Source organism: Neomicrococcus lactis, assembly GCF_014200305.1.
Lineage (GTDB): Bacteria > Actinomycetota > Actinomycetes > Actinomycetales > Micrococcaceae > Neomicrococcus > Neomicrococcus lactis.
The window spans coordinates 456970-514139 of sequence record NZ_JACHBL010000001.1; the positions used below are offsets into that span (position 1 = coordinate 456970).

The 57170-nt window shown below is 59.0% G+C and carries 56 protein-coding genes, 4 tRNA genes, 1 other RNA gene and 1 riboswitch (2 of these 62 only partly in view); of the genes, 37 read left to right on the plus strand and 24 right to left on the minus strand.

Going from position 1 to position 57170, the window contains the following annotated elements:
• Together BKA12_RS02150 and msrB are read right to left on the minus strand one after the other, a co-directional pair.
• On the minus strand, positions 1–1067 hold the 5' portion of the coding sequence (locus tag BKA12_RS02150; RefSeq protein ID WP_183640328.1) for a DUF6421 family protein. Its footprint begins 328 nt before the window's first position; the window shows 1067 of its 1395 coding nt (coding positions 1–1067); its start codon is at positions 1065–1067; its stop codon lies beyond the left edge, outside the window.
• Positions 1068–1234: 167 nt separating this feature from the next.
• On the minus strand, positions 1235–1648 hold the full coding sequence (gene msrB / locus BKA12_RS02155; protein WP_183640329.1) for a peptide-methionine (R)-S-oxide reductase MsrB: 414 nt from the start codon (positions 1646–1648) through the stop codon (positions 1235–1237).
• A 79-nt stretch (positions 1649–1727) separates the two neighbouring features.
• Here msrB and BKA12_RS02160 point away from each other — a divergent pair, with 79 nt between their 5' ends.
• Complete coding sequence (locus tag BKA12_RS02160; protein WP_183640330.1) at positions 1728–3005, plus strand: alpha/beta hydrolase family protein; 1278 nt, start codon at positions 1728–1730, stop codon at positions 3003–3005.
• Between the two features lie 93 nt (positions 3006–3098).
• Here the strand turns inward: BKA12_RS02160 and BKA12_RS02165 are convergent, their stop codons facing one another.
• Both BKA12_RS02165 and BKA12_RS02170 read right to left on the minus strand, forming a co-directional pair.
• Positions 3099–3536 (minus strand): SufE family protein, encoded by a 438-nt coding sequence (locus tag BKA12_RS02165; protein ID WP_183644408.1) that lies wholly within the window; start codon positions 3534–3536, stop codon positions 3099–3101.
• 99 nt (positions 3537–3635) lie between these two features.
• Positions 3636–4532: a sulfurtransferase gene (locus BKA12_RS02170; protein ID WP_183640332.1), complete on the minus strand. Its 897-nt coding sequence runs from the start codon at positions 4530–4532 to the stop codon at positions 3636–3638.
• 247 nt (positions 4533–4779) lie between these two features.
• Between BKA12_RS02170 and zapE the strand changes: the two genes are divergently transcribed.
• Positions 4780–5835: a cell division protein ZapE gene (gene zapE / locus BKA12_RS02175; RefSeq protein WP_183640333.1), complete on the plus strand. Its 1056-nt coding sequence runs from the start codon at positions 4780–4782 to the stop codon at positions 5833–5835.
• On the opposite strand, the gene BKA12_RS02180 is transcribed toward zapE, so the two are convergent.
• Positions 5832–7016, minus strand: a complete 1185-nt coding sequence (locus tag BKA12_RS02180; protein WP_338087396.1) for a benzoate/H(+) symporter BenE family transporter — start codon at positions 7014–7016, stop codon at positions 5832–5834. The genes zapE and BKA12_RS02180 overlap by 4 nt on opposite strands.
• A 103-nt stretch (positions 7017–7119) precedes the next feature.
• The gene (locus tag BKA12_RS02185; protein WP_183640335.1) at positions 7120–7419 is read right to left on the minus strand and encodes an antitoxin; all 300 of its coding nucleotides are present in this window, start codon (positions 7417–7419) and stop codon (positions 7120–7122) included.
• A 243-nt stretch (positions 7420–7662) separates the two neighbouring features.
• On the opposite strand from BKA12_RS02185, the gene BKA12_RS02190 reads away from it, so the two are divergent.
• Entirely contained in the window at positions 7663–8841 is a 1179-nt protein-coding gene (locus BKA12_RS02190) for an IS1249 family transposase (protein WP_183639794.1), read from the plus strand.
• Between the two features lie 114 nt (positions 8842–8955).
• On the opposite strand, the gene BKA12_RS02195 is transcribed toward BKA12_RS02190, so the two are convergent.
• The 3 genes from BKA12_RS02195 to BKA12_RS02205 all read right to left on the minus strand — a co-directional run bounded on the left by BKA12_RS02195 (position 8956) and on the right by BKA12_RS02205 (position 9264).
• A tRNA-Val gene (locus tag BKA12_RS02195) sits at positions 8956–9030 on the minus strand.
• 26 nt (positions 9031–9056) lie between these two features.
• Positions 9057–9127 (minus strand) — tRNA-Cys (locus tag BKA12_RS02200).
• Positions 9128–9190: 63 nt separating this feature from the next.
• Positions 9191–9264 (minus strand) — tRNA-Gly (locus BKA12_RS02205).
• A 310-nt stretch (positions 9265–9574) separates the two neighbouring features.
• On the opposite strand from BKA12_RS02205, the gene BKA12_RS02210 reads away from it, so the two are divergent.
• From BKA12_RS02210 to hisF, 13 genes are all read left to right on the plus strand, one after another.
• Positions 9575–10417: a PD-(D/E)XK nuclease family protein gene (locus BKA12_RS02210; RefSeq protein ID WP_183640336.1), complete on the plus strand. Its 843-nt coding sequence runs from the start codon at positions 9575–9577 to the stop codon at positions 10415–10417.
• 34 nt (positions 10418–10451) lie between these two features.
• Positions 10452–11051 carry a peptide deformylase gene (def, locus tag BKA12_RS02215; protein WP_183640337.1) on the plus strand — a complete coding sequence of 200 codons (600 nt, stop codon included), beginning with the start codon at positions 10452–10454 and terminating at the stop codon, positions 11049–11051.
• 3 nt (positions 11052–11054) lie between these two features.
• The gene (fmt, locus tag BKA12_RS02220) at positions 11055–11984 is read left to right on the plus strand and encodes a methionyl-tRNA formyltransferase (protein WP_183640339.1); all 930 of its coding nucleotides are present in this window, start codon (positions 11055–11057) and stop codon (positions 11982–11984) included.
• Complete coding sequence (locus tag BKA12_RS02225) at positions 11981–13540, plus strand: RsmB/NOP family class I SAM-dependent RNA methyltransferase (protein WP_183640341.1); 1560 nt, start codon at positions 11981–11983, stop codon at positions 13538–13540. The genes fmt and BKA12_RS02225 overlap by 4 nt, the downstream gene beginning before the upstream one ends.
• The gene (gene rpe, locus BKA12_RS02230) at positions 13537–14208 is read left to right on the plus strand and encodes a ribulose-phosphate 3-epimerase (protein WP_183640343.1); all 672 of its coding nucleotides are present in this window, start codon (positions 13537–13539) and stop codon (positions 14206–14208) included. Before BKA12_RS02225 ends, rpe begins: the two co-directional genes overlap by 4 nt.
• 39 nt (positions 14209–14247) lie before the next feature.
• Positions 14248–14390, plus strand: a riboswitch (FMN riboswitch).
• A gap of 125 nt (positions 14391–14515) precedes the next feature.
• Positions 14516–15241 carry a nicotinamide riboside transporter PnuC gene (gene pnuC / locus BKA12_RS02235; RefSeq protein WP_183640345.1) on the plus strand — a complete coding sequence of 242 codons (726 nt, stop codon included), beginning with the start codon at positions 14516–14518 and terminating at the stop codon, positions 15239–15241.
• The gene (gene ribD / locus BKA12_RS02240) at positions 15238–16371 is read left to right on the plus strand and encodes a bifunctional diaminohydroxyphosphoribosylaminopyrimidine deaminase/5-amino-6-(5-phosphoribosylamino)uracil reductase RibD (protein WP_183640346.1); all 1134 of its coding nucleotides are present in this window, start codon (positions 15238–15240) and stop codon (positions 16369–16371) included. Before pnuC ends, ribD begins: the two co-directional genes overlap by 4 nt.
• Positions 16372–16378: 7 nt before the next feature.
• On the plus strand, positions 16379–17047 hold the full coding sequence (locus BKA12_RS02245) for a riboflavin synthase (protein WP_183640348.1): 669 nt from the start codon (positions 16379–16381) through the stop codon (positions 17045–17047).
• 2 nt (positions 17048–17049) lie between these two features.
• A complete protein-coding gene (gene ribB / locus BKA12_RS02250; RefSeq protein ID WP_338087397.1) occupies positions 17050–18369 on the plus strand; it encodes a 3,4-dihydroxy-2-butanone-4-phosphate synthase in 1320 nt (439 codons plus the stop codon).
• Positions 18370–18434: 65 nt separating this feature from the next.
• Complete coding sequence (ribH, locus tag BKA12_RS02255; RefSeq protein ID WP_183640350.1) at positions 18435–18926, plus strand: 6,7-dimethyl-8-ribityllumazine synthase; 492 nt, start codon at positions 18435–18437, stop codon at positions 18924–18926.
• A gap of 64 nt (positions 18927–18990) precedes the next feature.
• Positions 18991–19254 (plus strand): phosphoribosyl-ATP diphosphatase, encoded by a 264-nt coding sequence (locus tag BKA12_RS02260; protein ID WP_183640351.1) that lies wholly within the window; start codon positions 18991–18993, stop codon positions 19252–19254.
• Between the two features lie 56 nt (positions 19255–19310).
• Positions 19311–20159: an ATP phosphoribosyltransferase gene (gene hisG, locus BKA12_RS02265; protein ID WP_183640352.1), complete on the plus strand. Its 849-nt coding sequence runs from the start codon at positions 19311–19313 to the stop codon at positions 20157–20159.
• A 70-nt stretch (positions 20160–20229) separates the two neighbouring features.
• Positions 20230–21000, plus strand: coding sequence for an imidazole glycerol phosphate synthase subunit HisF (gene hisF, locus BKA12_RS02270; RefSeq protein WP_183640353.1), 771 nt, complete (start codon positions 20230–20232; stop codon positions 20998–21000).
• 78 nt (positions 21001–21078) lie between these two features.
• Here the strand turns inward: hisF and BKA12_RS02275 are convergent, their stop codons facing one another.
• Positions 21079–21723 (minus strand): TIGR03085 family metal-binding protein, encoded by a 645-nt coding sequence (locus BKA12_RS02275; RefSeq protein ID WP_183640354.1) that lies wholly within the window; start codon positions 21721–21723, stop codon positions 21079–21081.
• A 166-nt stretch (positions 21724–21889) separates the two neighbouring features.
• Between BKA12_RS02275 and hisI the strand changes: the two genes are divergently transcribed.
• From hisI to lgt, 8 genes are all read left to right on the plus strand, one after another.
• Positions 21890–22285, plus strand: a complete 396-nt coding sequence (gene hisI, locus BKA12_RS02280) for a phosphoribosyl-AMP cyclohydrolase (protein ID WP_338087398.1) — start codon at positions 21890–21892, stop codon at positions 22283–22285.
• Positions 22285–23907: an anthranilate synthase component I gene (locus BKA12_RS02285; protein ID WP_183640357.1), complete on the plus strand. Its 1623-nt coding sequence runs from the start codon at positions 22285–22287 to the stop codon at positions 23905–23907. The genes hisI and BKA12_RS02285 overlap by 1 nt, the downstream gene beginning before the upstream one ends.
• Positions 23904–24533, plus strand: a complete 630-nt coding sequence (locus tag BKA12_RS02290; RefSeq protein ID WP_183640358.1) for a Trp biosynthesis-associated membrane protein — start codon at positions 23904–23906, stop codon at positions 24531–24533. The genes BKA12_RS02285 and BKA12_RS02290 overlap by 4 nt, the downstream gene beginning before the upstream one ends.
• A 135-nt stretch (positions 24534–24668) precedes the next feature.
• Positions 24669–24935, plus strand: a complete 267-nt coding sequence (locus BKA12_RS02295; protein WP_183640360.1) for a DUF6704 family protein — start codon at positions 24669–24671, stop codon at positions 24933–24935.
• A 2-nt stretch (positions 24936–24937) separates the two neighbouring features.
• Positions 24938–25798 carry an indole-3-glycerol phosphate synthase TrpC gene (trpC, locus tag BKA12_RS02300; RefSeq protein ID WP_183640361.1) on the plus strand — a complete coding sequence of 287 codons (861 nt, stop codon included), beginning with the start codon at positions 24938–24940 and terminating at the stop codon, positions 25796–25798.
• 49 nt (positions 25799–25847) lie between these two features.
• Positions 25848–27167: a tryptophan synthase subunit beta gene (trpB, locus tag BKA12_RS02305; RefSeq protein ID WP_183640363.1), complete on the plus strand. Its 1320-nt coding sequence runs from the start codon at positions 25848–25850 to the stop codon at positions 27165–27167.
• Positions 27167–27979, plus strand: a complete 813-nt coding sequence (trpA, locus tag BKA12_RS02310; protein ID WP_183640365.1) for a tryptophan synthase subunit alpha — start codon at positions 27167–27169, stop codon at positions 27977–27979. Before trpB ends, trpA begins: the two co-directional genes overlap by 1 nt.
• Before the next feature lie 3 nt (positions 27980–27982).
• A complete protein-coding gene (lgt, locus tag BKA12_RS02315) occupies positions 27983–29014 on the plus strand; it encodes a prolipoprotein diacylglyceryl transferase (protein WP_183640366.1) in 1032 nt (343 codons plus the stop codon).
• 84 nt (positions 29015–29098) lie between these two features.
• On the opposite strand, the gene BKA12_RS12475 is transcribed toward lgt, so the two are convergent.
• Entirely contained in the window at positions 29099–29227 is a 129-nt protein-coding gene (locus BKA12_RS12475; RefSeq protein WP_271394455.1) for a hypothetical protein, read from the minus strand.
• Positions 29228–29437: 210 nt separating this feature from the next.
• Between BKA12_RS12475 and gltB the strand changes: the two genes are divergently transcribed.
• The 3 genes from gltB (at position 29438) to pyk (ending at position 37033) form a co-directional block, all read left to right on the plus strand.
• Positions 29438–33976, plus strand: a complete 4539-nt coding sequence (gltB, locus tag BKA12_RS02320; RefSeq protein ID WP_246361760.1) for a glutamate synthase large subunit — start codon at positions 29438–29440, stop codon at positions 33974–33976.
• Positions 33969–35426 carry a glutamate synthase small subunit gene (locus BKA12_RS02325; RefSeq protein WP_183640370.1) on the plus strand — a complete coding sequence of 486 codons (1458 nt, stop codon included), beginning with the start codon at positions 33969–33971 and terminating at the stop codon, positions 35424–35426. Before gltB ends, BKA12_RS02325 begins: the two co-directional genes overlap by 8 nt.
• 80 nt (positions 35427–35506) lie before the next feature.
• Positions 35507–37033 carry a pyruvate kinase gene (pyk, locus tag BKA12_RS02330; protein ID WP_183640371.1) on the plus strand — a complete coding sequence of 509 codons (1527 nt, stop codon included), beginning with the start codon at positions 35507–35509 and terminating at the stop codon, positions 37031–37033.
• 86 nt (positions 37034–37119) lie between these two features.
• Here pyk and BKA12_RS02335 read toward each other — a convergent pair whose 3' ends face one another.
• Positions 37120–37788, minus strand: coding sequence for an ANTAR domain-containing response regulator (locus tag BKA12_RS02335; RefSeq protein WP_271394452.1), 669 nt, complete (start codon positions 37786–37788; stop codon positions 37120–37122).
• Positions 37789–37902: 114 nt separating this feature from the next.
• On the opposite strand from BKA12_RS02335, the gene BKA12_RS02340 reads away from it, so the two are divergent.
• The 8 genes from BKA12_RS02340 to ssrA all read left to right on the plus strand — a co-directional run bounded on the left by BKA12_RS02340 (position 37903) and on the right by ssrA (position 44296).
• Positions 37903–37987, plus strand: a tRNA-Leu gene (locus BKA12_RS02340).
• 144 nt (positions 37988–38131) lie between these two features.
• Positions 38132–38680, plus strand: coding sequence for a dihydrofolate reductase family protein (locus BKA12_RS02345; RefSeq protein WP_183640374.1), 549 nt, complete (start codon positions 38132–38134; stop codon positions 38678–38680).
• A gap of 213 nt (positions 38681–38893) precedes the next feature.
• A complete protein-coding gene (locus BKA12_RS02350) occupies positions 38894–39670 on the plus strand; it encodes a 3-hydroxybutyrate dehydrogenase (RefSeq protein WP_183640376.1) in 777 nt (258 codons plus the stop codon).
• Positions 39671–39849: 179 nt separating this feature from the next.
• On the plus strand, positions 39850–40656 hold the full coding sequence (ftsE, locus tag BKA12_RS02355; RefSeq protein WP_183640378.1) for a cell division ATP-binding protein FtsE: 807 nt from the start codon (positions 39850–39852) through the stop codon (positions 40654–40656).
• Positions 40656–41567: a permease-like cell division protein FtsX gene (gene ftsX, locus BKA12_RS02360; protein WP_183640379.1), complete on the plus strand. Its 912-nt coding sequence runs from the start codon at positions 40656–40658 to the stop codon at positions 41565–41567. The genes ftsE and ftsX overlap by 1 nt, the downstream gene beginning before the upstream one ends.
• 90 nt (positions 41568–41657) lie before the next feature.
• On the plus strand, positions 41658–43151 hold the full coding sequence (locus tag BKA12_RS02365; protein WP_338087399.1) for a peptidoglycan DD-metalloendopeptidase family protein: 1494 nt from the start codon (positions 41658–41660) through the stop codon (positions 43149–43151).
• Positions 43152–43271: 120 nt separating this feature from the next.
• Positions 43272–43754 (plus strand): SsrA-binding protein SmpB, encoded by a 483-nt coding sequence (gene smpB, locus BKA12_RS02370; protein ID WP_183640381.1) that lies wholly within the window; start codon positions 43272–43274, stop codon positions 43752–43754.
• Positions 43755–43910: 156 nt separating this feature from the next.
• Positions 43911–44296: a transfer-messenger RNA gene (gene ssrA / locus BKA12_RS02375) on the plus strand.
• An 84-nt stretch (positions 44297–44380) separates the two neighbouring features.
• Here ssrA and BKA12_RS02380 read toward each other — a convergent pair.
• The 9 genes from BKA12_RS02380 to BKA12_RS02420 all read right to left on the minus strand — a co-directional run bounded on the left by BKA12_RS02380 (position 44381) and on the right by BKA12_RS02420 (position 51693).
• Positions 44381–44770: a fluoride efflux transporter FluC gene (locus BKA12_RS02380; RefSeq protein ID WP_183640382.1), complete on the minus strand. Its 390-nt coding sequence runs from the start codon at positions 44768–44770 to the stop codon at positions 44381–44383.
• Entirely contained in the window at positions 44767–45198 is a 432-nt protein-coding gene (locus BKA12_RS02385; RefSeq protein ID WP_183640384.1) for a FluC/FEX family fluoride channel, read from the minus strand. The genes BKA12_RS02380 and BKA12_RS02385 overlap by 4 nt, the downstream gene beginning before the upstream one ends.
• Positions 45188–46045, minus strand: a complete 858-nt coding sequence (locus BKA12_RS02390; protein WP_183640386.1) for a metal ABC transporter permease — start codon at positions 46043–46045, stop codon at positions 45188–45190. Before BKA12_RS02390 ends, BKA12_RS02385 begins: the two co-directional genes overlap by 11 nt.
• Positions 46045–46818, minus strand: coding sequence for a metal ABC transporter ATP-binding protein (locus BKA12_RS02395; RefSeq protein ID WP_183640387.1), 774 nt, complete (start codon positions 46816–46818; stop codon positions 46045–46047). Before BKA12_RS02395 ends, BKA12_RS02390 begins: the two co-directional genes overlap by 1 nt.
• Positions 46808–47779 carry a metal ABC transporter solute-binding protein, Zn/Mn family gene (locus tag BKA12_RS02400; protein ID WP_183640389.1) on the minus strand — a complete coding sequence of 324 codons (972 nt, stop codon included), beginning with the start codon at positions 47777–47779 and terminating at the stop codon, positions 46808–46810. Before BKA12_RS02400 ends, BKA12_RS02395 begins: the two co-directional genes overlap by 11 nt.
• A complete protein-coding gene (hisN, locus tag BKA12_RS02405; RefSeq protein ID WP_183640391.1) occupies positions 47742–48542 on the minus strand; it encodes a histidinol-phosphatase in 801 nt (266 codons plus the stop codon). The genes BKA12_RS02400 and hisN overlap by 38 nt, the downstream gene beginning before the upstream one ends.
• Before the next feature lie 69 nt (positions 48543–48611).
• Complete coding sequence (gene rsgA, locus BKA12_RS02410; protein ID WP_183640392.1) at positions 48612–49721, minus strand: GTPase RsgA; 1110 nt, start codon at positions 49719–49721, stop codon at positions 48612–48614.
• A 3-nt stretch (positions 49722–49724) separates the two neighbouring features.
• Complete coding sequence (gene aroA, locus BKA12_RS02415) at positions 49725–51083, minus strand: 3-phosphoshikimate 1-carboxyvinyltransferase (protein WP_183640394.1); 1359 nt, start codon at positions 51081–51083, stop codon at positions 49725–49727.
• 76 nt (positions 51084–51159) lie between these two features.
• Positions 51160–51693, minus strand: a complete 534-nt coding sequence (locus tag BKA12_RS02420; protein WP_183640396.1) for a DoxX family protein — start codon at positions 51691–51693, stop codon at positions 51160–51162.
• Positions 51694–51927: 234 nt separating this feature from the next.
• Between BKA12_RS02420 and BKA12_RS02425 the strand changes: the two genes are divergently transcribed.
• On the plus strand, positions 51928–52590 hold the full coding sequence (locus BKA12_RS02425) for a sigma-70 family RNA polymerase sigma factor (protein WP_183644420.1): 663 nt from the start codon (positions 51928–51930) through the stop codon (positions 52588–52590).
• Complete coding sequence (rsrA, locus tag BKA12_RS02430) at positions 52587–52850, plus strand: mycothiol system anti-sigma-R factor (protein ID WP_183640397.1); 264 nt, start codon at positions 52587–52589, stop codon at positions 52848–52850. Before BKA12_RS02425 ends, rsrA begins: the two co-directional genes overlap by 4 nt.
• Before the next feature lie 132 nt (positions 52851–52982).
• On the opposite strand, the gene BKA12_RS12675 is transcribed toward rsrA, so the two are convergent.
• The 3 genes from BKA12_RS12675 to BKA12_RS02440 form a co-directional block, all read right to left on the minus strand.
• Positions 52983–53057, minus strand: coding sequence for a 50S ribosomal protein bL37 (locus tag BKA12_RS12675; protein ID WP_369299106.1), 75 nt, complete (start codon positions 53055–53057; stop codon positions 52983–52985).
• Positions 53058–53171: 114 nt separating this feature from the next.
• Positions 53172–53777, minus strand: coding sequence for a GDSL-type esterase/lipase family protein (locus BKA12_RS02435; protein WP_183640399.1), 606 nt, complete (start codon positions 53775–53777; stop codon positions 53172–53174).
• 87 nt (positions 53778–53864) lie between these two features.
• A protein-coding gene (locus tag BKA12_RS02440; RefSeq protein WP_183640401.1) for a multifunctional oxoglutarate decarboxylase/oxoglutarate dehydrogenase thiamine pyrophosphate-binding subunit/dihydrolipoyllysine-residue succinyltransferase subunit crosses the window boundary here: on the minus strand, positions 53865–57170 show its 3' portion. 585 nt of this gene lie beyond the right edge of the window; only the last 3306 of its 3891 coding nucleotides appear in the window; its start codon lies beyond the right edge, outside the window; it ends in the stop codon at positions 53865–53867.

The window sequence follows — 57170 nt, forward strand, 5'->3', positions numbered from 1 at the left end:
TCGAAGTCCAGGGTGGTGTCCGTCCAGTGGAGAACGCCGTGTTGGTGCATCCATGCGAAGAGCAACTGGCCGCCGAGGGCGTCGTAGTTGCGGACGCGCTTGCCGGTGAGAGCGAATCGGAAGATGCGGTCAAAGATGATCGCGTACTGAGCCAAACGTGCACGCTTGCGCACTTCTTCGGTCGCGGTCTCGTCAGCGGCGATGATGGTGCACTCGCGGAAAGCCGTGAGGTCGCAACGCAACTCTTCGAGGGAGTAGAGGAAGTAAGGCATGCGCTGCTTGATCATGAACGGGTCAAAAGGGAGGTCGCCGCGCATGTGGGAGCGGTCGTGGATGAGGTCCCAAAGCACGAAGGTTTCCGTGGCCAGGTCCTGATTTTCCAAGAGTTCCTGAGCTTCTGCCGGCAACTCCAAGCGAGTGATAGCGGAAGCAGCCTTGACCACCTTGCGGTAACGAGCAGCTTCGCGGTCCTGGAAGATGGCGCCCCACGTGAAGGTGGGGATCTCGCGCATTGCCACGGACTCAGGGAACAACACGGCGGAGTTGGTGTCGTAGCCCGAGGTGAAGTCGATGAACTGCAAAGGAACGAACAAGCCGTTCGTGTAGGTCTTGGCCTCAAGGTCAGCAATGAACTCTGGCCAGATCACGGAAGCCAGCACAGCCTCAAAGTGGCGGTTGGTGGAGCCGTTCTGCGTGTACATCGGAAAAAGCACCAAGTGCACCAAGCCATTGACGCGCTGTTGCTGTGGCTGGAACTGGTTCAAGGAATCCAAGAAGTCTGGGACAACGAATCCGGATGCAACCCACTTGTTCAAGTCCACTACGACTGCCTCCAGGTATGCGGCATCATGTGGCAAAGATGGTGCGAGAGCTTCTACGGAGGATGCCATGACAGCAACCAATTCCTTGGCCTCAGCGTGGTCGTCGGCGTTTGGAACAGCGCCGGATCGGTCCTGAAGAGTCTGCAACTTTTCCGTTGCGGACTTGAGGGAAATCCATGCCGGGTGCGCGGCGAGCGATTCGTGGTCTGCTCCCGTGTAGTTGCGCTCTACGATTCCGGTGCTCATTGTCATCTCCTCAGTTCAGGCCTCTCCTAGAGGCTGCTCTTCATGGTCTCGTTGCGTCCCAGCGGGTGTCGGGATCGCTTACAAAAAGAGTAGGGCTCAGGGTGGAAAGGAGCGCGAAAAAGGGGCTAAGCATCAGAATTGTTGATGCTCAGCCCCTCGTGGAAAACTTAGGAATCCAGCGCTTTCGGTCGTAACGTCAAGGAGACGGAATTGATGCAATACCGCTGGTCAGTGGGCGTTGGGTAGCCTTCGCCTTCAAAGACGTGACCCAAATGCGAGTCACACGTTGCACAGCGAACTTCGATGCGCTTCATGCCCATCGTGACATCTTCGAGGTATCGCACGGATTCGCCAGCAAGCGGGGCAAAGAAGGACGGCCAGCCACAGTGCGAGTCAAACTTCTCGCGACTCGTGAAGAGTTCAGCGCCGCAAGCGCGGCACGCGTAGACGCCTTCTTCGTGGCTATCCCAATACTCGCCGGTGTAAGCGCGTTCGGTTCCGGATTCGCGCAGGACATGGAACTCTTGCGGGCTCAGCTCGGCGCGCCATTCCTCGTCAGTCTTCGTAATTTTTGGGCTCATAACGGGTCTAACGTACTGGCGGCTCACATGATTCCCCAACCTGCACCGCACACCCAGCCGAAACAGGCAGAATAGTGACATGGCATCGAAGAATTTTTCCGCTCGTACGCAGTCGAAAGCCCACAAATACCGCTGGGGGATTGTGGGAGCCGCGGTTGGCGCCGTCGTAGGTTCCCTCGCGGCCGGAACGGTCAGTGGCTTAGGCGGTTATTTCGCGCGCCAAGTAGTGACCCCTGCGAAAGAGCGCGAAGAGAACTTGTCGATTCTCGCCGTCGTGCAGACGGACGAGGGCAAAGACGTCATTGTCCCGGCCACCACCGAAACCACCGTGGAAGGTACGTATTCGTTGTACTGGGACGCGGGCCGCGGTCACGCGCGCATCGGCCAGATCACCTCATTTGTCCCGTCCGAAGGCACGGTGCAACGGCGCATCGAGGAAGTTTACGAGGGGGACATTTACAAGGCCGTCCGTGGTTGGTGGTCAGGCGTTGTTTACGATTCTCCGGAACGTGCCGGCTTCGAGGTCAGCGATGTCAACATTCCCATCGACGCAGGCGAAGCGCCGGCATGGCTCTTGCCAGGCACGTACCGCGCGTCCACGTGGGCCATTTGCGTCCACGGCCGTGGCGCAACCCGCCTCGAAGGAATTCGTGCGCTGCGTACCATTTCCGCACTCGGCATGACGGGGTTGCTCATTTCTTACCGGAACGACGGTGTAGGCCCGCGTACAGCGGATGGTCGTTACGGACTCGGGGCAACCGAATGGGAAGACGTTGACTCCGCGATTGACTACGCCCTGGAACATGGGGCCGAAGACATCGTGTTGTTCGGCTGGTCTATGGGCGGTGCCATCAGCCTTCAGGTAGCTGACCTCTCCCGTCACCAGCAGCGCATTCGCGCCCTTGTGCTGACGGGACCGGTGGTGAACTGGTTCGACGTTCTGGCTCATCAAGCACGTGTCAACAAACTTCCGAGCGCTTCCGGCCGTTACGGTCAGTGGTTACTGTCCAACAAAGCTGGCCAGTGGATCACCGGATTGGCCACGCCGCTGGACCTCTCTTCGCTGAACTGGGTGGCGCGACACGAAGAACTGCGCAAGCCAACCCTGATCTTGCACAGCGAGGACGACGACTTTGTTCCCGTGGGCCCATCCGTGGAACTGGCCGAGAAGAACCCGGAGATGGTGACGTTCGAGCGCTTCACGCGAGCACGCCACACGCGCGAATGGAATGTTGATCCCGAGCGCTGGCACCACACGGTGGTGGACTGGCTGACCACGGTCTTTAGCGCCAAACGCCCGGTTGATCCGCGCTACGACGCTGCCGAAACTTCGAGCAAGGAAGCTTCAAACAAGTAGATAGCGTACAGGCTGTCCAAAAAAATGCAGGTGGCCGTGCGGCTAGTTGGTTAAACCACTAGCCGCACGGCCACCTTGTTTAGATCGGTTGCGTTAGAGCGCTTCGCGGATCTTCCGTTTGATGCGCCCCAACATCGCCGTCATGCCGCGCATGCGCAGAGGCGTGATGGCTCGCGTCAGACCAAGCTGCTCGGGCATGTCATCTGGTACGTCCAGGATGATCTGCGCCGGCTGACCGTTGAGGCCTTCGTTCAACACGCTCGCAAAACCTCGAGTCGTCGGAGCTTCTGGCGGGGCGGAGAAGAACAGGTTGACGGTGCGGTCTGCGTCGTCGTCCACCTCAATCGTCAAGAAAAGAGGCGACTGGCACTCCACCACTTGTTCCAGAAGTTCAGGGTGGTCTGCCAAACGGGCGGGCAGCTCCGGGAGCTCTCGGGAGAACTCCAACAGGAGTTCAAGACGCTCGCGTTCGGTGACGTTCTGGAAGTCGTCAACAATCTCGGCAAGTGTGGTGGGCAAAGTAGTCACGATGTGTAGCTTCTTCTTTTCGTGGTGAGCAATTGGGTACGTCAGCAAGTGAGCTAGGGGAGCGGCGCGTCAGTTCACGTTGAGCGTCCGCGCCGCTACGCCTTAGCGCTGTGGCGCGTCGCCGGGCTCGGTGCCCTTGACGATCGGCATGCGCACAGCGTTGCCCCACTCGGTCCACGAGCCGTCGTAGTTGCGCACGTTTTCGAAGCCCAACAAGTGCTTGAGCACAAACCACGTGTGGCTTGAGCGCTCGCCGATGCGGCAGTAAGCGATGACGTCCTCGCCAGGCTTGAGGCCAGCCTCGTCGAGGTAGATCGCCTCGAGCTCGGCACGGGACTTGAAAGTGCCGTCTTCGGCGGCAGCACGGGCCCACGGCACAGATGCCGCCGTGGGGATGTGACCGCCGCGCAGCGCGCCTTCTTCAGGGTAGGCAGGCATATGGGTGCGGGCACCGGAATATTCTTCGGGGGAGCGTACATCGATCAGCGGGATGGAACCGATGGCGTCGTTGACCTGCGGCAAGTAAGCGCGGATCGGTGCATCGTTGCGCTCAACTACCGGGTATTCAGCGCGCTCGCGCGCGGTGCGTTCGGTAACGAGCTCGCGACCCTCGGCGATCCACTTGTCGCGGCCGCCATCCATGAGGCGCACATCTTCGTGGCCAAAGAGGGTGAAGACCCACATTGCGTAGGCTGCCCACCAGTTGGACTTGTCGCCGTACACCACAATCGTGGTGTCGCGGGAGATGCCCTTGGAAGCCATGAGCTCAGCGAACTGTTCGCTGTTGATGTAATCGCGGGTGACGTCGTCGTTCAAATCCGTATGCCAGTCGATCTTGACGGCACCAGGAATGTGGCCGGTTTCGTAGAGCAAAATGTCTTCGTCGGACTCCACGATCACTACGTTGGCATCGGCAGAGTGCTCGGCAACCCACTGCGTCGTGACAAGCCGGTCCGGGTGTGCGTATTCAGAAATCTTCTCGGGTGCTGTCTCAGTCATGAGTCCTCCTGCGTTGAGGCGCGTTCGCCATATTCTTCCCTCCAGACTAACCAGCCTGCGGGCTAAGTTGTTCCCTTGTTGCGTCACGCTCGGCAACCTCGCCGGCAATTCGTGCGGCATTCCACACGGCAAAGAGCCACGATTTTCTACTGTCCCGTAAAATCAATACGAGGCGCACACGCACGCGCGTCCGCCAGTCCGCACTCGTTCTCACTCGCTGAGAGAAATCGAAAGAAGGCGCCACCTCGTGGAGAGCATCATTCACCTCGCCGAACGCAATCCTCAAGTTACCGTTGAGGAACTCGTCGCGGGACTGCACCCGTCTCCACGGTTCGGTGAAGTGTCTTTCGATTCCTACATCCCGGACCCCAACCAGCCGTCTCAGACTGAGGCTGTCACCGCGCTGCGCAACTTTGCAGCCACCATTGGTGGCGGAAAATCAGACGGTGGTTTCCTAGGGAAGCTCTTCGGCAGTTCGAAGTCGGGCAAGGGCAAGCCTGCCGGCATCTACCTCGACGGTGGCTTCGGCGTGGGTAAGACTCACTTGCTCGCATCCTTGTGGCATGCGGCGCCAGGTCCCAAGGCGTTTGGCACGTTCGTGGAGTACACCAACCTCGTGGGCGCGCTCTCCTTCCGCAAGGCTGTCGATGTGCTGTCCACCTACAAACTGGTCTGCATCGACGAATTTGAACTCGATGATCCGGGCGACACCGTGCTGATGTCTCGCCTCATGCGCGAGCTCGCCGATGCTGGCGTCAAGATCGCGGCAACCTCCAACACTTTGCCTGGCTCGCTGGGCGACGGCCGCTTTGCTGCGGTGGATTTCAAGCGCGAAATTCAGGTTCTTGCGGATCAATTCACGGTCATCCGGATCGACGGCGAGGACTACCGTCACCGCGGTTTGCCTGCGGCTCCGCAGCCGGTGGCCGACGACGCCGCTCTGGAATTTGCGCAATCTCGCTACCCGGAGGCCACGCTTTCCGAGGACGACTTCTCCACGCTTCTTGAGCACTTGTCCAAGGTGCACCCGAGCCGTTACCGCCAGTTCATTGATGGCATTGACGTGATGGTGCTTCACAACGTGCACACCATCACCGCCCAGAACGTGGCATTGCGCTTTGTGGTCTTGGCTGACCGTCTCTACGACCGCGACGTGCCGATCGTGGCCAGCGGCGTGCCATTTGATCAGCTCTTCACCGACGAAATGATGCACGGCGGCTACATGAAAAAGTACTACCGAACCGTGTCTCGTATGACCGCCCTGGCACGTGAAGGAACGCTCGTCACGGCCGACGAGTCCTAAGACTTCAAGGTTTTGCGCTCGATGAGCGTTCGCACTGCCAGCCCGGCGACCAGCGCCCAGAACGCCGCACCTAGACCGGCAATAGTGAGTCCGGACGCTGCAATCAGAAACGTGAGCAACGCTGACAAGCGCTGACTCGGGTCGCTGAAGGCCCTCGACGCCGACGCTCCCAAGATTCCTAACAACGCGAGGCCAGCAGCCGCAGGGATCAGTCCCTCCGGGGAGGCTGCCGCAACGGATACGATTGCGCCGCTGATAAGTCCTAACAGCACGTAGGACGCGCCTGAGCTGACTCCTGCAATCCAGCGTCGTGAGCGGTCCGGACCAGCTTCTTCACCCGCTGCGAGGGCCGCCGAGATGGCTGCCAGGTTGATGGCATGACCTCCCGCGAACGAACCCAGGACGCTGCCCGCACCAGTAGCGATCATTGACGCGCTCCACGGGGCCCTGAATCCAAAACTCTTGAGCACGGCCATGCCAGGAACGTTCTGATACGCCATAGTCACAATGAACAGAGGAAGTGCGATTCCAGTAATCGCTTCCCACGAAAATTGCGGAACCACCCACTCAAGGCGGGGGAGCCGTGTCAGCGAGGCTGCGGCGTCGTACTGGATAGAACTTGACACTACAGCTATGCCCAGCGCCACGGCCATCGCCGCAGGAACCGCCCAGCGCGGTGCGAACGCCAGCACCACGAGCCAGATTGCCATTACCGGCCCCACGAACTGAGGGATGGTGCCTAGCGCCGTAAACGGCACCAGACACAACTGAAGAAGTACGCCTGCGAGCATGGCTTGCGCGATCTTCTCCGGTATCGCCGAGATCAACCGGCCCAACGGAGGAATCAGGCCCGTCAGCATGATGAGGGCACCGGACACTAAGAAGGCGCCAACGGCCTCGTTCCAGCCAAAGTGTGCTCCGCCTGCTCCCACGAGGAGGGCGGCGCCTGGTGTGGACCACGCCGTGGTGATCGGCATCCGAGTCATCCAGGACAAAGCAATGCCGCAAACTGCCTGCGTCAGGATGAGTGCCAACAAACCGGATGCGGCTTGCGATTGGCTTGCACCCACGGCTTGGAGCCCAGCGAGAACCACCGCGAAGGACGATAAGTAGCCCACGAGCGCCGTGATGACGCCCGCAAGAATTGGCTGTGACAAGCGTGAAGATGAAACTGAAGGCACGGTTCACAAGCCTAGCCAAAAAGTTAACGACAAATGCCAGCCCCGCCTCCCGGCAGTGCTGGCATTCGTTTGTCGTGCTTTCGGGCCTTAGGCGGCCGTCAAACTAGAAAGTAGAAGAGCTACCCTGCTGAAAATCACCTTTGGTGCCTTCAGCGGTTGGCTTTGGTGCCTCTGGGGTGTCAGCGGCGTCCGTTTTGCTGGCCTCGGCCTTATCGACCAAATTAGTGGCAGCATCCTGAACCTTATTCACCTGATCGGTGAACTTGCCGCCGGTCTTCTCATCGACGAAGTCGCCAACGCTTCCAACAGCTCCGCGAATCTTGTCCGCGTTGTTGGCTGCGATGTCGGTCGCCTTTTCTACGAGTTGATCGGCCTTGCCCTTGAGCTCGTCAAATACAGACAACGGCCACCTCCTTTCCCCAGTGGGAATCTGCATGATTCCCGACACATCACCGATCATATAGCGAGTGCTTCACATAGGGGAAGGATTTTTAGTGTGCCCAGAGCGAACCTGAGCGAAAGATCGTGAAAAGAAAATTCAGTCGCCGGCGGGGGGTTATAGGCACGAATGTGTGTACAGATTAGGCTTGCTTGCCTTGTGGGAGTAGGCGTGTAGGGTCCTGCTTATGCTTTGAAAGCATATGGGGTGCCTGTTGCTTCTCATCGGCCACGTTGTGGTGTATGTGATTGTGTTCTGGTCAAGAACGGTAAGACCTCGGCTGGTCGTGCTCGGTGGCGGTGCAAGTCGTGTGGTGCTTCGCAGGTTCGTTCACGATCTGATGTCACTCGTAAGAGCGAACTGACTCAGTTCTTGACATGGATCCTGGGTACTCAGTCGCAGGCAGCCATGGCAGGTTCAGCGCGTGGTTTCCGGAAGCGTATTCAGTGGTGCTGGCGCGTTGAGGTTCCACCGCCTGTGCCCACCGGCGTAGTGCATCATCAGCTCATGCTTGATGGCACCTATTTCAACGGGTGGTGCGTGCTGATCGCCTATAACGGCAAGTACGTGGTGGATTGGCAATGGTGCGATCGAGAGAAAAAGATCGCCTGGCAAGTCCTACTCGAGCGGATCCCGGCACCGGCGGTGGCGATCATTGATGGTGGTACCGGGCTACGTGCCGCGTTGAAGGAAACGTGGCCGGAGTCGAAAGTTCAACGCTGCTATTTTCATGTGTTCCAGAACATCCGTCGCGAGCTCACCTTCCAGCCACGGCTACCAGCCGGTAAAGAACTCGCAGCCCTGACGAGGGTCTTGATGAAGGTCAGCACCCAAGACGAAGCCATTGCGTGGTTGCGTGAATACGCCGCGTGGGAGGCGAAATGGGACGAGTTCCTCAAGCACCGAACCAAAGCGAAAACCGGTCAGGAACGCCCCTCAAGCGTCTCGAGAAACAGTCACTGGTGGTACACGCATCAACGCTTACGCCGAGCCCGGAACGTGTATCGACGCCTCATCCAAGAACACTGCTTATTCACGTGGTTAGACACTGACCTGCAACCAGACACCGGCGAGAAAATTCACCGGACCACATCCCCGTTAGAAGGCGGACCGAACAAAGCGATCAAAGAGCTCTTACGGCTGCATCGAGGACTCCCCGAAGAGCACGCCAGAACCGCTGTGGACTGGCTCCTCGAATCCCTCACCGAACACCCCAGACAACCCTGGAGCCTCGTGAAACCAGAACACCTCAACCCGGCCCAACGGACCAAAAACGCATCAATGGAAAGCGATGAATCGCAAGCCCCAGAAACCTACAGCAACCACTTCAGCTGGGAAGACGGAAACGGCATCCAAACCGGCTGGGCCGGCAGAAACCAACCATGACACGCCGAAACCTGTACACACATTTGTGCCTATAACCCCCGGCGGGGGAGTCGCTTGCAATATTCAGGGTAGAAACACGAAAACCCCCTGGAGAACCAGAGGGTTTTATGTACGTGGTGGGCGATACTGGGTTCGAACCAGTGACCTCTTCCGTGTCAGGGAAGCGCGCTACCGCTGCGCCAATCGCCCATAAAGGGTGCAAATCCTTTAATGCGAGGTGGGGACGGGATTCGAACCCGCGTAAACGGCTTTGCAGGCCGGTGCCTCGCCTCTCGGCCACCCCACCGTGGCCCTGACAGGTTTCCCGGTCCTGGGCTGAACGATCTTCCGTCCAGTTCGGTGACTTGCGAGCGGACAACGGGATTCGAACCCGCGACCTCCACCTTGGCAAGGTGGCGCTCTAGCCAGCTGAGCTATGTCCGCGTGTGGTTTTCACCGCTAGATTCTTCGATTTCTCGGAACCTTTCGGCGCTTTCCAACGAGGTAAAACTCTATACGAGATTTCGTGATTTCACAAAATCGAGGTGTCTCCCACAGGTTCGGATCTGAAAAATCCGCGTCATTCCGGGGATTCTTTTGGGTGCCGAGAATGCGCTGACAAGGCCTTTTCGGGGGGTTTGGCAAAAAATTGATGAAGTGTTCTGCGTCACTCTTTTTGAGCCACGTGGGATGTGACCAACGCTCGGGACAGTGAACGTCCTAAGTGTCGGGCGCAAGTGAAAGAATTGCAGGCATGACATCCCCCATGCTTGCCCAGACCACGGAATACGGACGCATGTACGCACGTAAGGCGAATGGCGTTCCAGAAGTCCCGTCTATCACCACGGTGATTAGCCAAGCGTCCACAGACATGGACGGGTGGATTGGACACATGGCCGCAACGGCGGTGATCCAGGATGAGCGCCTAGCGGATTGCGTGGGAAACCCTGCCAAGCTCAAGGCCATCGCTCGCCAAGCCTCATCTGCTGCAGCCGATTATCGAGACGCTGCTGCTCGTCGCGGAGATCGCGTGCACTTCTACGCGGAGAACATTGCCCTTCGCGCCATGGGTAAGCCGCATCAGGCGGCTCAAGCGCGCGAGGCACTCAAAGAGAACAACGAAGGCGCCTTTGCGGATCGTTTCGATGAGTGGTGGGAGCAGTTCAAGGTTCGCCCGCTCGCCGCAGAGGTGACGGTCTGGAATAGCGAAGTGGGCTACGCCGGCACCTTGGACCTCGTCGCCGAAATCGGCGGTCGCGTGTGCTTGATCGACTTCAAGACCAAGGGCACGGACCGCAACGGCCGCGCAAAGTCGCTGGATCCCAAGGTGGTCATGCAGCTTGCAGCCGGCGTCAAAGCGCAGGAAATTTCCGTGGATCCCATCGCAGGCACGTGGGACGAATGGCCGTACCCCAAGGACGCCATGCTCCTTGGAGTAGCACTGGGTGAAACGGAAGTGGTCCCGATGATGGCCCAGCCGCACGTGCTGCCGGCCTATTGGCGCCGGTTCTGGGCACTTCGCCAAGTGTGGGAAACCAACATGAATGTGGCCGGTCTTGGTCAGCCATTGCTCGCAGTCCCCGCGCCACCGGCCTAAACTGGTAAGTCCGTCTCGAAAGGAAAGTTTCTCTATGGCAGTCCTCCCCGTCCGCATTGTGGGCGATCCCATCCTGCGGAGCACCACGAGCAAGGTCACCACGTTTGATGAGCACTTGGCGAAACTCGCAGAGGACATGTTCGAGACCATGGATGACGTTGGCGGTGTTGGCCTCGCTGCCACCCAAGTGGGCGTTGACCTGCAGATCTTCACTTTCGACACTGACGGTATCCGCGGAGCGATCTGCAATCCTGTCCTCGAAGTCGGCGAGGAAATCCAAAATGAGCGCCAAGAAGGCTGCCTTTCGGTGCCGGGTCTTGGCTTCCACCTTCCACGCTCCAACTGGGCCAAGGTCACCGGCCAGGATGTGCACGGCAACCCCATCGAGTACGAAGGCGAAGGCCTCACGGCGCGTTGCCTCCAGCACGAATACGATCACTTGCAGGGCATGCTCTACATCGACCGGCTCCAAGGCGATGACAAGAAAACCGCTTTCCGCGCCATTCGCGACCGCAACTACAACAGCGTGACCGGCGAAACGCAAGCACAGCGCAGCGTCCGTTTGGGCACTAGCTTTGCGCCAGCGGCGTCGTCGTCCGCCTTTGGAAATATCACCCCCGGAAAGGGGAACTAGTCCGTGAAGGTTCTTTTCGCTGGCACCCCGGATGTTGCCGTCCCTAGCCTGAATGCACTGGTCAGCGCCGGATTCGATGTGGTTGGTGTGCTCACGCGCGAGGATGCGCCGGTAGGCCGCAAGAAGGTGATGACGCCATCGGTCGTGGCGCAACGTGCCACTGAACTCGGCCTGAACGTCATCAAGGCGAATAAGTTCAGCGAAGAGCTCGCGCAGGAGATCAAGGCGCTTGAGCCTGATGTTGCGGCGGTGGTGGCTTTCGGCGTCATTCTGCCGAAGTATGCGCTCGAAATTCCCGCCCACGGCTGGATCAATCTGCACTTCTCGCTGTTGCCTGCGTGGCGCGGCGCGGCCCCGGTTCAGCACGCCATCATGAACGGCGACGACATCACTGGCGCCTCCACGTTCCGCATCGACGAGGGCCTGGACACCGGCGCCGTCTTTGGCACGCTGACCGAAGTGCTGCGGCCCGAAGACACCGCAGGGGAGTTGTTGGGGCGGCTCGCTGACTCTGGCGCGATGCTCTTGACGCAGACGCTCTCCGGCATTGATTCGGGTGCCCTCACGGCGGTTCCGCAGTCCGGGGATGTCAGCTTGGCACCCAAGATTTCCCTCGAAGATGCGCGGATTAATTGGAGCTTGCCGGCTTTGGTCATCCGCCGTCGCATCAATGGCGTGACGCCTGCTCCGGGCGCGTGGACAGTCCTGGATGGGCAGCGATTCAAAGTCGCCACCACCCTTCCAGCGCAGGATGTTCGCGACTTGCAGCCGGGCGAAGTACGCATCGAGGGCGGCAAGAAGCCACGCGCGATTGTGGGCACCGGCTCCTACGGCTTGGAGCTGGTCACGTTGCAGCCTCCCGGCAAGAAAATGATGGCCGCCGCGGATTGGGCGCGCGGGCTCGGCTCAGAAAACGTAAGGTTTGAAGCATGAATTACGACGGCGCAGCTCGCCACGATCACTCGTCTCGCCGAAATGCCGCCGGACGTGAACGAAACCGCGGCTTTGGAGAGCAGCGGAATTTCAGTGCCGCGGCTCCGTCCCAGCGCAAGCGCACCGCTGACAAAGCACGCTTGACGGCGTTTCAGGTGCTGCGTGCTGTCTCGGATCAAGATGCGTACGCGAACCTCGTGTTGCCGCGTCAGATTCGCGAGAACCGTCTGGACAAGCAAGATGCCGGCTTCGCCACGGAACTCACTTATGGTGCGTTGCGCGAGCAAGGCTTGTATGACGCGGTCCTGCAGTTGTGTGTGGATCGTCCGCTCTCGGCGCTCGATGCTCCCGTTCTGGATGCCTTGCGCCTTGGTGCTCACCAGTTGCTGTCCATGCGCGTGCCAGCTCACGCCGCCTTGGACGAGACGGTGTCCTTGGTGCGTTCCCAGATCGGCATGGGTCCTTCGGGTCTCGTCAATGCGGTGCTGCGCAAGGTCTCGCGTCAGACGCGCGAGGAATGGATTCAGCAACTCACCGAGGACGTCACGGACGAATCCAAAATCTTCTCCACCACGTACAGCCACCCTGAATGGATTGTGCGGGCATTCCGCCAGTCCTTGGTGGCGCATGGCCGCGATGTCTCCGAGCTCGAGAAGTTGCTGGCGGCTGACAACGATGCGCCCGTGGTGAACCTCGTGGCTTTGCCAGGCATTGGCGACCTCGACGAGGTCTTCAAGCTCGGTGGCCGCAAGGGAAAGTTTGTGCCGGACTCGGCGTACTACGAATCCGGCGACGTGGGACGTTTGAATTCCGTGCGCGCCGGTGTGGTGCGCGTGCAGGACGCCGGATCTCAGGCCGTGGCGCGTGCGCTTGCGGATGTGGAGTTGCCGTCCGGAACCTCTGACGAAGAGTGGCTTGACCTGTGTGCTGGTCCGGGCGGAAAAGCCTCGCTGCTGGCTGCGCTTGCGGCCCAACGCGGCGCTTTCTTGACCGCGAATGAGCCTCAGCCACACCGTGCCGACCTCGTCGAAGATTCGCTCGGTGCCGTGCCGCAGGACGCGTGGCAGGTTACGGACATGGATGGCCGCGACTACGGCAAGGACCAGACGGAACGTCTCTTTGACCGCATCATGGTTGACGCTCCGTGTAGTGGATTGGGCGCGCTGCGTCGTCGTCCGGAAGCTCGCTGGCGCAAGAAGCTCACCGATGTTGCCGAGCTGACCGTGCTGCAATCTGAGCTCTTGGACGCGGCCCTCAAGGCCGTCCGCATCGGGGGAGTCGTGGCGTACGTGACGTGCTCGCCGCACCCAGCAGAAACGGTGGCCATCGTGGAAGATGCCATCAAGAAACACCCCAACCTGCGAATCTTGGACACCGCTGCCGCTCTCAATAGCGTCATCATGACCGCGCCCACGGCGCCCGGTCACACGTTCAACTCTGGCGCAGCAAGCGCCAGCACGTGGACTGGAAATTCCATTCAGTTGTGGCCGCACGTCAACAAGACGGACGCCATGTTCTTGACCCTCATGACTGTTGACGGACCGGAGGAATCGTGACGAACTGCGCCATTCACCCCAGCATCCTCTCCGCGGATTTCGCGCGACTGGCCCAAGAGCTAGAGCGTATCTCCAGCGCTGACGCGGTCCACGTGGATGTCATGGACAACCATTTCGTTCCCAACCTCACGCTGGGCTTGCCCGTGGTTGAGGCCATTATGAAGGCCACCTCGTTGCCGCTGGATATCCACCTCATGATCGAGGATCCGGACCGTTGGGCACCGGCCTACGCGGATCTCGGGGCGGACTCAGTGACCTTCCACGCCGAGGCCGCCAAGGCACCCGTGCGCTTGGCCCGTGAACTTCGCGCGCACGGCACCAAGTCCGCCATGGCACTCAAGCCGGCAACGCCACTTGAGCCGTACTTGGACATGTTGCCCGAGCTAGACATGCTGCTGTTGATGACGGTGGAGCCAGGCTTTGGTGGCCAGCCGTTCTTGGATCTGGTGATTCCTAAGATCGAGCGGGCTCGCAAGGCCATCGACGGCTCCGGCGCCACCATTACGCTTCAAGTTGACGGCGGAATCACCACGGAAACCATCAAGCGCGCTGCCGCCGCTGGTGCGGATAATTTCGTGGCTGGCTCCAGTGTTTACGGCGCCGCAGATGCTGCTGAAGCAATCTCAGCATTACGCAATAATGCGCAACGAAAGGATTCCGTGGAATAAAGCGCAGTGGAATGTGCTTGAATACACAGAACACAAACATACGTGCTCCGGGGTCGGTGTAATTCCGAACCGGCGGTATAGTCCGCGACCCACGCGTTGTTGAGCGAAAGCGAAGACAACAAATGGTTGAACCGGTGTAATTCCGGTACCGACAGTTAAAGTCTGGATGGGAGAAGCACGTGCTGATTTAGTGCACCACTTTTTGAGTGGTCGCGATTTCAGTGCAACGGACATTCTTTCCGTGCACCGAAGTCATCGCTGAACAGTCGTATCCCCCGGAGCCGCCGCGGCTCGACAGGAGGATAGATTGGAAAATCTGCGGTGGCTCATTGACCTTTTCAATGCATACATTCCCGTTGGTGGCAGCGCCCTATTGGTGCGCGAAGTCATCGGCAACATTTTTGGACTCGCATCAGCCCTCGGCGGCATGCGTCGTAAAGTCTGGGCATGGCCCGTTGGCATCATTGGCAACGCGCTCCTGCTAACCGTTTTCCTTGGCAGCGTCTTCGGCTCGGACCAGTCCGCCAATCTTCTAGGCCAGGCCGGCCGTCAAATCATGTTCATCGCCGTTTCCGTCTACGGGTGGAAACGTTGGAAGGATGCAAAGAACGACGCCGGAGCTGCCGTCACGCCGCAATGGGCCGGGACACGGGCTCGGCTAGGCATGGTTGCTTTCATGGTGATTGGCACTGTTGCCCTCACCCCGATCTTCACCGCGCTGGGTTCTTACGATCCGGTCTGGGCCGATGCGTGGACCTTCGTTGGATCCTTGCTCGCAACATATGGCATGGCCAAGGGGTGGGTGGAATTTTGGCTAGTCTGGGTGGCCGTTGATCTTGTAGGTGTCCCGCTACTCTTCTCTGCGGGCTACTACGCGACAGCCTTTATGTACGTGTTCTACGGCGTCTTTACGCTCGTAGGATTCTTTGTCTGGTGGCGCGCCAAGAACAACGAGAAGCCACAAGTGGAGACGATCATGCCAGATCCCACGATCCAACGAGCAGCTGATCGCGTTGTAAACGACGCATCATGAGTTTCTCGCTGACTGACCCAGCCGTCGCTTCGTTGCTCGGACTGTCCGTTCGGGAAGCGAAGCGTGGTGTGCGCGGTGCCAACCCGCTCGTTGGGGCGGTCATCGCGGATGCATCCGGACAGGTGGTAGCCACTGGTCACCACCGCGGGGCTGGCACGCCTCACGCAGAAGCGGATGCCTTGAGCAATCTCGCCGCCGCTCAGGAACTCGCGGCTCGCCGGCAGAACGAGCAAACGCCGCTAGATCCAGCGCTCGCAAATCCAGGACCACTAGATCCAGCGACGCTCACGATGCTTGTGACGCTCGAACCGTGCAACCACACCGGCCGTACCGGTCCGTGCTCGCACGCGATTGTGGAATCCGGAATCGGTCGGGTTGTTTACGCAGTGCCGGATGCAACTGACCGAGCCTCCGGGGGAGCAGCGCACCTGGTCGTGAATGGCGTCGAGGTGATTGCAGGCGAAAGCATCAGCGAGCAGTGGGTCGCCGAAAGCGGGGCCCTCAATGCTCGATGGTTTCGTGCTCAACGCGAGGCCCGTCCTTTTACGAGCCTGCACTTGGCGCAAACCCTCGATGCGAATATCGCTGCGGTCGATGGCACGAGCCAATGGATTACAGGAGACGCGTCTCGCCAACATAGTCACGGCATTCGTGCTCGGGTGGACGCGATCATCGTGGGAACGGGAACCATCCTCGCCGACAACCCACAGCTCACTGCTCGCGATGCTGGCGGAGAGCTCGCTCCACGCCAACCATTGCGCGTTGCGATGGGCCACCGCGATGTTCCGGACACAGCTCGCATCCGCGGCACCGGCAGCTTTGAGCAGTTTCACACGCACGATCCCCGCGAAGTGCTCTCCGAGCTCAAGGCGCGCGGCGTTGATCACGCCATGATCGAGGGCGGCTCCAGCATTGCCACGGCCTTCCTCGCAGCAGATCTCGTCGATGAAATCTGGCTGTACCAAGCCCCGAAGTTCTTGGGGCGCGGACGGTCAGCTCTTGATGACCTCGGAATTACTTCCCTCAGCCAAGCACTCGAACTAGAGCTTGATGACGTTGATGGCCCGGCCGTTCGTCAACTCGGCAACGATGTGCTCCTTCACCTCACCCCTCGTCACGAAGATAAGTAGGACAAAGATGTTTACCGGAATTGTGAGCGGCACCGGCCGCGTGGACGCAGTAGCGCCCGTCGACGGCTCGGAGGCCGTGGTTTTGACCCTGACCGTTCCAGGCCACGCGAATGACTTGGGACTGGGCGGCTCCATCGCCATCAACGGTGTGTGCTTGACCGCCACCACCATCAACGGCGACGTCATTGATGTCGACGTCATGGGGGAGACGCTTCAGCACACCACGATCGGGCAGCTCCAGCCCGGGGACCGCGTCAACCTGGAACGCTGCGTTCCGGTGGGCGGTCGTTTCGACGGTCACGTGGTCCAAGGCCACGTTGACGGAACCGGCAATTTGCTGGAGCGCGAAGATGAAGGCAACTGGCAGCGCTTGCGCTTCTCGGTTCCTCTCGAGCTGGCCCGCTTCGTGGCTCGCAAGGGATCGATCGCCATCGATGGCATTTCCCTGACCGTTACTGCTGTCTCCGAAGCAACGGAAGCACAGCAGTGGTTTGAAGTTGGCGTCATCCCCACCACCCTTCGCGACACCGTACTGGGAGATCGAGAAATCGGCGACGCCGTCAATCTCGAAGTGGACGTCATGGCGAAGTACGCCGAGCGGCGCGCAAGCTTTGAAGCGCTGACGCAAGCTGCGGCGTCGTCCTCAAAATCTGTGGACGCACAGGAGGGCAACTAGCCGTGGTTGAACGTCAAGAACCCATCAAGCTGGATCCGGTAGAGGACGCCATCGCGGCCATCGCTGCAGGGCGCGCCGTAGTAGTCGTCGATGACGAGGACCGCGAAAACGAGGGCGACATCATTTTTGCTGCTGCCCACGCAACGCATGCGCTCATGGCCTGGACCATCCGCCACACATCCGGCGTGATCTGCACGCCGATGACTGGTGAAATCGCGGACCGCCTCGAACTGCCGCCCATGGTGCAGATCAACCAAGACGCGAAAGGCACTGCCTACACCGTCTCGTGCGACGCCGCCCATGGCGTCACCACCGGCATTAGCGCCGCCGACCGCGCGCTGACGGCGCAGGTGCTCGCGAACGCTTCCGCCAAGCCGGCGGACATCACGCGACCGGGTCACATCTTCCCGTTGCGTGCCGTGGAAGGTGGCGTGCTCGCTCGCCGCGGACACACGGAAGCCTCGGTGGATTTGTGCGCGCTCGCAGGCGTTGCGCCCGTGGGCGTCATCGCGGAGATCGTCCACGACGACGGCGAAATGATGCGCTTGCCGGCTCTTCGCGAGTTCGCGGATGAGTTCGAAATCCCGCTCATCAGCATTGAGGATCTTGTAGCCTTCCGCGAAAGCCATGGCGCCGAGGAAGTTTCTTGCTCTATTGATGCCGTCGTCAGTGGCGGACCCGTGGTATCGCTGCCCACGCCGCACGGAACCTTCAGTGTGCAAGCTTGGGTAGAGCACCGTACCGGGATCGAACATTTCTCGCTCTCGGCTCCCGTTCCGGCGGACCTGACGGAAGACAGTACGACGGCGACGCACGTTCGCATTCACTCGGAGTGCTTGACCGGCGACGTGTTCGGTTCTTATCGCTGCGATTGCGGCGAGCAGCTCGACGCCGCTCTCGATCTTATCTCGCGCAAGGGCGGAACCGTTCTGTATGTGCGTGGCCATGAGGGCCGCGGCATTGGGCTGGCAAACAAGATTCTTGCATATGACCTGCAGGATCGTGGCGCAGACACCGTGGAAGCGAACGAACAACTGGGACTTCCCGTGGACGCCCGCAACTTCGATATTGCCGCGGCGATTCTTCACACGCTCAAGTTGGATCGCATCCGCTTGGTCACCAACAACCCGGCGAAAACCGAGTGGCTCACCGCCGCAGGAATCGACGTGGTGGAAAACGTGGAGTTGGCTATCCGAGCCCGCGCGGAAAACGAGCGCTACCTGCGCACTAAGCGCGAACGCTTGAAGCACCACTTGGCGGACAGCATTTTTGATGCGCCGCAGCCTGGCAATGCGACAGTCACGCCCAACGGCAACCTTTAGAACAACCTCACTTCGAACAATTTCACGTCGAACAATTTCACCTCGAACAACAACGGAGAAGAATTATGAGCGGTCACGGAGCTCCCGAAGCAAATAAGAATCAGCTTGCCAAAGCAGGAAAGCTGGGCCTCAAAGTCGCCATCATTGCCTCGAGCTGGCACACCCAAGTCATGGACGGACTGATCGACGGCGCTCAGCGTGCCGCCAAGGACGCTGGGCTTCGCGCGGACCTTATTCGAGTTCCGGGTTCTTTCGAGCTGCCTGTTGCGGCATCCCGTTTGGCTCCGCATTACGACGCGATCGTCGCATTGGGCGTAGTCATTCGTGGCGGTACTCCGCACTTCGACTTCGTGTGCCACGGCGCCACCAACGGCTTGATGGACGTCGCCGTGCAAACCGGCAAGCCGGTCGGCTTTGGCCTACTCACGTGCGATACCGAAGCGCAGGCCATCGATCGTGCGGGCCTCGAGGGCTCTGCCGAGGATAAGGGATACGAGGCGACGGCAGCCGCGCTAGAGACCGCCGTCGTACTCAAAAGTACGCTTGCGGGCAAGTGAGCAAACCGTCACACTCTCGCCCTGAGTGCTGGGTTAGGGACTGATTGCGACTAATCTTGTTGAAGTGAAAACCTTTGACTCCCTGTTTGAAGAGCTGACTGCTAAAGCTGCCGAGCGCCCTGAGGGCTCCGGCACCGTCAAACAACTGGATGCGGGAGTCCATGCGATCGGCAAGAAGGTTGTAGAAGAAGCCGCTGAAGTGTGGATGGCCGCGGAATACCAGAGCAACGACGAAGCTGCTGAAGAGATTTCGCAGTTGCTGTACCACGTACAGGTCATGATGATCGCTAAGGGACTCTCCCTAAGCGACGTTTACAAGCATCTGTAAAAACCGCTAGCGCTTGCCCGCACATCATTCGTTTCAAGCCGTTCAAGGATTCAACAATGTTGAGAATCGCTGTTCCAAACAAGGGCGCCCTGTCTGAGGCTGCCCAGAAAATGCTCACCGAGTCCGGTTACCGCCAGCGTCGCGACAACCGTGAACTCGTCATGGAAGACCCAGAAAACGGTGTGGAGTTCTTTTACCTCCGCCCCCGTGACATCGCCGTGTACGTCGGTAAAGGCATCTTGGATATTGGCATCACGGGCCGTGACTTGCTCATGGACTCCGGTGCCAGCCAAGATGCTGAAGAGATCATGCAGTTGGGCCTCGGTGTCTCGACGTTCCGTTTCGCCGCTCCGGTAGGGACGTTCACCGACGTCAACCAGCTCCAGGGCAAGCGCATTGCCACGAGCTATGACAACCTGTTGCGCGGGTACCTCGAGAAGACCGGCGTGAATGCCAGCATCGTTCGTTTGGACGGCGCCATTGAGTCTTCGGTACGCCTTGGCGTGGCAGACGCGATCGCCGACGTGGTGGAGACCGGAAGCACCTTGCGTGCGGCCGGCATGGAAACCTTCGGTGACCCGATCCTGCGTTCCGAAGCCGTGTTGATTGGCCGGAAGAACCACCAGCCAGCTGGCCTCGAAGTGCTCAAGCGCCGACTTCAGGGCGTCTTGGTAGCTCGCCGCTACGTCATGCTGGACTACGACGTTCCCACCGAACTCGTGGAGAAGGCCACCGCGCTCACGCCAGGTCTTGAATCCCCAACGATTTCACCATTGCACGATGCCAAGTGGATGGCTGTGCGCGCGATGGTGCGCCAGCAGGAAACGAACCGCATCATGGATGACCTCTATGACATCGGTGCGCGCGCTATCTTGGTGAGCCAGATCCACGCTTGCCGAATCTAAGGGTTCTCTGAATCTCTTTGGTTCACTGAACTATCGCTTCACTGACATCACTTATCGCTAAGGACAATTCATGAGCGTCGCTATTCGAGTGATCCCGTGCCTCGACGTTGACGAGGGACGCGTGGTCAAGGGCGTCAACTTTGAAGGTCTCCGGGATGCCGGTGATCCGCTGGAACTGGCCAAGCGATACAACGAAGCCGGTGCGGATGAACTCACGTTCCTCGACGTCACGGCTTCTAGCGGAAACCGCGAAACCACCTTTGACGTAGTGCGCCGCACCGCCGAGCAGGTCTTCATTCCGTTGACCGTGGGCGGCGGTGTGCGCACTGTTGAAGATGTGGACCGTCTCTTACGCGAAGGCGCTGACAAGGCGTCCATCAACACGGCAGCCGTGAATCGCCCTGAAGTGATCAATGAGATTACTCAGCGTTTTGGTTCTCAGGTGTTGGTGCTCTCGCTGGATGCGCGGCGGACGGATAACCCGGATGTTGCGTCTGGTTTTGAAGTCACGACGCACGGTGGCCGCAAGGGCACCGGCATGTGCGCGGTGCAGTGGGCGAAGGACGCCGCTGAGCGCGGTGTTGGTGAGATCTTGCTGAACTCGATTGATGCTGATGGCACCAAGGACGGCTTTGATCTGGAAATGATCCGCGCTGTTCGCGCTGCCGTCCACGTCCCGATCATCGCATCAGGCGGCGCGGGCGCTCCAGAGCATTTCCCGCCAGCCATCGAGGCTGGAGCGGATGCTGTGTTGGCCGCATCGATTTTCCACTTTGGGCCCGTCGATATGATCGCTCAGGTTAAAGAGGCAATCCGCGCGCACGGCTATCCTGTTCGTTAATTCTCAGTTTGAAACATCTGACCTCTGCGTTTCCGCAGTGTGAGATGTTCCGAATGAATGCGAGATGTTCCTAACGAACTAGTCCAGCGGATTCGCGAGACCCGTGAGGATCTTGATGGACTCAGGGGAGCCCTCAAGCGTCACAAGCGCGTGAGACTGGCGGCCATGAGAATGCATGACCAATTCACCAACGTGGCCGATGACTGCTACTGAATTAGCTGCTCGCTTGGCCACGAATCGTGTGCCGTCGCGGCGCACCAAAATTACGCCGACCGGGCTCTTTGCGTACATGAACTTGGCTCGGTGTGTGAGGTCACTCCAGAGCGCTTCAACGTAATCTTCATCGAGGTGACGGGGCGCCCAGCGGCTCCGAGCGCGGCGCACGTCTTCCGTGTGCACGAAGTACTCGAGCAAGTTGGCGGTGCGGTTGACCTGACGAATGCGGAAGGGCGAAAACTTTATGGGACCTGCGCGGAATCGATCCACCAGTTCCAGATAGACCGAGAGATCCTGAGCAGCGTCTGCAAGCTGCTCGAGCCGGTTCTCCATGGGACCCCGCAAGAGGGGGAGGAAAATGCCCGCGGACAAGGCCGAGTTCTCACGAATGAGAAGGTGAGCCGATAGATGGCGGGACTTCCAACCTTCACACAAAGTGTCTGCATCTGGCCCTACAGAGACCAGAACATCGGCGAGTGCCTCTCGAGAAGTTTCAACGTAATGCATCTCGTGAAACGTAACATGAAAAGCCCGTTCAAGCCCGTGTTTTCGCTAGTTGTCGTGGATAAATCCGATTACTACTCCTCGATCACGGAGTCACTCCTGCACGCTACTAGAATGGACAAGATGCCCACAGCCGAATGTGGCACTAGAAGCCCTGGAAGAAGTACTCGTGTCTGAAAACCTCCAAGACGTTCTTGACCCCAACCTTGCAGAGAAGCTGGTTTTCAATGAGGCAGGCCTCATTCCAGCAATTGTGCAGCAGCATGACACCCTTGAAGTGCTCATGATGGGTTGGATGGATGACGTGGCCCTTGCCCGCACCCTGACCACCGGTCGCGTCTGGTTCTACTCGCGTTCGCGCCGTGAGTATTGGCGCAAGGGAGACACCTCAGGCCACGTGCAATACGTGAAGTCTGCCGCGATTGACTGCGATTCAGACGTGTTGCTCATCAAGGTTCACCAAGTGGGCGTTGCGTGCCACACCGGCACCAGGACGTGCTTCACCGGTCGAGAGCTCCCGGTGGTAGTCGGTAACGAAAACGAAGACGCGAAGGAAACGAAGTAATGCAGCGCCTAGGCGAAATCTCTCCCACCCGAGAAGGGTTCCGCGAGCTGGCGAAAGACCGGCGCGTCATTCCGATCAGCCTCCGCATCTTGGGCGACATTTACACGCCCATTTCCTTGTACTCCAAGCTCGCGCAGAGCCGCCCAGGAACGTTCCTCTTGGAATCCGCTGCAGCTGGCGGTGTCTGGAGCCGCTATTCGTTCATTGGTGTGAACTCTCCAGCGACGCTCACCAGCAAGGACGGATCGGCCTATTGGATGGGCGACGTTCCTACAGGCCTTCCTACCGAAGGCGTCAGCGTAGAAGTCCTTCGCGACACCATAGAAGCTCTCAAATCTAAGCCACTTCCGGGACTGCCCACGCTGACGTCCGGCATGGTGGGCTTCGTTGGCTGGGAAGCCGTACGCCACTGGGAGAAGCTGCCGAATCCTCCGGTCGATGACCTGCACTTGCCTGAGATCGCCATGAACCTCGTGGGGGACATGGCCGTGCATGACAACACGGACGGCACCGTCACCTTGATTGCCAACGCGATCAACTTCAATGGCACGGATGAGCACGTCGATGCAGCCTATGACGCAGCTCTTGAGCGCCTTGCGGAAATGCTGGACCGACTTAACGCTCCTGCAGAGCACGGCGCCGTGGTGCTTTCCGGACATGACATTGAGCGCGAAGAACTGCTCAACACCATCACGCACTCGTGGGACGAGTCCGCTTACCAAGACGCCATTCGCGTTGGAAAGCAAGCGATCGTTGACGGCGAAGTTTTCCAAGTGGTGATTTCGCGCCGTTTCGAGCTGGATACGCACGCCGAGCCGCTCGACATTTATCGCGTCCTGCGCGCCACGAACCCTAGCCCGTACATGTACATCTACACGTTTGAGCATCCAGAAGGCGGCGAGTACTCCATTGTGGGTTCGTCCCCAGAAGCTCTCGTGACCATCAACGATCGCCACGTGGTGACGCACCCCATCGCCGGTTCGCGCCCGCGTGGAGCGACGTATGAAGAGGACCAGCTCTATGAGAAGGACCTCATCAACGATGAGAAGGAGCGCGCCGAGCACTTGATGCTGGTGGATCTTTCCCGCAATGACCTTTCCAAGGTCTGCGAACCGGGAACGGTCGAGGTCACGCAATTCATGGAAGTGGAGCGTTTTAGCCACATCATGCACTTGGTCTCCAACGTGGTGGGCACGCTCCGCCCGGACGCGAGCGCCTATGACACTTTGGCTGCCACCTTCCCGGCTGGCACTTTGTCTGGCGCACCGAAGCCGCGTGCTTTGCAGCTGCTCGACGAGCTCGAGCCGCAGCGTCGTAGCGTCTACGGCGGCGTCGTGGGCTACTTCGACTTTGACGGCGACATGGACATGGCCATCACCATTCGTTCCGCGCTCATCAAGGACGGCCGCGCTTATGTGCAGGCCGGCGGAGGAATCGTCGCGGACTCGGACATCACGGCTGAAAGCCTCGAGAGCGTCAATAAGTCTGCAGCGCCGATGCGAGCTGTTTACGCGGCAACCACTATGGAACGCGTCGACTCGGCCGCAATTCGCGCATTGATCACGCCAGCTGGAGAATCGGCTGACGCTGAGCCTAACTCCACGTTGGAGGGTGCCCTGTGACATCCCGTAATGTCACGGTCGCTGCTCTTCTCGGTGCACTTCTTGTCCTCGCTGCGGCCACGCAGACCTGGATTCACGTCGTACCGGCGTCGTCGAGCGTCCGTCTTCCGGAAATTGATATTTCGGGGAACGACGCCGCCACGTCAGTTACAGCGCTGAGCGTTGCGTCGCTGGCTGCGGCGGTTGCTGCGACGATCGCACGCACTGTAGGACGCCGCGTGATTGGCGTGATCCTCGTTCTCGCGGGCGCCGGTATTGTTGCCGCAACCTTGTCTGTGATTTCAAATATTCAGTCCGCGGCCGCAACCAAAGTGGGGGAGTCGTTGGGCCAGTCCGTGGCCGATGGCACCTACTCGCAGACGTTTTGGCCCTACTTGGCACTTGTGGGCGGTGCCGTCGCGGCACTTGCTGGAGTCGCAATGGTGATCAAGGCTGGTACTTGGGCAGTGGACCGTCGACACACTCAAGGAACTGAGAAGGCAGCTGCTGCAGCAACGGCACAAGACCCTTCGCAAGCAACAGCGCAAGGTAAGGCTGCGGCGTCGTCGTCCTCTCAACAACAAAAGTGGGACGACATCGATAGCTGGGACCAGCTCTCCCGTGGAGACGACCCGACCGCAACATAGCCAGCGCCAGCAAAAATGATGGCAGAATGTCATAAGAGACTTGCGGAATTTATTTCCGCGCACATCAGACACGTTGCGTCGAACGTACATAGTATTTAGTACAAGACACAGTAGTTAGTACAAGGAGCACACCGAATGAACACCCGGGCACAACAAGTTCTCGAGCACGAGATTGATCCCACGCACGCTGAAGCTCCGGGACACGGAAACTCCGTTGCCGCTTGGGCTTGCATCGGCGTCATGATGGTTGGCGTCGTTGTTGGCGCAATCTTCTTTGCCATGCAGATTCCTGTTGGCGTGTATGTAGGCATTGCCATTGTGGTTGTTGGCCTCATTGTTGGCTGGCTCATGGTCAAGGCCGGATATGGCGTTGGCGGAAGCAAGTCCAAGGGCCACCACTAAGCGTGACGGTTCTAGAAAGCATCATCGACGGCGTTCGCGAGGATCTCGAGGAGCGCCGTCGCTCTGTAAGTGAGGCCGAAATCAAGGACCGCGCGCTCACCGCGTCGCCCGCCCTCGACGCCTTTGCCGCACTCGGTGGAACGCCTGATGGCGAAGGCCGCGACGGTGCCGTGCGCATCATTTCGGAAGTGAAGCGGAAGTCCCCGTCTAAGGGTGCTCTTGCGGATATTCCGGAGCCTGCCTCGCTCGCGAAAATGTACGAAAACGGCGGCGCTTCCGTAATCTCTGTGCTCACGGAAGAACGTCGCTTCGGCGGTAGCTTGGCTGATCTGGACGCCGTCCGTGAAGCTGTCAGCATTCCTGTGCTTCGCAAAGACTTCATGGTGGAGCCGTACCAGTTCTTCGAAGCCCGAGCACATGGCGCGGATCTCGTATTGCTGATTGTGGCCGCTCTGGATGATCAGAAGCTCGCAGAATTTTTGGCGTTGACGCACGAGCTTGGCATGAACGCTCTTGTGGAAACCCACACTGCTGAAGAAATTGAGCGCGCCGTTGCGGTTGGCTCCAAGATCATTGGTGTCAACACGCGAAATCTCAAGACTCTCGACGTAGACACCGCAACGTTCGGAAAGCTCAAGGACCTCATTCCTGCAGACCGCGTGATCGTTGCCGAGTCTGGCGTGCAGGAAATTTCCGATGTGGAAATGTACGGCGCCCGTGGTGCCGATGCGATCCTCGTTGGCGAGGCGCTCGTCAAGAGCGGCGATCCTGAAGCGACCGTCCGCGCGTATCGAGCAGCGGCAACTGCAGCGCGAGCATCTGCCAAAAGCGCGACCGGCGTTTCCGGTCAATCGACGCAATGATGCGTCACACCGAGTATTCAGTTTGATCAGAAATTGTCAGGATGACCTCATGAGTGAAAACACCACCCCAACTTCACAAGGCGAGGACTCTGCTGCGGAGGACTTCCTAGCAGGGCGTCGTAGCCTGCGAGATGCGCCAGGTCCGTACTTCGGTGCTTATGGTGGCCGTTGGATGCCAGAGTCTCTGATTGCCGCTCTTGACCAGCTGGAAGACACCTTCGAGAAGGCCAAGGCTGATCCGGAGTTCTTGGCTGAAGTTGCTGACTTGAACCGCAACTACGCCAACCGTCCTTCACTGTTGACGGAAGCGAAGCGTTTCTCTGAACTCGCCGGTGGCGTCCGCATCTTCTTGAAGCGTGAAGACCTCAACCACACGGGATCCCACAAGATCAACAACGTGCTGGGACAGGCTTTGCTCGCCAAGCGCATGGGCAAGACTCGTCTGATCGCTGAGACCGGCGCCGGACAGCACGGTGTGGCCTCCGCTACCGCAGCAGCTCTCATGGGTATGGAGTGCGTGGTCTACATGGGCGCGGAAGATACCCGCCGTCAGGCCCTCAACGTGGCTCGCATGGAGCTTCTCGGCGCAACCGTCGTTCCCGTGACTGCAGGCTCGCAGACGCTCAAGGACGCGATCAACGAAGCATTGCGCGACTGGGTGACCAACGTGGACACCACTCACTACCTCTTGGGCACCGCCGCTGGCGCACACCCATTCCCAGCATTGGTCCGTTACTTCCACCAAGTCATCGGTGACGAAGCACGCGAGCAGATCCTGGCTCAGACCGGACGTTTGCCGAACGCTGTTGGCGCATGCATCGGTGGCGGCTCCAACGCCATTGGCATCTTCCACGGTTTCTTGGATGACCCATCCGTTGAGCTGTACGGCTTTGAAGCCGGTGGCGACGGCGTGGAGACCGGCCGTCACGCTGCCACCATCAACTTGGGACGCCCTGGTGTTCTTCACGGCGCGCGTTCTTACCTCATGCAGGACGAGGACGGACAGACCATCGAGTCGCACTCGATTTCCGCCGGCTTGGACTACCCAGGTGTAGGACCAGAGCACTCATACCTTTCCGACCTCGGCCGTGCCGTCTATGAGCCTGTGACTGACACCGAAGCGATGGACGCATTCCGTCTCTTGTGCCGTACAGAAGGCATCATCCCGGCTATCGAGTCCTCTCACGCTCTGGCTGGTGCCTTGCGTTTGGCAAAGCGATGGGTTGCGGAAGGCCGTACGCCTGAAGAGCAAATCATTGTGGTGAACCTGTCGGGTCGTGGTGACAAGGACGTGGCTACGGCTGCTGAATGGTTTGGCCTGCTGGACGAAAAGGCAGCCGCCGCTGCCGCAGAAGGTGAGGTCAAGTAATGACTGAGGCAACCAACCAACAGCTTCCAACCGTGCGCTCTGCAGCTCAGGCAATCGAGAAGGCACGCAGTGAGGGACGCCCCGCGCTCATTTGTTACTTGCCCGCGGGATACCCCAACACGCAAGCGACCATTGATGCTGCCGTGGCAATGGCCAAGAACGGCGCCGATGTCATTGAAATCGGCATTCCATACTCTGACCCCGTCATGGACGGCGAAGTCATCCAGGCAGCCACCGTTGAGTCTTTGGCCAACGGCTTCCGGGTCCCAGAGATCTTCGACATCGTGCGTGCCGTGACGGAACAGTGCGATGCGGCTGTGGAAGTCATGACCTACTGGAACCCGGTCATGCGCGTGGGCGTGGAGGAATTTGCGCGCCGCCTCGCCGAAGCCGGGGGAGCAGGACTCATTACCCCCGACCTCATTCCGGATGAGGCCAACGAATGGTTTGAAGTCTCAGACAAGTACGGTCTGGACCGCGTGTTCCTGGTGGCTCCAAGCTCCACGACAGAGCGCATGGAAATGACCGTAAAGGCCAGCCGCGGATTCGTGTACTGCGTCTCCGTCATGGGCGTCACCGGCGCTCGTGACAACGTCTCCGCTGCAACCCAAGCCGTGGTGGACCGTGCTCATGCAGCCGGTGCCGAACGCGCGTGCGTGGGCCTTGGCGTTTCCCGCCGCGAACACGTTGAAGAAATTGGTGCCTACGCAGATGGCGTGATCGTGGGAACCGCACTTGTCGCGGCACTGCGCGATCGCGGTATTGATGGCGTCGCCGAATTGACCGCAAAACTGTCAGGACGGACTCAGTAACTTATGTTGTCAGGCGTAGTGCTGGAATTCGCTAGCATTCAAGCATCCATTCCCTCGCCTCCGGCGGAGTGGTCCAAGTTCCACATCGGTCCACTCACCATTCACGTCTACGCGCTGTGTCTGCTGACCGGTGGTCTGTTGGGCGGGTGGCTCGGCTACCGCCGCTGGAAGAAGAAGGGCGGTCCTGAGGACCCCTTCTTCTCCATCATTATGTGGGCAGTCATCTTCGGCATCATTGGTGCACGCCTCTACCACGTGGTCAGCTCCCCGGACGCTTACTTTGGCCCGAACTATGACGGCACCGGCGATCTGACCAAGATCTGGCAGATTTGGAACGGCGGCCTGGGCATTTGGGGTGCCGTTGCGCTCGGCGCCGTGGGTGCGTGGATTGGTTGCCGCCGCGCGGGCGTGCGCTTGAGCGCTTTCGCCGATGCTGTGGCACCGGGCGTACTGCTGGCTCAGGCCATTGGCCGATGGGGCAACTACTTCAACCAAGAACTCTTTGGCGGACCCACCACTTTGCCGTGGGGTCTTCAGATCGACGCCACCAACCCCAGCTTCCCTGCGGACCTTCCAGCCGGAACCCTGTTCCACCCCACGTTCCTCTACGAATGCTTGTGGAACTTGGCGGGCGTAGCTCTCATTCTCCTGCTTGATCGCAAGTTCAAGTTCCAGCGGGGCTCGATGTTCTGGCTCTACGTCGCCGTATACACCGCCGGCCGCACGTGGATCGAAATGCTACGCATCGATGACGCCCAGATGATCACCATTTTGGGTGTCACTCAGCGTCTCAACGTCTGGACGTCCTTGTTGATGTTCTTGTTGGCCGTGGTCATGTTCGCTCTCATGGCAACGCGCCCGCGCCGCACTGGCTTAGACATTGTGTATTTGCCCGGAAAAACGCCGGAAGAGACCGCGGAAGAAACTGACGCGCTCACTGAAGGAACGGAAGCTGAGGCAGGTACTGCAGCTGCGTCGTCGTCCTCTACGGAAAAATCAACCGACACCTCGCTGAAACCCAGCGATCAGGCTTAGTAAAAATCTGCATATTACGGGCGGCGCGAAAAAATGGCACAAAATATCGCGTCGCCCCTGTGTTGGGTGCTACATTCAATCCAGCTAAAAACCGTGGACGAGATCACATTTGCCGTCTGCGACGATCGTCATGCAGTTCTCGTGAATCAACGAGAAAACACCGTATGACGGCGCCACGATGACGTGGAATCGCTTGCCGCTGATCCAGGTCACACCCCCTTTCTTGGCGTGCAAGCAAGATTCGCTTGCGCCGGTTCCGTTCCGTCCAGGCGACGAGTTGCACCGTTACAGAAAGGGCCCATCATGACAGAGCCGAAACCGGCCGCTAACCTCAGCAATGGCGCTGCCGAGGATCCTATTGTCCTGGACCCCGTTGGCATTGAAGAGAACGCCGTTACTTCACCCTTTGAGCGCTTCGCGAAGATGCCCGAAGATCAGGGTTTGTACCGCGCAGACCAAGAAAGAGACGCTTGTGGTCTGGCGATGATCGCTACCCTCAAGGGCGAGCCGACCCACCAGATTGTGGTCAACGCGCTGGACGCTTTGCGCGCACTTGAACACCGTGGCGCCGTGGGTGCTGACGAAGGTACCGGCGACGGCGCCGGCCTCTTGACTCAGATCCCTGACGAGTTCTTCCGTGCCGTTGTTGACTTTGATTTGCCGCCAGTTGGCGAGTACGTGGTGGGTACCGCGTTCCTTCCGGATGATGCTGAAGGCGAGGCGACGGCCCGCGCTGGTCTCGAGGACCTCGTTGCTGCCGAAGGCCTCCAGGTGCTGGGCTGGCGCGAGGTTCCTACGGATCCTTCTATGGTGGGCCCGCTGTCCCGCTCTTGCATGCCTCGCTTTGTGCAGCTCTTTGTGGGCGGCGAAGCTGGCACGGATTACGACGACGCTGGCTCCAGCTTGGAGGCCCGATCATTCCGCATTCGCAAGCGTGCGCAGAACCGTTTTGGTGTCTACTTCCCGTCTTTCTCTTCCAAGACGATTGTCTACAAGGGCATGCTGACCACCGCGCAGCTTGAGCCGTTCTTCCCGGATCTTTCGGACGAGCGCTTCGCAACCAAGCTGGCCGTGGTGCACTCTCGCTTCTCCACGAACACGTTCCCAAGCTGGCCGCTGGCTCAGCCGTTCCGCATGATCGCGCACAACGGTGAAATCAACACGGTCAAGGGCAACCGCAACTGGATGCGTGCTCGTCAGTCTCAGCTGGCATCCCCGATCTTGGGCGATGCTCCTGAAGAGCTGTTCCCGATCTGCACGCCAGGCGCCTCTGACTCCGCGTCCTTCGACGAGGTTGCCGAGCTCTTGATGCTCTCTGGCCGCACCTTGCCGCAGGCCATCATGATGATGATCCCGGAAGCCTGGGAAAACAACCCATCGATGGATCCGGATCGCCGTGCGTTCTACGAGTACCACTCCATGCTCATGGAGCCGTGGGATGGACCGGCTGCCGTGTCCTTCACGAACGGTACTCAGATTGGCGCCGTGTTGGACCGCAACGGTCTGCGCCCGGCTCGTTACTGGGTCACCGACGATGGCTTGGTAGTCCTCGCTTCCGAAGTGGGCGTGGTGGATATTGCACCGGAGAAGATCGTCCGCAAGGGCCGCGTCTCTCCCGGAAAGATGTTCTTGGTGGACACCGAGCAGGGTCGCATCATCGAAGACTCTGAGGTCAAGGCCGAACTAGCGAACGCCAACCCTTGGCGCGAGTGGGTTCAGGAGAACTTGGTTTCTTTGGAGGAACTGCCGGAGCGCGAGCACGTGCGTCACTCCTCGCAGTCCATTCAGTTGCGTCAGCGTACCTTCGGTTACACGAACGAAGAGCTGAAGATCCTGTTGGCTCCTATGGCGCAGCTCGGTGCCGAGCCACTCGGTGCCATGGGCTCCGATACGCCAATCGCCGTTCTCGCAAAGCGTCCGCGCTTGCTCTTCGACTACTTCGTGCAGTCCTTCGCTCAGGTGACCAACCCGCCGTTGGATGCCATTCGTGAAGAGCTCGTGACGAGCCTCAAGACGTCCATCGGCCCTGATGGCAACTTGCTCAAGCTCTCCCACGTGAAGACCCGTCACATCGCATTGGATTTCCCGGTCATCACTAACGATGAGCTCGCGAAGATCATCAACGTGCGTGATGAGGAGGGATCCAAGGTTGCCCTCAAGGTCCGTGGCCTGTACCAGCCGGCTGGCGGCGCCAACGGTTTGCGCGCTCGCCTGCACGAGATCTACGAGCAAGTCTCTACCGCCGTCAACCGCGGTGTGCAGTACATCGTGGTCTCTGACCGCGACTCCAACGCACAGTGGGCTCCGATCCCGTCCTTGCTCTTGACCTCGGCAATTCACAACCACTTGCTGAAGTCCGCTAACCGCACCAAGACCTCCCTGATTGTGGAAGCCGGCGACGTTCGCGAAGTGCACCACGTAGCAGTGCTCTTGGGCTACGGTGCTTCTGCGGTGAACCCATACTTGGCGTTGGAAACCGTCGAAGAGATGGCAGACAACGGCATCTTGGGTGATGTCACCGCGGAGAAGGCACACGCCAACTTCATCAAGGCGCTCGGTAAGGGCGTTCTGAAGATCATGTCCAAGATGGGCATCTCCACGGTGTCCTCCTACTGTGGCGCACAGACCTTTGAAGGAATGGGCTTGTCCCAGCGCTTCATTGATATGTACTTCGCTGGCACGCCAACCCAGATGGGTGGCGTGGGCCTTCAGGAGATCGCGGAAGAAATCGCGATGCGCCACGAAAGCGCCTACCCCCAGAGCGGCAACCCAGATCCACACCGTGTGCTGGAAACGGGCGGCGAGTACCAGTGGCGCCGTGACGGTGCTCCGCACTTGTTCGACCCTGAGACGGTTTTCCGCCTCCAGCACGCAACGCGCGAACGTCGCTACGACATCTTCAAGAGGTACACCGAAGGCGTCGATAACCAGGCCCGCGACTTGAAGACCCTGCGAGGTCTCTTCAAGTTCAAGGAAGGTGTTCGCGAGCCGATCTCGATCGACGAAGTCGAGCCAGTTTCTGAGATCGTCAAGCGCTTCTCCACGGGTGCAATGTCCTACGGCTCCATTTCCAAGGAAGCCCATGAGACTCTTGCTATCGCCATGAACCAGTTGGGTGCCAAGTCCAACACGGGTGAAGGTGGCGAAGACGTGGATCGCTTGTTGGATCCAAAGCGTCGCTCGAAGATCAAGCAGATTGCTTCCGGCCGCTTCGGCGTGACCAGCCTGTACTTGACGAATGCTGAAGACATTCAGATCAAGATGGCTCAGGGCGCCAAGCCGGGCGAAGGCGGCCAGCTGATGGCTCAGAAGATGTACCCGTGGGTTGCACGGACTCGTCATTCCACGCCTGGCGTGGGTCTGATTTCCCCGCCACCGCACCACGACATTTACTCGATCGAGGACCTTGCGCAGCTCATTTACGATGCCAAGCGTTCTAACCCAGAAGCTCGCGTCCATGTGAAGCTCGTGTCCGAAGTGGGCATCGGTACGGTTGCGTCCGGTGTCACGAAGGCTAAGGCTGACGTGGTGCTGGTTTCAGGGCACGACGGCGGAACCGGCGCCTCCCCGCTGAACTCTCTGAAGCACGCTGGTGCTCCGTGGGAGCTCGGTCTGGCGGAGACGCAGCAGACGCTCATGATCAATGGCTTGCGCGAGCGTGTCACGGTTCAGGTGGACGGCCAGCTCAAGACGGGCCGCGACGTGGTGATTGCTGCACTTCTCGGCGCTGAAGAATACGGCTTCGCTACCGCCCCGCTGGTGGTCTCGGGCTGCATCATGATGCGCGTCTGCCACTTGGACACCTGCCCAGTGGGTGTGGCAACTCAGAACCCTGAACTGCGTTCCCGCTTCACGGGCAAGCCAGAGTTCGTGGTGAACTTCTTCGAGTTCTTGGCTGAGGAAGTCCGCGAGATCCTCGCATCCCTCGGTTTCCGAAACCTCGACGAGGCCATTGGCCACGCAGAGCTTTTGGACCGCGAAGCCGCTGTGGATCACTGGAAGTCCTCACATTTGGATCTTTCGCCGATGTTCGCAGTGTTCGATGACGGCCAGGACGGCCCGCGTCGTCGTACTGGAAGCCAGAACCACGAGCTGGACCAGCATTTCGATAACCAACTCATTGCCATGAGCAAGGATGCTTTGGAGAACCGCATGCCGGTCACCATCAGCTTGCCGGTGATCAACACGGACCGCGCCGTCGGCACCATGCTGGGCAACGCAGTCACGAAGAAGTTTGGTGCCGAGGAATTGGCTCCGGACACCATCTCCGTGACGTTGACCGGTTCCGCTGGTCAGTCCTTGGGTGCCTTCTTGCCAGCAGGTATCTCGCTGCGCTTGTTCGGTGAGTCCAACGACTACGTGGGCAAGGGCCTCTCCGGTGGACACATTGCTGTTCGTCCTCACGAAGGCAGCCAGTTGGTTGCGGGGGAGAACGTGATCGCTGGAAACGTGATTGGTTACGGTGCTACGAGCGGTGAAATGTACCTCTCCGGCATTGTGGGCGAACGCTTCTTGGTCCGTAACTCCGGCGCCACCGCAGTGGTTGAAGGCATTGGTGACCACGGTTGTGAGTACATGACCGGTGGTACCGCCTTGATCATTGGCGAGACGGGCCGCAACTTCGGTGCTGGCATGTCCGGTGGTCGAGCCTTCGTGCTGGACCTGGACGTCGCCAAGGTCAACGCTGATTCTCTGGCTCTGAAGGAACTTCTCCTGGAACCGCTCAGCGCTACTGACGCCGAAGAAGTACGCGCTCTCTTGGTACGCCATGTCGAAGAGACGGCCTCGGAGAAGGCTCAGGCCTTGCTCGATGACTTTGATAACTCAGTGGGTCGCTTCACGAAGGTCCTGCCTCGCAACTACGCGGCAGTCCTGAAGACTCGCGAAGACGCTGTTGCTGAAGGGCTGGACCCGGACGGCGACGAAGTTTGGAACAAGATTTTGGAGGCTACCCGTGGCTGATCCTCGCGGATTTTTGAAGGTACGCGAACGCGAGACCCAACCCCGCCGTCCCGTACCGGTGCGCATCAAGGACTGGAAAGAAGTCTATGAGCGCCAGAACGACGGCGCCCTCACGCGTCAGGCGGGCCGCTGCATGGATTGCGGTGTTCCGTTTTGCCACCAGGGTTGCCCGCTTGGCAACTTGATTCCGGAATGGAACGACCTGATGTGGCGCGGCAACACTGCCGGAGCTTCGGAGCGCTTGCACGCTACGAACAACTTCCCGGAGTTCACGGGCCGCTTGTGCCCAGCTCCGTGTGAGTCCTCGTGTGTGCTGGGCATCAACCAGCCAGCTGTGACCATCAAGCAGATTGAAGTGGAGATCGCGGAGCACGCGTTCGACGACGATCTGGTCACGCCGATCATGCCGGTCCGCCACACGGACCAGACGGTGGCTGTTGTTGGCTCAGGCCCTGCCGGTCTTGCTGCAGCGCAGCAGCTGACGCGTGCCGGTCACACCGTGGCTGTTTACGAGCGTGACGACAAGATTGGTGGCCTGCTCCGCTACGGCATCCCGGACTTCAAGATGGAAAAGGAAGTCTTGGATCGCCGTCTTGCCCAAATGAGCGCTGAAGGAACTCGCTTCCGCACCAACGTTGAGCTCGGCAAGGACATCTCCTGGAAGCAGCTTCGCGGCCGCTATGACGCGATTGTGATTGCCACGGGCTCTACGGTTCCTCGTGACTTGCCGATCCCGGGCCGTAGCCTCGAAGGCATTCACTTCGCTATGGATTACCTCGTGCAGTCCAACCGCGTTGTGGCTGGCGAAGAGGTCGAAAATCAGATTGATGCCAAGGGCAAGCACGTTGTCATCTTGGGTGGCGGCGACACCGGCGCGGACTGCATCGGTACCGCTCACCGTCAGGGCGCAGCCTCTGTGACCACGTTGGCTATTGGTAAGCAGCCTCCTTCGGAGCGTCCAGCTCACCAGCCTTGGCCAATGTTCCCAACCCTCTTCGAAGTTGCTAGCGCACACGAAGAAGGCGGCGAGCGTACCTACTTGGCTTCCACGGTGGAGTACATCGGAGAAAACGGAAAGCTCACGGGCCTCAAGGTTGCCGAAACGGAATACACGCCAGAAGGCCGTGTTCCAAAGGCTGGCACCGAGCGCGTGATTCCTGCCGATCTGGTCTTCTTAGCTTTGGGCTTCACCGGACCTGAAAAGGCTGGCCTGGATGATTCGCCATCCGTCACCTTCGACGGCCGTGGCAACATTGCTCGCGATGATGACTTCATGACCGGTCAGCCAGGCGTCTTCGTTGCCGGCGACGCTGGCCGTGGTCAGTCCTTGATTGTGTGGGCGATCGCCGAAGGTCGCGCAGCAGCATCCAAGGTGGACGAATACCTGCAAGGCAGCACTCGTTTGCCAGCGCCGGTTCGCCCGACAGATGTTTCCATCGCTCCTATGTAAAGCACATGCCCATGCCATGAACTTTCGTGGCATGGGCATGAACCGAGTGTTCTCGTCCTGACAACAGATAGGGTTTAACTATGAGACGCGCAAAGATCGTAGTCACTTTTGGTCCAGCTATCGGAACCTTAGATCAAACTCGAGAAGCTGTTGCGGCGGGCATGAATGTTGCTCGTCTCAACATGAGTCACGGTGAACACTCGGTTCACGCAGAGTACCTAGAAAACATTCGCCAGGCAGCGGAGGAAGCAAAGCAGCCTGTGGCTGTCTTTGCCGACCTGCAAGGCCCCAAGATTCGCTTGGGACGCTTTACGGACGGCCCTCACTTCCTCAACCTGGGGGACACCTTCACCATCACGATTGATGATATTGAAGGCACCAAGGACCGCGTATCCACCACCTTCAAGGGACTTGCCGGCGACGTTGCTCCTGGCGACACCTTGCTGATCAATGACGGCAAAGTGCGTCTGCGCGCTACCAAGGTCACGGAGACGGACGTGGTCACCGAAGTGGTGGTTGCGGGCGAGGTCTCCAACAACAAGGGCATCAACCTTCCCGGCGTTGCCGTGAACGTGCCTGCCCTTTCTGACAAGGACGAAGACGATCTCCGCTGGGCCATTCGTGCCGGCGTGGACATGATCGCGCTGTCCTTTGTGCGAAATGCCTCTGATATTTCTCGCGTTCACGAGATTATGGAAGAAGAGGGCCGGAAGCTTCCGGTCATCGCCAAGATCGAGAAGCCACAGGCCGTCGACGCGCTCGAGGAAATCATCGATGCCTTCGACGCCATCATGGTGGCCCGTGGCGACCTCGGCGTGGAACTTCCACTCGAACAGGTGCCGATTGTGCAAAAGCGCACGGTTGAACTTGCTCGCCGCTGGGCCAAGCCAGCCATCGTGGCAACGCAGGTCCTCGAATCGATGATTGAGTCGCCGACCCCAACCCGTGCTGAGGCTTCTGACTGCGCAAACGCCGTTCTCGACGGCGCGGATGCGGTCATGCTCTCGGGTGAGACCAGCGTTGGAAACTACCCGATCGAAACCATCAAGACGATGGCCCGCATCATCGAGTCCACTGAGGACCACGGTCTGGCGCGTATTCGTCCGCTAGCCACTCGTCCTCGTACGCGTGGCGGCGCAATTACCCGCGCTACCGTGGAGATTGCCGATGAGCTTGATGCCAAGTTCATCGTGGGCTTTACGGAGTCTGGTGACACTGCACGACGCTTGTCCCGCATGCGCCCGGCACGCCCGATCGTCTGCTTTACGTCGGTCCAAGCGACCTATCGCACCATGGCACTCGTGTGGGGCGTACGCCCACGACTCGTAGAGTTTGCGGACCACACTGACAAGATGACCGCTCAGGTGGATCGCGTGCTACAGGGCGAGGGTCTTGCGGAGGTTGACGACATCGTGGTGATCGCAGCTGGTTCCCCTCCAGGGCAAGCTGGCTCCACTAACTCGTTGCGAATCCACCGCATTGGTGACGTCGCGGACGCCGGAGAACTCCTCGAAGGCAAGACCTCACGCCCTGAAAAGCTTCGCCCATGGCGGACCAAGGATGAGGCGCTCAAGGATCTCATCTCGCGAATGCGTGAAGACATCTAACGAAGAATAAGATGACCTCAAAGTAAAGAGCGGGCTGTACAACCGGAATCCGGTTCGTACAGCCCGCTCTTTATGTATTTTTTTTGCTACTTGACCTGGTCCACGATGGTCTCGGCGACCTCGCGCATGCTCAAGCGACGGTCCATGGACGTCTTCTGGATCCAACGGAATGCCTCTGGCTCCGTCAGACCCATCTTCTCCGTCAAGAGACCCTTAGCTCGCTCCACGATCTTGCGCGTTTCGAACTGTTCCTTGAGATCGGTGATCTCGCTGGCCAGAGCCAGAATTTCTTCGTGGCGGGACCGTGCGATCTCCAACGCAGGAATCAGATCAGCCGGCGTGAATGGCTTCACCACATACGCCATGGCGCCAGCCTCGCGAGCACGCTCCACGAGTTCCTTCTGGCTGAAAGCTGTGAGCAAAACCACAGGAGCAATTCGATCCTTGGCAATTGCTTCAGCAGCCGTGATGCCATCAATAACTGGCATCTTGACGTCCATCAAGACGACGTCAGGACGAAGCTCCTTGGCAAGCTCAATGGCGGTCTCACCATTGTCTGCTTCACCAACAACTTCGTAGCCCTCGCCCCGCAAAATCTCGACGATATCGAGGCGAATCAAGGTTTCATCTTCCGCAACCAGTACGCGAACCGCGGGTGCCTTAGAACGGGAGGCAGCGTCGTCGTGCTGGATGTTTGGGGACGCAACCGATGTAGAAGTGGGCTGGGGGGACGCGCTCTTTGCGTCTTCGTTCACGATGTTTCTCCTAGGCCGCGCCGATTTACGTTCTAAGCCTATCGCCATGTATGCTTTATGAGCACGAGTTGCTGACGTGGGAAATATCAAAGTCCGCGAAGCAAATCGCAGCAGGCCCGAGTGGCGGAATTGGCAGACGCACCGCACTCAAAATGCGGCGGGTAAAACCGTGTGGGTTCGAGTCCCACCTTGGGCACCAAAGCCAAAAAAAGTCCGGAAGCGGAGACGTTCCGGACTTTTTTGTTGCCCAAAATAGCACTGGGTGAGCTTGGTCACGATTGCGTTTTTAGACGTCTTAAGCGAGCACCTACGAACTTCGCGAGAATCTTTCTAGGATGTGAGCATGACTCGTTTCGTATATTTCGTGGCAATGTCCGTGGATGGCTACATCGCAGATGAAGCAGACAGCCTGCGGTGGCTTGAACCTTTTGATAAGTACGACGACGGAAGCACCTACGAATCGTTCCTCGACACCATTGGTTCGATTGTCATGGGTGCGGATACCTATACGTGGCTTTTGAAGAACGCGAAGGGGGAGTGGCCGTACAAAGGCATCCCTACCTGGGTCTTCGCGCACCGCGAGCTCCCGAGTTTCCCTGGGGCAGACGTGACCTTTGCCCGTGGTGACATCGCGGAGTGGGCATCGGAGCTGGCTCGCGACGCGGCAGGCAAGGACGTGTGGGTGATGGGCGGGGGAGCGCTGGCTGGTCAATTCGTTGATGCAGAGAAGCTCGACGAACTGCGGCTCTTCACGATTCCCGTGATTTTGGGTGGCGGCCGTCCGCTGTTTGCGATGCGGGCTACCGGCTCTCTTGAGTTGACGTCGATCAAGCAGCACGACTTGGGCGTTGTGGAGTCCATCTACCTCGTCACCACCACCCCGCACGCGTGAGGCGACAGCTAGCTCTTCTTTGACTTTCTGTGAGCTAGTTCATAATGTACCTAGCGTCTGAATTGCCTTTCAGGATTTTTATTTCTTGATTGGCACGAGGAACGCATGCCCGGTTGCGTAGTGCTCACTATTTTTGAGTACGACGCCGCCGCTACAGTAAGCGGTCAACGTCGAGCACGGCCTCGCTCCCGATAACTCGGAAAGAAAGTACGCATGAGCAACCTTGAAGATTACGCAGTCAACACCAAGCCTTTGGCCGGCAAGCACGCGATCATCACGGGAGGTGCCAGCGGGATTGGTGCCGAGATGGTCAAGGCTTTCGCTGCTCGCGGCGCTGACGTCACCGTGGCGGACATGAATGCTGATGCCGCTCAGGCGCTGGCAGACGAAGTCGGTGGCAAGGTGTGGGTAGCGGATCTTTCAGACACGAAGTCGCTCGAAAACTTGAGCCTGGACGCGGACATTCTTGTCAACAACGCCGGTGTTCAGCGTATGAATCCCATTCAGGACTACGTACCCGAGGACTGGCGCTTTATCCACCGACTGATGCTGGAGTCGCCGTTCTTGTTGATCCGGGCTGTCTTGCCGAAGATGTACGAGCGCAATTTCGGGCGAATCATCAATCTTTCGAGTGCTCACGGTCTTATCGCTTCGCCGTTCAAGAGTGCATACGTGAGTGCCAAGCATGGGCTTGAGGGACTTTCGAAGGTCACCGCATTGGAAGGTGGCCCGCACGGTGTCACCAGCAACTGCATCAATCCGGGGTTCGTCCGGACCGCGTTGGTGGAGAAGCAGATTGCGGACCAAGCCAAGATGAATAACATTTCAGAGGAAGAAGTGTTGGAAAAGATCATGCTGACGGAAAGCGCCATCAAGCGTCTCGCTGATCCGAAGGAAGTCGCAAGTCTTGCTGCGTGGTTGGCATCGGACGACGCGTCGATGGTGACCGGAGCGTCTTACACCATGGATGGTGGCTGGACAGCCCGCTAAGCGCCCAAGAAGCCTGAAGACTCTAGCCGGTAGCCCGCTAACTACTCGACACACCCCAACCCTTGGGGGCTGTTTGAGTGTTGGCGGGCTACGGTTTTGTTGCCGGTGTTTCAGCTTTCCCCAGCCAAGACCCGCAATCATGGCCGCTCACCGGTGGCCCCCGTGGGCGAAAATGAGCGATGATCCGCTTCGAAGACGTATCTAAAACCTATGTGCGCGGTCACCAACCTGCGTTGAGTGACATCAATATTGAAATTGAACGAGGAGATTTCACCTTCTTGGTCGGCGCCTCGGGTTCCGGTAAGTCAACTTTTTTGCGCCTCATTTTGCGCGAGGAACTCGCTTCCAGCGGACACGTTTATGTGGCGGGAACAGCCCTAGAAACCATTTCTCAAAGTGGATTGCCGCGGTATCGTCGAGGGATCGGCATCGTCTTTCAGGACTTCCGTTTGCTCCCTAACAAGGACGTTTTCTCTAACGTCGCGTTCGCGATGCAGGTCATCGGCCGAAATCGCGCGACGATTCGTGAGACGGTTCCAAACGTTCTCGAGATGGTTGGCCTCGAAGAGAAGGCCAAGCGCATGCCCCACGAACTCTCCGGTGGCGAGCAACAGCGTGTGGCAATCGCACGCGCGATCGTCAACAAGCCGAGCATTCTCTTGGCTGACGAGCCAACCGGAAACCTGGACCCCGCTACCAGCGTGGGAATCATGAACATTATGGACCGCATTAATCAGAACGGCACCACCGTGGTGATGGCCACCCACGACCACGAGATCGTCAATTCCATGCGTCGTCGCGTGGTTGAGTTGCGCGGAGGCCAAGTGTCTCGCGATGAACGTGCAGGCGAATACACCTCACTCATTCCGGTGACGCGCCCCGATGGTTCGCGTGAACTACGGAGGACGGACGAAGGCAATCCCTCCTCGGCGGCTCCGTCAGAGGGCTTCATTCGCCCCTTCGATTCTGAGGAGGACGAACTCTAATGTTGCGTTTCCTCGCAGGCGAAACCATCACCGGTATTCGCCGAAATTTCTCCATGTTCGTGTCCGTCATCTTGGTGACATTTGTGTCTCTGACCTTCGTCGGGGCCGCTGGCTTGCTGCAGTTGCAGATCAACCAGATGAAGGGCTTCTGGTACGACCGTGTTCAGGTCGCGGTCTTCCTTTGCTCCGATGACTACTCGAGCTCAACCTGCGCGGCAGGCGCGGTGACGGACTCGCAGCGTGATGCCATCAAGTCCATGCTTGATTCGCCGGAGGTGAAGTCCTACGTCGAGAGCTATCAGTACGAGTCCAAGGACGAAGCTCTTCAGCACTTCCGCGAGCAGTTCCAGAACTCGCCGATCGTAGACACTGTCACGGCTGACCAGCTTCCGGAGTCCTTCCGACTCAAATTGATTGACCCTGAGAAGTACGAAGTGGTCAACGAGCTATTTTCTTCGATGCCCGGCGTCGAGGTAGTCGTTGATCAACGCGAGCTCCTGGAGAAAATCTTCTCTGTCATCAATATGGCATCTCTTGCTTCGTTGGCAGTCGCAGCGGTGATGATCATCTGCGCGGTCCTGTTGGTGGCTACCACCATTCGCATGTCGGCATTCAGTCGGCGACGCGAAACGGGCATCATGCGACTGGTGGGTGCATCAAAGACAGTCATTCAGCTTCCGTTCTTGATGGAAGGCGTTATTGCTGCCGCTATTGGTGGACTCTTGGCCTCGGGTGTCCTGTGGGCCATCGTGAAATTCGTGGTCGAGGGACGGCTCGCAGTCGAGTATCCGGACACAGCCTTTGTAGGTGTCCGCGAACTAATTCTTGTGGCGCTGCTGTTAGTTTTGCTCGGAATTGCGCTGGCTGCGGTGTCGTCCATGTTAACGTTGAGGCGGTACTTGAAGGTCTAGCGATGCCCCTCGTCGATCTTCAAGCACTTTGTTGTATCCGTGAATCCGCACACCAAGGCACCTACAGTTCCCACTGACGAAAGGCATACCGTGACGTCACCTTCGCGAGCGCTGAAGCTCTCTAAGGCGGTTATTGCCGGAAGTTTTGCAGCTCTGCTGACCATGGGCCTCGTAACGCCCGGAGCAAGTGCTGATGAGTTGGATGATCGTAAAAAGCAGATCGAGCAGAACATCTCGACGCTCGAGAACGATCTTGAATATTTGGACGGCAATATTCAGGCAACTGCCAAGAAGCTAAAGGGTCTCCAGGATCAACTTCCTGGTGCTCAGGCCGAGTTGCAAGCTGCCGAAGGACGGGTGTCGCAAGCAACGAGCGAAGTCGACTCTCTGCAACAGCGAGTCAGCGCGGCAGAATCGTCCCGCGATGACCTTGCCGCAGAAATGAAAAAGGACGAAAGCGTTAGCGCCGAGTCCAAGAAACTTATTGGTGAGATCGCCACGCGTGCGTATCAGCGCGGAGGGGTGTCTGGGAACCTCGGCTTCCTTGTGAGCGGAACTCGTTCTGAGAGTCTCGGCAGCGGAATTGAATTGGCCGATCACGCGATGCGTAGCCAAAACGCCATTGTGGAACAGCTAAGCCAGAAACGTGCCGCCAACCAGAATGCTGCGAAGCGTCTCGAAGCTGTCGAAGCAGAAATCAAGGATCTGAAGAGCCAAGCTGACGCAGCGCTTGTCCGTGAACAGAGTGCACGCGACGCGGCATTGAAGTCGAAGCAGAAGGTTGATTCGCTGATCTCTGACGCTGAGAAATTGAGTGCTCAGCTTGCTGCCGAACGCCCTCAGGTTCAGAACCGACTCAAAACCCAGCAGGCTGAACATGACGCTGTGCTGAAGGACATCGCGGCCCGTCAGGAACGGTTGCGCAAAGAAGCTGAGGAACGCCGCAAGAAGGCTCTCGAGGCAAAGCGCAAGGCAGAAGCCGAAGCAAAGCGAAAAGCAGAAATCGCAGCCCAGAAGGAACGGGAAGCACAGGCCGCACTCCGTGCTCGCGCGGCGGATGCTGCTCGTAAAGCACAGGCTGCTGCTGCCGCTCAGCGTGAGGCCGAAGCTGCAGCTGCAAAGGAAACTCAGGCAGCTCGGGCACAGCCCACGTCGACCTCCTCATGGGGTTTGCGTGTTCCAACGTCGGGCGGCTACATCACGTCTCGATTCGGTTGGCGCCCCACGCCTGAAGGAACTATCGATTACGGCGGAGCAGGCGGCTACTTGCACGCTGGAGTGGACTGGGGCTTTGGTGGCACGTGTGGTGCGCCGGTTTATGCTTCGGCCGCCGGCGAAGTCTGGGTAGCTGGTTGGGGCGGAAGCTCCGGCAACAAGGTCACCCTCAGCCACGGCGTCATGAATGGAAGCGCTCTGGCCACCAACTATCACCACCTCTCGGCAGTGAACGTCAGCGCGGGACAGACTGTCCAACGCGGAGACATCATTGGCTACGTGGGCACCACCGGAAACTCCACCGGTTGCCACTTGCACTTCGAGACGGTCGTTAACGGCCAGTTGGTTGATCCACTCTCCGTGCTCTAACGAGCGCTCTGCATAAGGCTTAAAACGCCACTGATTGAGAGTCCCGAATAGACGGGACTCGTTGCCGACGCGTAAACTTGAAAGTTCCGTGCCGCGCATCATTACAAGGAGGAACGTGCTATGGCTAAGCAAAAAGAAGAGCGTGTCATTGCCACGAACCGTAAGGCGCGCCACGACTACCTCATCCTCGAAACTTTCGAGGCTGGAATGGTCCTCACCGGTACCGAAGTGAAATCGCTCCGTGAAGGAAAAGCGTCCCTCGTGGACGGTTTTGGACAGTTCTATCGCGACGAACTTTATATGGAAGCTGTCTACATTCCGGAGTACCTCAATGGTTCGTGGACAAACCATACTGCGCGGCGTCGTCGTAAGCTCCTCTTGCACCGCGAAGAATTGATCCGTATCTCCCGAAAATTGGAAGAATCCGGTAATACCATCGTCCCGCTCCAGCTGTACTTCAAGGACGGACGCGCGAAGCTGGAAATCGCGATTGCCAAGGGTAAGAAGGACTACGACAAGCGCCAGACCCTGCGTGAAAAGCAGGACAACCGCGAGGCACAGCGCGCCATGCGCCAGCGTAACCGCGGCCAAGAAGTGGACTAGGCGGCTAGAAAGCCAGCCCAAAGGCTTTTGCAGCGCGGATTTGCGAATCGCCACTGGCGAACGGGAATGTTTTCCGCAGAGGATGCGCTATAGTAAAAGTCTGTTCTTTCCGGAGGACGGCAGTGTTCCCAGTGATGGGAATTGAAAAAAGAACATGGGGATGATCGGTTTCGACGATGTGAGTTGAGACAGGTGAAGCGGGCCGAGGATGCAGGGTTATCTCGTAAACGCCCTCTGCAAAACAATAAGTGCCGAATCTAAGCGCACTGACTTCGCTCTCGCTGCCTAAGCAGCCAGACAGTCCGTTAGCCCGAGTTTGCTATTGGCTCGGATCCTAACGTCATTTAGATAGCCACTGCTGAACGTTCTTGTCGCTGGAACGTTCGGGACTTTTAGGCGACTGTGCCCAGGAGGACCGCAAGGTCGAACTGCTTGTTTGCAAGACAGTTCATGGGGCAGAGAAATTCTCAGCGCAAACTGCGCCCGGAGAAGCCCTGACAAAGCCATATCGGACGCGGGTTCAATTCCCGCCATCTCCACGAATGAAGGCCACTAGCTGATGCTAGTGGCCTTTTTTCACGCCCTGAACTTCTCGGTTTGACGCATAATTCCGTGGTTAGATGCGGTTATCGGGTGCCCAAGAAAAATCCAAACCACGCAAATGCCACACCAAGAAGCGCATGGAAAATCAGGCTAGAAATGGCGATCTTTGTGTGTTCAGGGGAACGAAGTTGATTCAGGGTGGTCACGGCGAGTGTGCTCATGGTCGTGAGACCCCCGGCGAGTCCGGTAGCAATGATGAGGCCCCAGTCGCTGTGACCCCAGAAACCCGTCGCAAAGCCACACACAAAAGAGCCCACCACGTTGACCAACAACAGCGCCCACGGGAACAGGTTGAGGGACGTGCGTTCGGCATGCGTCAGACGGTGAGAGATCGCCACATCAGCGGCCCACCGCAGCAATGCACCCAGACTTCCAGCCACACCAATTGCCACAACTAAGACAACAGGACTCATGAGGTGCCCCGTCCTACGAGTCGCTGTCCCAGCCACGCTAGGGCAATCCCGAGCGCTATCGAGGCCAGCACCACGAGCCACGTGAGAACTCCCGCTGACGGTGCCACCAAGAGCACCATGACGCCCGAAAACGTGGTGAAGGAACCCATGACGCCGGTGCCCCACAAGGCGTAGCCGCTCGCTGTCAAGCGGTCGCTACGGCGTAGCGCGAAGATCATTCCCAAAAGCAGGCAGCCAACGCTGTTAATTGCCACCAAGACCCAGAGCGGCTCCCCGAGGAAACCTAGAAAATACCGCGCGAGCGTGCCAAGAAAACCGCCGGTAAGCACCCACGGAATATCTGAACTACGACGCCGCAGCTCGCCCCAGCTATTTGCCCCAAGTTGCGCTGGGGTGGAGTGAGAGACGGATGTGCGCTTAGACGGCATGTGCTCGCCGAAGACGCCACTGCGGAATAATGCCGCCGGTGGGGGAGAACAGGTAGGCGATCGCGAAGAAAACGGCTTGCGCCAGAACTACTGATGCGCCGGTAGCGAGGTCGAAGTAGTAGCTCGCGTATACGCCAACGATGGTAGAAGCCAGACCCAGAATCACGGAAATGAGAAGCATCTTCGAGAAGGATCGGGTGAGGAGGACAGCTGTTGCGCCAGGAATGATGAGCATGGCCACCACCAGGATGGTTCCCATAGCCTGCAAGGATGCCACCACGGTGAGTGCCAGCAACCCTAACAACAAGGCGTGCAGGGCGCTCGCGTTGAGGCCCAGCGCATGAGCGTGCACGCGGTCAAAGGCAAGCAACACCAAGTCTTTGCGCTTGATGAGCAGGATGGCCAGCGTGATGGCACCCAGAATGAGTACCTGAGCAAGCTCGGCCGGCCCGGTTCCCAAGACGTTTCCAAACAAGATATGGGTCAAATCCACTTGGCTGGGAGTGCGGGAAATTATGACGATTCCCAAAGCGAAAAGTGCTGTGAACACCACGCCGGTTGCAGCGTCCGATTTCAGCCGACTCGAGTCGCGAAGCCCGCCGATGAGAAAGACGGCCAGCATCGCAAAAACCAGTGCACCGATCGCAAAGGGCACGCCGAAGATGAATGACAGTGCCACGCCAGGAAGTACTGCGTGAGATACCGCGTCGCCCATGAGTGCCCAACCCATGAGGACTAGCCAGCAGGAAAGCACGCCACAGACCACAGCTGCCGCGAGTGTCACTAAGGTCGCGTTCACCATGAAGCCGTAGGCAAAGGGCTCCGTCAACCAATTCAGCAGCTCCATTACTCTTTGATCCTGCTTCCAAAAGCCTGCTCAATGTTTTCGATCGTCAACACCTCGGTGGGTTCACCGAAAGCCACCACACGCCGCTGCAAGAGGACAGCCGAACTGCAGAGCTTGGGGACGCCGGCGAGGTCGTGCGTCGAGATGAGGACGGTTCGGCCAGACGCTGCATACTCGCGCAGCAAGTCGGAGATGAGACGCTCTGAAGACACGTCGACGCCGGCAAAGGGTTCATCGAGCAACAACAACTGACAGTCCTGAGCCAACCCGCGCGCTACGAAAGCACGCTTGCGTTGACCGCCAGAAAGCTCGCCAATCTGACGATACTGAAGATCCTGCAGATCCACGCGTTCCAACGCGGTGTCCACCGCGTGGCGATCAGCCGCAGTGACTTGGCGCATGAAGTTCATGTGTCCGTAGCGGCCCATCATGACCACTTCACGTACACTCAGTGGAAAGTCCCAGTCCACGGCCTCTGATTGCGGTACGTAGCTCAGCAGCCCTAGCTTGCGGGCTTCAAGCGAGGTCTTACCAAACACCCGAACGGTTCCTGAGGTGGGGGAGACCAGTCCCATCAGGGACTTGAACAGGGTGGACTTACCGCTGCCGTTCACGCCCACCAATCCGCACAGTTCGCCGGTACGCAGTTCAAAATTCACGTTCGTCAGGGCCACATTGTGGCCGTAGCGAACGGACAAGTCCGCGATCTCGATGGCATGCGGATGCACTGCTGCGGCATTCGCCGCTGCCTGATCAGCGCGTCTACGAATCATGAAGTCCCTCAACGATCTTGTCCACGGTGTACTCAACAAGGCTCAGATAGTCCGGCACAGGACCGTCCGCGGCGGATAAGGAATCCACGTACAGCGTCCCGCCCCACTCGGCCCCAGTCTCTGCCGCCACTCGCTCTTGCGGGCCAGCAGGAACGGTGGATTCGCAAAAGACCGCCGGGATCTTGTTGGAACGTATATAAGCAATCTGTTCTCGAATCTGCCGAGGACTGCCTTCGGACTCCGCATTCACGGGCCACAAGTAATGTTCCCCGATATTCAGGTCTCGTGCGAGATAGGAGAACGCTCCCTCGCAGGTCACCAACGCGGATGTGGTTCCGCCCGAAAGCCGTTCACGAGCAGACTCCAAGATGTCATCCAGCTTTTGGTCCAAGACAGCGGCGTTTTGCTCAAAATAGGACGCATCTTGCGGCGCTAAATCGGAGAGGGCCGCAAGGGCTTTCTTGACGTAAATCCTCGCTTGAGAAGGCGCAATCCATGCATGCGGGTTGGGATGACCTGCGTATCCGCCCACGGTGATGGGGATCGCCTCGATGCCCTCGGACAGCGTGACACGCGGGGCATCGATGGTTTGCACGAACCGCTCAAACCAGGCTTCGAGACCCAGCCCGTTGTTCAACAGTAGGTCAGCGTCGGCAATGCGTTTCAGGTCGCTCGGAGTGGGTTCGTAGCCATGAATTTCCGCGCCGGGCTTCGTGATCGACTCCACCCGCACCCGGTCGCCGCCAATGTGCCGCACCAAGTCCGCTAGCACGCTGAAGGTGGTGACCACAACGGGACGGGAATCGGTGGCGCTGGCGGAAGCTGCGCCGTGGTCCGGTAAAGGAGCAACGCTGCAGGCGGACAGCGTAAAAGCGAGTACGACGCCGCCGGCTACCGTCCGGAGCGCAACTCGCGGGCGGGGATTACGCGCGTTCGCCGATAATTTCGAGGGTTGCGTCATGGAGGAGACCGTTCGTGGCGACGGCATTGCCGCCGAAGCAGCCGTCCTCGCCCTTGAGAGACGTAAACTTGCCGCCGGCTTCCCACACGATGGGAACAAGAGCGGCCATGTCGTGAAGATTGAGTTCGGGCTCGGTGGCGATGTCCACGGCACCCTCCGCAAGGAGGCAATAGGACCAGAAGTCGCCGTAAGCGCGCGTGCGCCAGACCTTGTCATGAAGTTCGAGCATGCGATCTAGATCGCCGCGCTCTTTCCATCCGCCCAAGCTCGCGTAAGAGAGCGAAGCGTCCTCAAGCGCAGAAATCTTGGAGACCTGCAGGGGAGTTGCCGCCGAAAGCGACTTGCCCGTGTAGGCTCCGCCGCCTTCCGAGGCCCACCAGCGCTTGCCGAGGGCAGGCGCCGAAACCACGCCCATCACTGGGCGATCTTCGTCGAGGAGAGCAATCAGCGTGGCCCACACGGGAACGCCTCGCACAAAGTTCTTGGTGCCATCAATAGGGTCAACAACCCATTTGCGGGGACCAGAACCAGTGATGCCGTATTCCTCACCTTGCACAGCGTCACGATTACGCGAGCGCGCGAGGTGTCCGCGGATGACCTCTTCTGCGAGTTTGTCAGCATCGGTGACGGGTGTGAGGTCCGGCTTCGTCTCCACTTGAAGATCGAGGGCCTTAAAACGCGAGAGCGTGACCGAATCAACGGCGTCGGCAATGACGTGGGCAAGGCGCAGATCTTCAACATACTGGGAGGAGGCAAGACTCATGCCCTCCAACTTATCCCAGTCAGCCACAGATCATGTGACGCAAAACGGGATCGTGACGATTCAGACCCGTCAGGATTCACCCAACGTCTTCTCGTGGATTTCTTCCTTAGCCGAGCTGCCGAGGAGCCTGCGCAGAGATGCGAGCCGCGCTACGCCGCTAGGTCCGGCGTGTCCGTCAGCCACCCACGCGTCGAGTGCGCAATCGGGTCCATCCTCGAGGTGCGTGCAGCCGCGCGGGCAGTCGGCGGTGGCTTCCACGAGGTCCGGGAACGCCGAGACCACGTTGTCCGGCTCCACAAGTGCCAAGCCGAAGGATCGGATACCTGGAGTATCGATGATCCACGTATGAGGGGGAGCGTCCTCGACGCGCAGCGCCAAAGCGGAACTTGAGGTGTGGCGGCCGCGGCCGGTGACCTTATTGACGCCGCCCGTGGCACGGTCAGCGCCGGTGAGAGCGTTGACGAGCGTGGACTTTCCTACGCCCGAGTGGCCAATCACCACGCTGACCTCGCCGGCGATCAAGTCGCGAAGTTCCTCGAGGGTCGAGCGCTGCAGTCTTGCCGAGGCTCCGTCTGCCGAGCGGGCATCGATGCCGGAGGCATTCTCATCCGCGGTACGGCTCACCAAGATGTCTAGCTCCACGCCCGCATAGTTAGCGATGAGCTCGTCTGGCTCCTTGATGTCCGCTTTGGTGATGCAGAGGATCGGGTGGATGTCAGCATCAAAAGCGGCCACGAGGGCACGGTCAATAAAGCCCGTGCGCGGCTCTGGGTTGGCGGCAGCCACCACAATCACCAAATTGTCTGCGTTAGCCACCACCACGCGCTCCACGGGATCCGTGTCATCGGCGCTACGGCGCAGCAGCGTGCGGCGTTCTTGAATGGTCACGAGGCGGGCCAGAGTATCTGGTGCACCAGACGTGTCGCCCACCAAGCCCACGAGATCGCCGGGAACCACGGCCTGACGGCTCAAATTGCGAGCACGTGCGGCGATGACAATGCGCTCGTTCTCCGTGTTTTCGTCGAGTATCGCGGTGTAGCGACCTCGGTCCACGGTGATGATGCGGCCAATCTCGGCGTCCTTGAAGTCCGGGCGGTCTTTGGTGCGCGGACGGGAGCCCTTCTTGTTCGGGCGAATGCGAACGTCGCTCTCGTCAAACGAGCGTGCATCACGAGCCACGGGCTACTCCGCTCCCACAGCAGACGCCGTGGCGACCACATTGGCCCAAAGTTCAGGGAACTCCGGCAAAGTCTTTGAGGTGGTAGCGATGTCTGCCACTTCAACACCCTCCACCGCTAAACCGATCACCGCTCCGGCAGTCGCTAGACGGTGGTCTTCGTACGTCTCCCACGTGCCACCATGCAACGGGGCAGGGTTGATTTCAATGCCGTCGGCAATCTCTTGAGCATTGCCGCCCAAACGGTTGATCTCGGTGACGAGAGCTTCCAGACGGTTAGTCTCATGACCGCGCAAATGAGCGATGCCCGTCAAGCGAGATGGGCTGTCAGCAAGAGCCAAGAGCGCAGCAAGCGTCGGCGCGAGTTCACTGGAATCAGCTATATCGGCGCCAAAAATGCGCTCGCCGCCGGTGACCTGCAGATCCTGCCCGCCATCTTTGCGGGGGAGCAGCTCTACTGTTGCTCCTAGCTGCGGCAAGTACTCGCGCCAGCGATCGCCTACCTGAGTGGTGTTCGTTGGCCAGCGCTCGATCGTGACGGTGCCATGAGTTGCCAACGCTGCGGCCAAGAAGGGGCCCGCGTTGGAGAGATCTTGTTCAATCTCAATGTCGAACGCGGAAATCGGGCCAGGAGCCACGGACCAGGTCAACTCCGTGGAATCATCCACGCTGACATCGAGTCCGCGCAGCGCTTCGCTGGTCATGCGAATGTGATCAACGGAAGGAACCTTGGAACCCTCATGGGTCAAGGACAACCCGTTCTCAAAATGTGGGGCAGCGAGCATCGCCGCGGAGATGAACTGGGATGAGCCAGAGGCATCAATCGTGACGGGACCGCCGGCGATGGTGGACTGACCCACAATCGTGAACGGCAACATGCCATTCTCGCCGCCGCGGATCTCCACGCCGAGGGCACGCAGGGTGTCCAAGATGGGACCCATAGGGCGCAAACGTGCGGCTGGATCTCCGTCGAACGTCCACTCACCGGGCGTGAGTGCTGCCAAGAACGGCACAAAACGCATCACCGTGCCTGCAAGACCGCAGTCAATCTTTCCGGTGGCTGCTAGCGGGACGCGAGCTGCGTCGTCGTAATCCGAAGAAGCCAAGCGCGGGTACATCACCAGATCCGGGCCGAACGCGCCAGAGCCCGGCACTTCCTCAATGCGGACGCCCAACGTGCGCAGGGCGGTCATCATGAGGCGCGTGTCCCGAGCGTAGAGAGGCGCGCGCAGACGGGATGGGCCGGACGCGAAGGCGCCCAGCATGAGGTAGCGGGCGGTCAGAGACTTAGAACCCGGGAGAGTTAGAGAAGCTTTGACCGGCCCGTGAGGCGTAGGGGCCGGCCAAAGATCAGGAAACGGCACTGAATCGTGATAATTGGTGGACGAACTTACTGACGTCGAATCGTGATGCACTGCGTTCCTGTTGTCGAGCTATGAATTAGATACCGAAGGTGTCTTCAACGCGCTTGCGAGCGTCCTCAGTGGTGCTGCGGACAGCATTCGTCACCTGAGCGTTGGTCTTCTCGAAGGTCTTCTTGGCATCCTGCGCCAAGTGCTGCGCGCGCCAAGCAAGGCTTGGGTTACCAGCGGTATCAACCGAAGCCAACAGCACGCCGCCAGCCAAGCCAATGTTCTTCAAGAACTTTGGTAGCTTCTCAGCCTCTGGAACCTCAGCCTGCGCCTCAGCCAGGGCGTTGATGAGCGCAGTGCCCACCAAAACGGCGGAGGAGAAACGTGGCATGCGGCCAATAGCAAACATCGAACCAGCAACCACCTGAACGCCACCCAACACGCGAGCAACCAATTCCGGCTGATTCGCCGCAACGGTGGCCTTCGGAGTTACGGACGCCAAGGTATTCAAGCTGCCCTCAAGCTGAGCGGCGGCTTCCTTGGGATTGCGAAGACGCTCCAGTCCGGTCCAGATGAATGGAGCGGCGAGCATCGGACGGGCGGCTAAACGAACAAGCGACATATTGTGCCTCCAAAAGTCGTAAGTAGGTTACGAGTCAACCTAGTTCCATCTTTGCACTTTTCGGCACAGAACGTGCACTCGACAACGCCTGCTGGGGAATAACTGTACGTGGAAGACCGTTGTAGATAGCTGAGTTAGTCGCCGAAAAAGCGAATCACCAGCACTTACGGAAGGGAGTCGCGCATGACCGTTGCATCAGCCGTCCTCGACGCGCCCAGCGTAGACTCGTCTGTGATGACCGAGAACCAGTCCACTGACACCATGCCCTCTGGCGCAGAAACTGAAGCTGAACGCCGCGCGCGTTTTGAAGCGGATGCACTTCAGTATGTTGACCAGTTGTATTCGGCCGCCTTGCGCATGGCCCGAAACCCTTCAGATGCCGAGGATTTGGTACAGGAGGCGTATACGAAAGCGTATTCGTCCTTCCACCAGTACAAGCCCGGAACCAACCTGAAGGCTTGGCTGTACCGAATCCTGACCAACACGTACATCAACCTGTACCGCAAGCGTCAGCGCGAGCCACTTCGGACGGGCACGGATCAGGTTGAAGACTGGCAAATGGCGCAAGCCGCCGAGCACACGTCTTCTGGCCTGCGTTCCGCAGAGACCGAAGCGCTGGACCACTTGCCAGACTCTGACGTCAAGAGTGCGCTGCAGTCAATCCCGGAGGAATTTCGGCTCGCCGTGTACTTCGCGGACGTTGAGGGCTATTCCTACAAGGAAGTAGCCGAGATCTTGGACGTGCCAATGGGGACAGTGATGTCTCGATTGCACCGTGGTCGCCGGCAACTCCGCGACCTGCTTGCTGACTATGCCCTAGAACGCGGTTTTTCCGCTAAGAACAAAAAGAGTGCTGCGGGAGATAACGCTTCCGCGTCAAAGGAGAAAAAATCATGAGCGATTGCCAGTCACTCGGCGACTGCGCCGATTCCCGGATTGTCCGGTTGTATGAATATTTGGATGGGTTGTTGTCCCCATCGGACATTCAGGACGTGAAGTCCCACTTGGATTCCTGCCCGGATTGCGCCAAGGAACATGACATTGAGTGCGTCATTCGCTCTGTCGTGAAGCGCTCTTGCCAGGACCACGCGCCGTCGGATTTGAAGGCACGCATCATGGGCCGACTGACGGAGATCCACGCAGATTCTCCTGCCTAGAAAATAGTTTCTGGGGGACAAAAGAACCGCGGTGGCTGAATCGTTTTTGACGATCTAGCCACCGCGGTTTTGCGTACCGGGTGCTGATTTCACATCCGCTCACCCCGACACCACAGACTGTTTGAGAAGTCTTTAGGTATTTGGACGCTTTCCGTGGTTAGCGCCTCCGCGCTTGCGGTCGCGACGCTTGCGTGCTCGCTTGCTCATGGCTGCCTCCTTACTTCTGCTAAAAATTGCTGCCGTTTAGTCTCTCACGGCTAGCTGGATGATGAATAATTTTGAGTACGACGACGCCGCTAGGCTTTCGTACTTTTCTTGCTGTTAGCTTTCGGTGGGCTGCGGAATACCGAGCCACTGATACCAACCGCGGTGCAACACGAGCCATGCCATGAGGCCGTAGCCGGCCTGACCTGGCTTGCCGTTGTTCTCTGCGAGATCGCGACGCCACTGCTCGTGGTTGAGCAACGGGGTGTACATGTCCACGAAAGCGTGCTGACGGCGGCTTGCTACGTCTCCGTAGGCTGCCGAGAGATCTGCAAGACGCGCGTTGCGTTCGGCGTCGAGTCCTGGGGGAGGACCCACCACCATGGCCTTGATGCTCAACTGGCTCGCTGCATCCAAGATGTTGGCGAGGTTGAGGCGGGAGCGGGCCGTGGAGATATCGAGATCCAAGTCCTTGCTGGTCATCGCAATCACCAAGCGGTTCTCAGTCTCTTCGCTGAAGCGACGGCCTACTTCTTCGAGCCAGCGCTGCGAGATAGATTCTGAGCCTTCAGCGGGGGCTGCAAGGACATAGCTTTCAATTCGAACGCTGTCGATGGGGGTGCGAGCAAGGACGCGCCCAAACCAGCCGAGCGCGCGCGGATCTCCGTGACCCGCCAAGAGTTCGTCGCCGACGGCGGCAAGCCGAATGGTCCTGGTATCCACGAAAATCCTTTCTAAAGATTGAAATAACACTAACAGTCATAAGTGTGGGGTCCACACGCGGCGCGCATGGACCCCACACTTTGTCAACTAGTTGCGGTCAAGAACCTGCGAAACAAGCTTCGCGTTTTCCACCTCGTGGCGCTTGTGAGAGCCGGTTGCGGTGGAAGCGGATGCCTTGCGGGAAGCCAAGCGGACTGGGCGTCCAAGCTCTGGCACCAGGTTCAGTCCGATGAATGGCCATGGGCCCTGGTTTGCTGGCTCGTCCTGAGCCCACACAACCTCGGCGTTCGGGTAGCGATCGAGTTCAGCCTTGACCTCTTCCGTTGGCAACGGGTAGAGCTGCTCAACGCGAACCAAAGCGGTCTTGGTGTCCTGAGCCTTGGTGCGTGCTGCGAGCAAGTCGTAGTAGAGGCGGCCGGACACGAGTACCACTCGGTCAACATCGTTGCTGTGGACCGAGCGATCTCCAATGACCTTCTGGAACGAGCCCTGCGTGAATTCTTCCACCGAGGAAGCTGCAGCCTTGAGGCGGAGCAACTGCTTCGGGGAGAACACGATCAGCGGCTTGCGTGGACGCGAGTAAGCCTGGCGACGCAAGAGGTGGAAGTGGTTTGCACCCGTGGTTGGGTGAGCCACCACCATGTTCTCTTCGGCGCACATCTGCAAGAAGCGTTCGATGCGAGCGGAGGAGTGGTCCGGTCCCTGGCCCTCATAACCGTGTGGCAAGAGCATGACGAGCGAAGAACGCTGCGACCACTTCTGCTCGGCAGAGGAGATGAATTCGTCAATAACGGTCTGAGCGCCGTTGACGAAGTCACCGAACTGGGCTTCCCACAATACGAGAGCGTTCGGGCGTTCTACGGAGTAACCGTATTCGAAGCCAAGTGCCGCGTATTCCGAGAGCAGCGAATCATAGATGAAGAGCTCGGTGCCCTTCTTGCTCAGCTTCTCGAGTGGCGACCACACCTGACCGGTCTGGCGATCGTGGAAGACTGCGTGGCGCTGCACGAAGGTGCCGCGACGCGAGTCCTGACCCACCAGTCGAACTGGCACGCCTTCGCTCGTGAGCGATCCGAAAGCAGCCAACTCGGCGAAGCCCCAGTCGATGCCGCCTTCCTTGGCCATCTTGGAACGACGCTCGAGGAGAGCCTTGAGCTTCGGGTGAACCGTGAAGCCCTCTGGGATGTCGATGAAGGAATCACCAATCTCCGTGAGCAACTCTTGCGAAATCGCCGTTTCCGTCTTGGCAAATGGCGCGTCAACGTCATCCTGCTGCGAGGCCGGCTTCTCAAGATCAGAGGTCATCGAAGAGCCCGACTGAACTACAGGGATTGGCGAGGTCTGAGCTGCGTGCGTTTCTGCGAAGACGCGCTCAAGGCGCTCTTGGTAGTCGCGCAAAGCCTGATCTGCTTCATCCTGCGTGATGTCACCGCGGCCAACGAGGGCTTCGGTGTACAAGCGGCGGGTGGAGCGCTTGGCTTCGATGAGGTTGTACATCATCGGCTGAGTCATCGAAGGATCATCACCTTCGTTGTGACCGCGGCGGCGGTAGCACACGAGGTCGATCACGACGTCCTTGTTGAAGCGCTGGCGGTATTCGAACGCCAACTGTGCAACGCGGACAACGGACTCTGGCTCATCGCCATTGACGTGGAAGATCGGAGCCTGGATGGTCTTGGCAACGTCCGTAGAGTACGTCGAGGAGCGAGCCGAAGATGGAGCCGTGGTGAAGCCAACCTGGTTGTTGACTACAACGTGGATGGTGCCACCGGTCTTGTAAGCATCAAGCTGGGAGAGGTTCAACGTTTCCGCAACCACACCCTGGCCAGCGAATGCTGCGTCGCCGTGGACGAGGATCGGAAGAACGCTGAAGCGGTCCACGTCCTGATCCAAGACGTCCTGCTTAGCGCGCACAATGCCTTCGAGAACCGAGTTGACGGCTTCCAAGTGCGATGGGTTAGCGGCCAAGTAGACCTTGGTCTGGTTGCCGTTGTCCGAGGTGAACTTGCCGACGGTGCCCAAGTGGTACTTCACGTCGCCGGAGCCCTGAACAGCGCCGGGGTCCTGCACGCCTTCGAACTCGCGGAAGACCTGAGCGTAGGTCTTGCCAGCAATGTTCGTCAGCACGTTGAGACGTCCACGGTGAGCCATACCAATGGCAACTTCGCCGAGGCCTTCGTCTGCTGCGTCAGCCAAGATGGCGTCCAGCAAAGGAATCAGGGATTCGCCGCCCTCGAGGGAGAAGCGCTTCTGACCCACGAACTTGGTCTGCAAGAAGGTTTCGAATGCTTCTGCAGCATTCAAGCGGCCCAGAATGCGGAACTGCTCTTCACGGGAAGGCTTTTCGTAGGTCCGCTCGAGCTTGTTCTGGAACCACTCGCGCTCTTCTGGGTTGGCGATGTGCATGTACTCAACGCCGGTGTAGCGGCAGTATGCGTCGCGCAGCACGCCCAAGATGTTGCGGAGCGGCAAGCGCTGCTGGCCGCCGAAGCCACCCGTGACCCATTCGCGGTCCAGATCCCACAAGGTGAGGCCGTAGGTGCGGATGTCGAGGTCCGGGTGCTTGCGCTGTATGTACTCGAGCGGGTTGGTGTCAGCCATCAAGTGGCCGCGCACGCGGTACGCGTGGATGAGCTGCTGGATGCGAGCGATCTTGTTGACCTGAAGCTCGATGTCCACCTGGTTGTCCACGGCCCAGCGAACTGGCTCGTAAGGAATGCGGAGAGCTTCGAAGATTTCGTCGTAGAAGTTCTGGTCGCCCAAGAGCAAGGACTCGATGAGGCGCAAGAATTCGCCGGAGCCTGCACCCTGAATCACGCGGTGATCGTAGGTGGAGGTCAAGGTGATGATCTTGCCAACACCCTGGGTAGCGATGATCTTCTCGGAAGCGCCACGGAATTCAGCTGGGTACTCGAGAGCGCCCACGCCGACGATCGTGGCCTGACCCTTGGACAAACGTGGCACGGAGTGAACGGTGCCGATGCCGCCTGGGTTGGTCAAGGAGACCGTGGTGCCTGCGTAGTCTTCCATCGTGAGCTTGTTGTCACGAGCGCGCTTGACGAGGTTCTCGTAGGTGTTCCAGAACTCAACGAAGTTGAGGGTCTCAGCCTTCTTGATGTTCGGAACCACGAGCGTGCGCGTGCCGTCTGGCTTTGGCATGTCAATGGCGATGCCGAAGTTCACGTGAGCAGGCTGGATTGCTACTGGCTTGCCGTCCTGAATGTCGTAGGTGACGTTCATGGAAGGGAACTGGGCCAATGCACGAACGGTTGCGTAACCGATCAAGTGCGTGAAGGACACCTTGCCGCCGCGAGCGCGCTTGAGGTGGCTGTTGATGACAATGCGGTTGTCGATCAGCAACTTCGCTGGAACTGCGCGAACCGTAGTGGCGGT

What these genes read in the sequence shown, in the direction of transcription:
- msrB (WP_183640329.1), bottom strand. Translation starts at nt 1,648, where the DNA reads ATGAGCCCAAAAATTACGAAGACTGACGAGGAATGGCGCGCCGAGCTG.
- BKA12_RS02160 (WP_183640330.1), top strand. Translation starts at nt 1,728, where the DNA reads ATGGCATCGAAGAATTTTTCCGCTCGTACGCAGTCGAAAGCCCACAAA.
- BKA12_RS02170 (WP_183640332.1), bottom strand. Translation starts at nt 4,532, where the DNA reads ATGACTGAGACAGCACCCGAGAAGATTTCTGAATACGCACACCCGGAC.
- BKA12_RS02210 (WP_183640336.1), top strand. Translation starts at nt 9,575, where the DNA reads ATGACATCCCCCATGCTTGCCCAGACCACGGAATACGGACGCATGTAC.
- def (WP_183640337.1), top strand. Translation starts at nt 10,452, where the DNA reads ATGGCAGTCCTCCCCGTCCGCATTGTGGGCGATCCCATCCTGCGGAGC.
- BKA12_RS02225 (WP_183640341.1), top strand. Translation starts at nt 11,981, where the DNA reads ATGAATTACGACGGCGCAGCTCGCCACGATCACTCGTCTCGCCGAAAT.
- ribD (WP_183640346.1), top strand. Translation starts at nt 15,238, where the DNA reads ATGAGTTTCTCGCTGACTGACCCAGCCGTCGCTTCGTTGCTCGGACTG.
- BKA12_RS02245 (WP_183640348.1), top strand. Translation starts at nt 16,379, where the DNA reads ATGTTTACCGGAATTGTGAGCGGCACCGGCCGCGTGGACGCAGTAGCG.
- ribH (WP_183640350.1), top strand. Translation starts at nt 18,435, where the DNA reads ATGAGCGGTCACGGAGCTCCCGAAGCAAATAAGAATCAGCTTGCCAAA.
- hisG (WP_183640352.1), top strand. Translation starts at nt 19,311, where the DNA reads ATGTTGAGAATCGCTGTTCCAAACAAGGGCGCCCTGTCTGAGGCTGCC.
- hisF (WP_183640353.1), top strand. Translation starts at nt 20,230, where the DNA reads ATGAGCGTCGCTATTCGAGTGATCCCGTGCCTCGACGTTGACGAGGGA.
- BKA12_RS02275 (WP_183640354.1), bottom strand. Translation starts at nt 21,723, where the DNA reads ATGCATTACGTTGAAACTTCTCGAGAGGCACTCGCCGATGTTCTGGTC.
- BKA12_RS02285 (WP_183640357.1), top strand. Translation starts at nt 22,285, where the DNA reads ATGCAGCGCCTAGGCGAAATCTCTCCCACCCGAGAAGGGTTCCGCGAG.
- BKA12_RS02295 (WP_183640360.1), top strand. Translation starts at nt 24,669, where the DNA reads ATGAACACCCGGGCACAACAAGTTCTCGAGCACGAGATTGATCCCACG.
- trpB (WP_183640363.1), top strand. Translation starts at nt 25,848, where the DNA reads ATGAGTGAAAACACCACCCCAACTTCACAAGGCGAGGACTCTGCTGCG.
- trpA (WP_183640365.1), top strand. Translation starts at nt 27,167, where the DNA reads ATGACTGAGGCAACCAACCAACAGCTTCCAACCGTGCGCTCTGCAGCT.
- lgt (WP_183640366.1), top strand. Translation starts at nt 27,983, where the DNA reads ATGTTGTCAGGCGTAGTGCTGGAATTCGCTAGCATTCAAGCATCCATT.
- gltB (WP_246361760.1), top strand. Translation starts at nt 29,438, where the DNA reads ATGCCCGAAGATCAGGGTTTGTACCGCGCAGACCAAGAAAGAGACGCT.
- pyk (WP_183640371.1), top strand. Translation starts at nt 35,507, where the DNA reads ATGAGACGCGCAAAGATCGTAGTCACTTTTGGTCCAGCTATCGGAACC.
- BKA12_RS02345 (WP_183640374.1), top strand. Translation starts at nt 38,132, where the DNA reads ATGACTCGTTTCGTATATTTCGTGGCAATGTCCGTGGATGGCTACATC.
- BKA12_RS02350 (WP_183640376.1), top strand. Translation starts at nt 38,894, where the DNA reads ATGAGCAACCTTGAAGATTACGCAGTCAACACCAAGCCTTTGGCCGGC.
- ftsE (WP_183640378.1), top strand. Translation starts at nt 39,850, where the DNA reads ATGATCCGCTTCGAAGACGTATCTAAAACCTATGTGCGCGGTCACCAA.
- ftsX (WP_183640379.1), top strand. Translation starts at nt 40,656, where the DNA reads ATGTTGCGTTTCCTCGCAGGCGAAACCATCACCGGTATTCGCCGAAAT.
- smpB (WP_183640381.1), top strand. Translation starts at nt 43,272, where the DNA reads ATGGCTAAGCAAAAAGAAGAGCGTGTCATTGCCACGAACCGTAAGGCG.
- BKA12_RS02380 (WP_183640382.1), bottom strand. Translation starts at nt 44,770, where the DNA reads ATGAGTCCTGTTGTCTTAGTTGTGGCAATTGGTGTGGCTGGAAGTCTG.
- BKA12_RS02385 (WP_183640384.1), bottom strand. Translation starts at nt 45,198, where the DNA reads ATGCCGTCTAAGCGCACATCCGTCTCTCACTCCACCCCAGCGCAACTT.
- BKA12_RS02390 (WP_183640386.1), bottom strand. Translation starts at nt 46,045, where the DNA reads ATGGAGCTGCTGAATTGGTTGACGGAGCCCTTTGCCTACGGCTTCATG.
- BKA12_RS02395 (WP_183640387.1), bottom strand. Translation starts at nt 46,818, where the DNA reads ATGATTCGTAGACGCGCTGATCAGGCAGCGGCGAATGCCGCAGCAGTG.
- BKA12_RS02400 (WP_183640389.1), bottom strand. Translation starts at nt 47,779, where the DNA reads ATGACGCAACCCTCGAAATTATCGGCGAACGCGCGTAATCCCCGCCCG.
- hisN (WP_183640391.1), bottom strand. Translation starts at nt 48,542, where the DNA reads ATGAGTCTTGCCTCCTCCCAGTATGTTGAAGATCTGCGCCTTGCCCAC.
- BKA12_RS02420 (WP_183640396.1), bottom strand. Translation starts at nt 51,693, where the DNA reads ATGTCGCTTGTTCGTTTAGCCGCCCGTCCGATGCTCGCCGCTCCATTC.
- BKA12_RS02425 (WP_183644420.1), top strand. Translation starts at nt 51,928, where the DNA reads ATGACCGAGAACCAGTCCACTGACACCATGCCCTCTGGCGCAGAAACT.
- rsrA (WP_183640397.1), top strand. Translation starts at nt 52,587, where the DNA reads ATGAGCGATTGCCAGTCACTCGGCGACTGCGCCGATTCCCGGATTGTC.